This window comes from Modestobacter muralis (genome assembly GCF_010682105.1).
GTDB classification, from domain to species: Bacteria; Actinomycetota; Actinomycetes; order Mycobacteriales; family Geodermatophilaceae; genus Modestobacter; species Modestobacter muralis.
This window is the reverse complement of record NZ_JAAGWH010000052.1, coordinates 1-54885: the sequence shown is the minus strand read 5'-3', so window position 1 is coordinate 54885 and position 54885 is coordinate 1. Positions and strand designations below refer to the sequence as shown.

At 71.8% G+C, this 54885-nt stretch carries 67 protein-coding genes (1 of these 67 only partly in view); 10 read left to right on the top strand and 57 right to left on the bottom strand.

The window, feature by feature from the left end; all coding sequences use genetic code 11:
• Positions 1–58 carry the start of a type IV toxin-antitoxin system AbiEi family antitoxin domain-containing protein gene (locus tag GCU67_RS17605; protein WP_338105114.1) on the bottom strand. Its footprint begins 956 nt before the window's first position, so only the first 58 of its 1014 coding nucleotides appear in the window; its start codon is at positions 56–58; the stop codon falls past the left edge of the window.
• 247 nt (positions 59–305) lie between these two features.
• Entirely contained in the window at positions 306–1079 is a 774-nt protein-coding gene (locus tag GCU67_RS17600) for a LuxR C-terminal-related transcriptional regulator (protein ID WP_163612657.1), read from the bottom strand.
• A gap of 392 nt (positions 1080–1471) precedes the next feature.
• Here GCU67_RS17600 and GCU67_RS17595 point away from each other — a divergent pair, with 392 nt between their 5' ends.
• On the top strand, positions 1472–1771 hold the full coding sequence (locus GCU67_RS17595; RefSeq protein ID WP_163612656.1) for a WhiB family transcriptional regulator: 300 nt from the start codon (positions 1472–1474) through the stop codon (positions 1769–1771).
• A 136-nt stretch (positions 1772–1907) separates the two neighbouring features.
• Here GCU67_RS17595 and groL read toward each other — a convergent pair whose 3' ends face one another.
• Positions 1908–3548: a chaperonin GroEL gene (groL, locus tag GCU67_RS17590; protein WP_163612655.1), complete on the bottom strand. Its 1641-nt coding sequence runs from the start codon at positions 3546–3548 to the stop codon at positions 1908–1910.
• Between the two features lie 131 nt (positions 3549–3679).
• A complete protein-coding gene (gene groES, locus GCU67_RS17585; RefSeq protein ID WP_163612654.1) occupies positions 3680–3988 on the bottom strand; it encodes a co-chaperone GroES in 309 nt (102 codons plus the stop codon).
• A gap of 196 nt (positions 3989–4184) precedes the next feature.
• Here groES and GCU67_RS17580 point away from each other — a divergent pair, with 196 nt between their 5' ends.
• Complete coding sequence (locus tag GCU67_RS17580; RefSeq protein ID WP_338105113.1) at positions 4185–5438, top strand: class I SAM-dependent methyltransferase; 1254 nt, start codon at positions 4185–4187, stop codon at positions 5436–5438.
• A gap of 15 nt (positions 5439–5453) precedes the next feature.
• Here the strand turns inward: GCU67_RS17580 and tsaD are convergent, their stop codons facing one another.
• The 14 genes from tsaD to GCU67_RS17510 form a co-directional block, all read right to left on the bottom strand.
• Positions 5454–6491, bottom strand: a complete 1038-nt coding sequence (gene tsaD, locus GCU67_RS17575; protein ID WP_163612652.1) for a tRNA (adenosine(37)-N6)-threonylcarbamoyltransferase complex transferase subunit TsaD — start codon at positions 6489–6491, stop codon at positions 5454–5456.
• Positions 6484–6924 (bottom strand): ribosomal protein S18-alanine N-acetyltransferase, encoded by a 441-nt coding sequence (gene rimI / locus GCU67_RS17570; protein ID WP_338105112.1) that lies wholly within the window; start codon positions 6922–6924, stop codon positions 6484–6486. Before rimI ends, tsaD begins: the two co-directional genes overlap by 8 nt.
• On the bottom strand, positions 6921–7550 hold the full coding sequence (tsaB, locus tag GCU67_RS17565; protein WP_163612651.1) for a tRNA (adenosine(37)-N6)-threonylcarbamoyltransferase complex dimerization subunit type 1 TsaB: 630 nt from the start codon (positions 7548–7550) through the stop codon (positions 6921–6923). The genes rimI and tsaB overlap by 4 nt, the downstream gene beginning before the upstream one ends.
• A gap of 11 nt (positions 7551–7561) precedes the next feature.
• Entirely contained in the window at positions 7562–8014 is a 453-nt protein-coding gene (tsaE, locus tag GCU67_RS17560) for a tRNA (adenosine(37)-N6)-threonylcarbamoyltransferase complex ATPase subunit type 1 TsaE (protein WP_163612650.1), read from the bottom strand.
• Positions 8011–8637: a uracil-DNA glycosylase family protein gene (locus GCU67_RS17555; protein WP_163612649.1), complete on the bottom strand. Its 627-nt coding sequence runs from the start codon at positions 8635–8637 to the stop codon at positions 8011–8013. The genes tsaE and GCU67_RS17555 overlap by 4 nt, the downstream gene beginning before the upstream one ends.
• 9 nt (positions 8638–8646) lie before the next feature.
• On the bottom strand, positions 8647–9837 hold the full coding sequence (locus GCU67_RS17550; protein WP_163612648.1) for an alpha/beta fold hydrolase: 1191 nt from the start codon (positions 9835–9837) through the stop codon (positions 8647–8649).
• On the bottom strand, positions 9837–10988 hold the full coding sequence (alr, locus tag GCU67_RS17545; RefSeq protein WP_163612647.1) for an alanine racemase: 1152 nt from the start codon (positions 10986–10988) through the stop codon (positions 9837–9839). Before alr ends, GCU67_RS17550 begins: the two co-directional genes overlap by 1 nt.
• 28 nt (positions 10989–11016) lie before the next feature.
• Positions 11017–12453, bottom strand: coding sequence for an NAD(P)H-hydrate dehydratase (locus GCU67_RS17540; protein ID WP_163612646.1), 1437 nt, complete (start codon positions 12451–12453; stop codon positions 11017–11019).
• The gene (locus tag GCU67_RS17535) at positions 12450–12824 is read right to left on the bottom strand and encodes a holo-ACP synthase (protein ID WP_163612645.1); all 375 of its coding nucleotides are present in this window, start codon (positions 12822–12824) and stop codon (positions 12450–12452) included. Before GCU67_RS17535 ends, GCU67_RS17540 begins: the two co-directional genes overlap by 4 nt.
• Before the next feature lie 133 nt (positions 12825–12957).
• Complete coding sequence (gene glmS / locus GCU67_RS17530; RefSeq protein ID WP_163612644.1) at positions 12958–14820, bottom strand: glutamine--fructose-6-phosphate transaminase (isomerizing); 1863 nt, start codon at positions 14818–14820, stop codon at positions 12958–12960.
• Between the two features lie 96 nt (positions 14821–14916).
• A complete protein-coding gene (glmM, locus tag GCU67_RS17525) occupies positions 14917–16260 on the bottom strand; it encodes a phosphoglucosamine mutase (RefSeq protein WP_163612643.1) in 1344 nt (447 codons plus the stop codon).
• A gap of 22 nt (positions 16261–16282) precedes the next feature.
• On the bottom strand, positions 16283–16702 hold the full coding sequence (rpsI, locus tag GCU67_RS17520) for a 30S ribosomal protein S9 (protein WP_163612642.1): 420 nt from the start codon (positions 16700–16702) through the stop codon (positions 16283–16285).
• A complete protein-coding gene (gene rplM / locus GCU67_RS17515; protein WP_163612695.1) occupies positions 16699–17142 on the bottom strand; it encodes a 50S ribosomal protein L13 in 444 nt (147 codons plus the stop codon). Before rplM ends, rpsI begins: the two co-directional genes overlap by 4 nt.
• Positions 17143–17326: 184 nt before the next feature.
• On the bottom strand, positions 17327–17812 hold the full coding sequence (locus GCU67_RS17510) for a beta-class carbonic anhydrase (RefSeq protein WP_163612641.1): 486 nt from the start codon (positions 17810–17812) through the stop codon (positions 17327–17329).
• Positions 17813–17898: 86 nt separating this feature from the next.
• Between GCU67_RS17510 and moeA the strand changes: the two genes are divergently transcribed.
• From moeA to GCU67_RS17495, 3 genes are read left to right on the top strand one after another with little or no spacing between them, the layout of a single operon-like run.
• Positions 17899–19104 (top strand): molybdopterin molybdotransferase MoeA, encoded by a 1206-nt coding sequence (gene moeA, locus GCU67_RS22895; RefSeq protein WP_163612640.1) that lies wholly within the window; start codon positions 17899–17901, stop codon positions 19102–19104.
• Positions 19101–19574, top strand: coding sequence for a cyclic pyranopterin monophosphate synthase MoaC (gene moaC / locus GCU67_RS17500; protein WP_163612639.1), 474 nt, complete (start codon positions 19101–19103; stop codon positions 19572–19574). The genes moeA and moaC overlap by 4 nt, the downstream gene beginning before the upstream one ends.
• Positions 19571–20071: a MogA/MoaB family molybdenum cofactor biosynthesis protein gene (locus GCU67_RS17495; RefSeq protein ID WP_163612638.1), complete on the top strand. Its 501-nt coding sequence runs from the start codon at positions 19571–19573 to the stop codon at positions 20069–20071. Before moaC ends, GCU67_RS17495 begins: the two co-directional genes overlap by 4 nt.
• A gap of 42 nt (positions 20072–20113) precedes the next feature.
• Here the strand turns inward: GCU67_RS17495 and fdhD are convergent, their stop codons facing one another.
• Positions 20114–20944 carry a formate dehydrogenase accessory sulfurtransferase FdhD gene (fdhD, locus tag GCU67_RS17490; RefSeq protein WP_163612637.1) on the bottom strand — a complete coding sequence of 277 codons (831 nt, stop codon included), beginning with the start codon at positions 20942–20944 and terminating at the stop codon, positions 20114–20116.
• Between the two features lie 42 nt (positions 20945–20986).
• Between fdhD and mobA the strand changes: the two genes are divergently transcribed.
• Together mobA and GCU67_RS17480 are read left to right on the top strand one after the other, a co-directional pair.
• Positions 20987–21598, top strand: a complete 612-nt coding sequence (mobA, locus tag GCU67_RS17485) for a molybdenum cofactor guanylyltransferase (RefSeq protein WP_163612636.1) — start codon at positions 20987–20989, stop codon at positions 21596–21598.
• Between the two features lie 9 nt (positions 21599–21607).
• Positions 21608–22273: an SDR family oxidoreductase gene (locus GCU67_RS17480; protein WP_163612635.1), complete on the top strand. Its 666-nt coding sequence runs from the start codon at positions 21608–21610 to the stop codon at positions 22271–22273.
• Positions 22274–22280: 7 nt separating this feature from the next.
• Here the strand turns inward: GCU67_RS17480 and truA are convergent, their stop codons facing one another.
• The 36 genes from truA to rpsL form a co-directional block, all read right to left on the bottom strand.
• On the bottom strand, positions 22281–23147 hold the full coding sequence (truA, locus tag GCU67_RS17475; protein WP_163612634.1) for a tRNA pseudouridine(38-40) synthase TruA: 867 nt from the start codon (positions 23145–23147) through the stop codon (positions 22281–22283).
• 28 nt (positions 23148–23175) lie between these two features.
• The gene (gene rplQ, locus GCU67_RS23130; RefSeq protein ID WP_163612633.1) at positions 23176–23982 is read right to left on the bottom strand and encodes a 50S ribosomal protein L17; all 807 of its coding nucleotides are present in this window, start codon (positions 23980–23982) and stop codon (positions 23176–23178) included.
• A 129-nt stretch (positions 23983–24111) separates the two neighbouring features.
• Entirely contained in the window at positions 24112–25179 is a 1068-nt protein-coding gene (locus GCU67_RS17465) for a DNA-directed RNA polymerase subunit alpha (RefSeq protein ID WP_163612632.1), read from the bottom strand.
• A gap of 151 nt (positions 25180–25330) precedes the next feature.
• Positions 25331–25957, bottom strand: coding sequence for a 30S ribosomal protein S4 (rpsD, locus tag GCU67_RS17460; RefSeq protein ID WP_163612631.1), 627 nt, complete (start codon positions 25955–25957; stop codon positions 25331–25333).
• A 35-nt stretch (positions 25958–25992) separates the two neighbouring features.
• A complete protein-coding gene (rpsK, locus tag GCU67_RS17455; protein WP_163612630.1) occupies positions 25993–26400 on the bottom strand; it encodes a 30S ribosomal protein S11 in 408 nt (135 codons plus the stop codon).
• A gap of 128 nt (positions 26401–26528) precedes the next feature.
• A complete protein-coding gene (gene rpsM / locus GCU67_RS17450) occupies positions 26529–26903 on the bottom strand; it encodes a 30S ribosomal protein S13 (protein ID WP_163612629.1) in 375 nt (124 codons plus the stop codon).
• 13 nt (positions 26904–26916) lie between these two features.
• The gene (gene rpmJ, locus GCU67_RS17445) at positions 26917–27030 is read right to left on the bottom strand and encodes a 50S ribosomal protein L36 (protein ID WP_014742835.1); all 114 of its coding nucleotides are present in this window, start codon (positions 27028–27030) and stop codon (positions 26917–26919) included.
• Positions 27031–27100: 70 nt separating this feature from the next.
• The gene (gene infA, locus GCU67_RS17440) at positions 27101–27322 is read right to left on the bottom strand and encodes a translation initiation factor IF-1 (RefSeq protein WP_012950459.1); all 222 of its coding nucleotides are present in this window, start codon (positions 27320–27322) and stop codon (positions 27101–27103) included.
• A gap of 301 nt (positions 27323–27623) precedes the next feature.
• The gene (gene map, locus GCU67_RS17435) at positions 27624–28427 is read right to left on the bottom strand and encodes a type I methionyl aminopeptidase (protein ID WP_163612628.1); all 804 of its coding nucleotides are present in this window, start codon (positions 28425–28427) and stop codon (positions 27624–27626) included.
• A gap of 81 nt (positions 28428–28508) precedes the next feature.
• The gene (locus GCU67_RS17430) at positions 28509–29114 is read right to left on the bottom strand and encodes an adenylate kinase (RefSeq protein ID WP_338105111.1); all 606 of its coding nucleotides are present in this window, start codon (positions 29112–29114) and stop codon (positions 28509–28511) included.
• Positions 29115–29122: 8 nt separating this feature from the next.
• Positions 29123–30433: a preprotein translocase subunit SecY gene (secY, locus tag GCU67_RS17425; RefSeq protein ID WP_163612626.1), complete on the bottom strand. Its 1311-nt coding sequence runs from the start codon at positions 30431–30433 to the stop codon at positions 29123–29125.
• A gap of 178 nt (positions 30434–30611) precedes the next feature.
• Positions 30612–31055, bottom strand: coding sequence for a 50S ribosomal protein L15 (gene rplO, locus GCU67_RS17420; RefSeq protein ID WP_163612625.1), 444 nt, complete (start codon positions 31053–31055; stop codon positions 30612–30614).
• A 13-nt stretch (positions 31056–31068) separates the two neighbouring features.
• Entirely contained in the window at positions 31069–31251 is a 183-nt protein-coding gene (rpmD, locus tag GCU67_RS17415) for a 50S ribosomal protein L30 (protein WP_014742840.1), read from the bottom strand.
• Position 31252: 1 nt separating this feature from the next.
• Positions 31253–31903: a 30S ribosomal protein S5 gene (rpsE, locus tag GCU67_RS17410; RefSeq protein WP_163612624.1), complete on the bottom strand. Its 651-nt coding sequence runs from the start codon at positions 31901–31903 to the stop codon at positions 31253–31255.
• Between the two features lie 46 nt (positions 31904–31949).
• Complete coding sequence (rplR, locus tag GCU67_RS17405; protein ID WP_163612623.1) at positions 31950–32366, bottom strand: 50S ribosomal protein L18; 417 nt, start codon at positions 32364–32366, stop codon at positions 31950–31952.
• Positions 32366–32905 carry a 50S ribosomal protein L6 gene (rplF, locus tag GCU67_RS17400; RefSeq protein WP_163612622.1) on the bottom strand — a complete coding sequence of 180 codons (540 nt, stop codon included), beginning with the start codon at positions 32903–32905 and terminating at the stop codon, positions 32366–32368. Before rplF ends, rplR begins: the two co-directional genes overlap by 1 nt.
• A 14-nt stretch (positions 32906–32919) precedes the next feature.
• Entirely contained in the window at positions 32920–33330 is a 411-nt protein-coding gene (gene rpsH, locus GCU67_RS17395) for a 30S ribosomal protein S8 (RefSeq protein WP_163612621.1), read from the bottom strand.
• 162 nt (positions 33331–33492) lie between these two features.
• A complete protein-coding gene (locus GCU67_RS17390) occupies positions 33493–33678 on the bottom strand; it encodes a type Z 30S ribosomal protein S14 (RefSeq protein WP_014742845.1) in 186 nt (61 codons plus the stop codon).
• Between the two features lie 34 nt (positions 33679–33712).
• Positions 33713–34297, bottom strand: coding sequence for a 50S ribosomal protein L5 (gene rplE, locus GCU67_RS17385; RefSeq protein WP_163612620.1), 585 nt, complete (start codon positions 34295–34297; stop codon positions 33713–33715).
• Between the two features lie 2 nt (positions 34298–34299).
• Positions 34300–34647, bottom strand: coding sequence for a 50S ribosomal protein L24 (rplX, locus tag GCU67_RS17380; RefSeq protein ID WP_460695164.1), 348 nt, complete (start codon positions 34645–34647; stop codon positions 34300–34302).
• Between the two features lie 2 nt (positions 34648–34649).
• Positions 34650–35018, bottom strand: a complete 369-nt coding sequence (gene rplN, locus GCU67_RS17375) for a 50S ribosomal protein L14 (RefSeq protein WP_026844850.1) — start codon at positions 35016–35018, stop codon at positions 34650–34652.
• A gap of 201 nt (positions 35019–35219) precedes the next feature.
• A complete protein-coding gene (gene rpsQ, locus GCU67_RS17370; protein WP_163612619.1) occupies positions 35220–35510 on the bottom strand; it encodes a 30S ribosomal protein S17 in 291 nt (96 codons plus the stop codon).
• A complete protein-coding gene (gene rpmC / locus GCU67_RS17365; protein WP_091061857.1) occupies positions 35507–35740 on the bottom strand; it encodes a 50S ribosomal protein L29 in 234 nt (77 codons plus the stop codon). The genes rpsQ and rpmC overlap by 4 nt, the downstream gene beginning before the upstream one ends.
• Positions 35740–36156 (bottom strand): 50S ribosomal protein L16, encoded by a 417-nt coding sequence (gene rplP / locus GCU67_RS17360; RefSeq protein WP_163612618.1) that lies wholly within the window; start codon positions 36154–36156, stop codon positions 35740–35742. The genes rpmC and rplP overlap by 1 nt, the downstream gene beginning before the upstream one ends.
• A 2-nt stretch (positions 36157–36158) precedes the next feature.
• Positions 36159–37070 carry a 30S ribosomal protein S3 gene (gene rpsC, locus GCU67_RS17355; RefSeq protein ID WP_163612617.1) on the bottom strand — a complete coding sequence of 304 codons (912 nt, stop codon included), beginning with the start codon at positions 37068–37070 and terminating at the stop codon, positions 36159–36161.
• Complete coding sequence (gene rplV, locus GCU67_RS17350) at positions 37070–37534, bottom strand: 50S ribosomal protein L22 (protein ID WP_163612616.1); 465 nt, start codon at positions 37532–37534, stop codon at positions 37070–37072. The genes rpsC and rplV overlap by 1 nt, the downstream gene beginning before the upstream one ends.
• A gap of 22 nt (positions 37535–37556) precedes the next feature.
• A complete protein-coding gene (gene rpsS, locus GCU67_RS17345; protein ID WP_163612615.1) occupies positions 37557–37838 on the bottom strand; it encodes a 30S ribosomal protein S19 in 282 nt (93 codons plus the stop codon).
• A gap of 24 nt (positions 37839–37862) precedes the next feature.
• Positions 37863–38696 carry a 50S ribosomal protein L2 gene (rplB, locus tag GCU67_RS17340; RefSeq protein WP_163612614.1) on the bottom strand — a complete coding sequence of 278 codons (834 nt, stop codon included), beginning with the start codon at positions 38694–38696 and terminating at the stop codon, positions 37863–37865.
• Positions 38697–38739: 43 nt separating this feature from the next.
• Positions 38740–39042: a 50S ribosomal protein L23 gene (gene rplW, locus GCU67_RS17335; RefSeq protein WP_163612613.1), complete on the bottom strand. Its 303-nt coding sequence runs from the start codon at positions 39040–39042 to the stop codon at positions 38740–38742.
• Positions 39039–39941, bottom strand: coding sequence for a 50S ribosomal protein L4 (gene rplD, locus GCU67_RS17330; protein ID WP_338105110.1), 903 nt, complete (start codon positions 39939–39941; stop codon positions 39039–39041). The genes rplW and rplD overlap by 4 nt, the downstream gene beginning before the upstream one ends.
• Positions 39938–40603 (bottom strand): 50S ribosomal protein L3, encoded by a 666-nt coding sequence (gene rplC / locus GCU67_RS17325; RefSeq protein ID WP_163612612.1) that lies wholly within the window; start codon positions 40601–40603, stop codon positions 39938–39940. The genes rplD and rplC overlap by 4 nt, the downstream gene beginning before the upstream one ends.
• 15 nt (positions 40604–40618) lie before the next feature.
• Positions 40619–40924 carry a 30S ribosomal protein S10 gene (gene rpsJ / locus GCU67_RS17320; protein WP_012950483.1) on the bottom strand — a complete coding sequence of 102 codons (306 nt, stop codon included), beginning with the start codon at positions 40922–40924 and terminating at the stop codon, positions 40619–40621.
• 118 nt (positions 40925–41042) lie between these two features.
• Positions 41043–42236 (bottom strand): elongation factor Tu, encoded by a 1194-nt coding sequence (gene tuf / locus GCU67_RS17315; RefSeq protein WP_163612611.1) that lies wholly within the window; start codon positions 42234–42236, stop codon positions 41043–41045.
• 97 nt (positions 42237–42333) lie between these two features.
• Positions 42334–44433 (bottom strand): elongation factor G, encoded by a 2100-nt coding sequence (fusA, locus tag GCU67_RS17310; RefSeq protein WP_163612610.1) that lies wholly within the window; start codon positions 44431–44433, stop codon positions 42334–42336.
• A gap of 86 nt (positions 44434–44519) precedes the next feature.
• Positions 44520–44990: a 30S ribosomal protein S7 gene (gene rpsG / locus GCU67_RS17305; RefSeq protein WP_163612609.1), complete on the bottom strand. Its 471-nt coding sequence runs from the start codon at positions 44988–44990 to the stop codon at positions 44520–44522.
• Complete coding sequence (rpsL, locus tag GCU67_RS17300) at positions 44990–45364, bottom strand: 30S ribosomal protein S12 (protein ID WP_163612608.1); 375 nt, start codon at positions 45362–45364, stop codon at positions 44990–44992. Before rpsL ends, rpsG begins: the two co-directional genes overlap by 1 nt.
• A gap of 588 nt (positions 45365–45952) precedes the next feature.
• Here rpsL and GCU67_RS17295 point away from each other — a divergent pair.
• The 3 genes from GCU67_RS17295 to GCU67_RS17285 all read left to right on the top strand — a co-directional run bounded on the left by GCU67_RS17295 (position 45953) and on the right by GCU67_RS17285 (position 48365).
• On the top strand, positions 45953–46942 hold the full coding sequence (locus GCU67_RS17295; RefSeq protein WP_163612607.1) for a chymotrypsin family serine protease: 990 nt from the start codon (positions 45953–45955) through the stop codon (positions 46940–46942).
• Between the two features lie 105 nt (positions 46943–47047).
• Positions 47048–47263, top strand: a complete 216-nt coding sequence (locus tag GCU67_RS17290; protein WP_163612606.1) for a hypothetical protein — start codon at positions 47048–47050, stop codon at positions 47261–47263.
• A gap of 61 nt (positions 47264–47324) precedes the next feature.
• A complete protein-coding gene (locus GCU67_RS17285) occupies positions 47325–48365 on the top strand; it encodes an LLM class F420-dependent oxidoreductase (RefSeq protein ID WP_163612605.1) in 1041 nt (346 codons plus the stop codon).
• Between the two features lie 112 nt (positions 48366–48477).
• Here the strand turns inward: GCU67_RS17285 and GCU67_RS17280 are convergent, their stop codons facing one another.
• Together GCU67_RS17280 and rpoB are read right to left on the bottom strand one after the other, a co-directional pair.
• Positions 48478–52377, bottom strand: a complete 3900-nt coding sequence (locus tag GCU67_RS17280) for a DNA-directed RNA polymerase subunit beta' (RefSeq protein ID WP_163612604.1) — start codon at positions 52375–52377, stop codon at positions 48478–48480.
• A gap of 93 nt (positions 52378–52470) precedes the next feature.
• Positions 52471–54885, bottom strand: a 2415-nt coding sequence (gene rpoB / locus GCU67_RS17275; RefSeq protein ID WP_163612603.1) for a DNA-directed RNA polymerase subunit beta, incomplete at its 5' end; no start/stop codon positions are given.

Below are 54885 nucleotides of genomic sequence, written 5' to 3'. Positions count from 1 at the left end.
AGACGCCCAGCCGGGCGGACGCCGAGACGTGGACCGGACCGGGCAGCAGCGAGGGCACCGGCCGATCCTCGACCGGCCGGCCGGGCCCCGGCGGTGCCGCCGCCCGCGTGTGGACGCGCCGTCATCCGGTGGACGACGGCCGGCACGCCCCAGCAACCCGAGGTAGGGCCACCCGGCCGACGGTGCAGCCGCGTCACGCACCGGCTGGACGGTCGCCCAGGCGGCTGGACCCGGAGGCCGAGACGATGACAGCGCGGTGACCGGCCGATCTGGTCACCGCGATGTCGTGTGTCAGGTGCTCAAGCTCAGGTCATCATCCCGCGGCGGAATCCGGTGGCCACGGCCTCGGCGCGGTCCTTGACGGCCAGCTTGCGGAACAGCCGGCGGGCGTGGGTCTTGATGGTGTCCTCGGACAGGTAGAGCTCGCGGCCGATCTGGGCGTTGCTCTTGCCCTGGCTCATGCCTGTGAGCACCTGCATCTCCCGCATCGACAGCGCGACCTGCGGCGCGGCCGGGACGGTGGAGCGGACGGTGGTCGGCGCGAGGCCGGCGAGCGGGCTGGGACCGCCCCACGACGCCGGGCCCGGGTGCCCGCCTGCCGGGGCACCGGACATGGCGACCGCGTGCTGTGGGGTGCGTGGCGCCGGGGTGAGCTGCCCGGCCGGGCGCGGGGCCTCGGCCCGCACCCCGGTGCGGGACATGCCCAGGCCGAGTTCGAGCGGGCTGGCGTCCCAGCGCAGGAACCCGCGGGCACCGAGGGACACGGCGGCGCGGACGGTGTCGGCGTCGTCGGGGGCGCCCAGCATGAGCACCGCCAGCCGGGGGTGCGTGCGCAGCACCTGGGTGGCGACCGACAGGCCGCTGTCGGTGGCCCGCTGGGTGCCCACGAGCAGGAGGTCGGGGAGCCGGTTGTCCAGCCGCGCCATCAGCGAGGCCTGGTCGCCCACGGCCTCGACGCGGGCGACGAACGGCAGCGCGAGCAGCCGGCCTGCGACCTCGTCACGGACCCGGCGGCGCTCGTCGAACACCCAGACCACGGCCCCGCTGCTGCCGTTGCCACGCGTCCTGTCCTCGATCACCGGATGCTCCCGTCTGCGCCGTCCCGGAGGCCGGCGGCCTACCGACCGGGACGTGCCCGGGCGGGTGCCAGGAACGGGTGGACCCCGCTCCGGGGTGCCGGCACCGCCGGTCTCCCGGACGGGTGTCGGGGTGTCCCCCACACCGGTGGTCGGCACTCCCTGTGATCACCTTGATCCGCAGAGTCCCCATGCACCAGGCGCGATCACCCCCGCGGGTGAGGGCCGGTGGCCACCCGGTCGCTCACCGAGGGCAGCGGGATGAGCCGGAAGCACAAGTCGGCCGATCCCGCACGACGAACGCGGACGCAGGTGTTTGCGGCTGATCGGCGGCGGGCATCGGCGTGGAAGTGACCGGGCCGACCCCCCGGTGCGACACGAGCCGAGGAGAACCGATGGCCGACATCCGTCGCCTGCCCAATCCCGTCGCCGAGGTGTGGGACTGGCAGCTGCACGGCGCCTGCCGGGGCGAGAGCACGTCTCTGTTCTTCCACCCCGACGGGGAGCGTGGCCCTGCCCGTGCGCGCCGCCAGGCCGCCGCGAAGGCCGTCTGCGGCCGGTGTCCGGTGCTGGAGTCCTGCCTCAAGCACGCCCTGTCCGTCCGCGAGCCCTACGGGGTCTGGGGCGGCATGAGCGAGGAGGAGCGCACCCGGCTGATCGCCGCGGAGCCCGCTCCCATCGCCGCCGGGGTCTGAGCTCACCCGGCGGGACCACCTCCCCGCCGCTGACACACCAGAGGGCCGGCCCGACGAACTCGTCGGGCCGGCCCTCTCGTCTGTGCAGGGTGTCCCCCGACCGGCCGGGTGTCACCCGGCCGGACGGGGTCCTTCGTCAGTGGCTGTGGCCGTGCCCGCCGCCGTGGCCGTGGGTGTGGTGCGCCCCGCCCTCGGACTCGTCCTCGGCCGGCTTGTCCACGATCGCGGAGTCCGTGGTCAGGATCATCGTGGCGATCGACGCGGCGTGCGTCAGGGCCGCCTTGGTGACCTTGACCGGGTCGATGACGCCCTGGGCGGCCAGGTCGCCGTACTCGCCGGTGGCGGCGTTGAAGCCCTGGCCGACCCCGAGCTCGCGGACGCGGCCGACGACGACCGGCCCCTCGAACCCGGCGTTGGAGGCGATCAGCGCCAGCGGGGTGTCGATGGCCCGGCGGACCGAGCGGGCACCGACCAGCTCGTCACCGGTCAGCGTCAGGTCGTCGATGGCCGTGGCGGCGTGCACCAGAGCGGAGCCACCACCGGGGACGACGCCCTCCTCGACGGCCGCCCGGGTCGCGTTGATCGCGTCCTCGATGCGGAACTTCTTCTCCTTCATCTCCACCTCGGTGGCCGCACCGACCCGGATCACCGCGACGCCGCCGGCCAGCTTGGCCAGCCGCTCCTGCAGCTTCTCCTTGTCCCAGTCGGAGTCGGTCGCCTCGATCTCGTTGCGGATCTGGGCGACCCGGTCGGCGATCGCGCCGGAGGTGCCGCCGCCGTCGACGACGGTGGTGTCGTCCTTGGTGACGGTGACGCGCCGGACGGTGCCGAGCACCTCGAGGCCGACGCTGTCCAGGGACAGGCCGATGTCCTCGGAGACGACCTGACCACCGGTGACGACGGCGAGGTCGGTCATGAAGGCCTTGCGGCGGTCACCGAAGTAGGGGGACTTCACCGCGACGACCTTGATCGTCTTGCGGATGGAGTTGACGACCAGGGTCGACAGCGCCTCGCCCTCGACGTCCTCGGCGACGATCAGCAGCGGGCGGCCGCCGGTCGAGAGCACCTTCTCCAGCAGCGGGAGCAGGTCGGGCAGCGCGCTGATCTTGCCGCTGACCAGGAGCACGAGGGCGTCCTCGAGCACGGCCTCCATCGACTCGGAGTCGGTGACGAAGTACGGCGAGAGGTAGCCCTTGTCGAACTGCAGGCCCTCGGTGACGTCCAGCTCGGTCGTCATGCCGTTGGCCTCTTCGACGGTGATGACGCCGTCCTCGCCGACCCGCTCCATCGCCTCGCCGATCAGCTCGCCGACCTCGGCGTCCTGGGCGGAGATGGTGGCGACGCCGGCGATGGCCTTGCGGTCGTCGACCGGGATGGCCACGGCGTCCAGCGCGGCGGAGACCGCGGTGACGGCGGCGCGCATGCCGGCGCCCAGGGCCATCGGGTTGGCCCCGGCGGCGACGTTGCGCAGGCCCTCGTGGACCAGGGCCTGGGCCAGCACGGTGGCGGTGGTGGTGCCGTCGCCGGCGACGTCGTTGGTCTTGGTGGCGACGTTCTTCGCCAGCTGGGCCCCGAGGTTCTCGTAGGGGTCCTCGAGCTCGATCTCGCGGGCGATGGTCACGCCGTCGTTGGTGATGACGGGCGGGCCGAAGTTCTTGTTGATGACCACGTTGCGGCCGCGGGGGCCGAGGGTGACCTTGACGGCGTCGGCGAGCTTGTCGACGCCGCGCTCGAGGGCGCGACGGGCGTCCTCGTCGAACAGGATGATCTTGGCCATTGCCAGACCTCTCTCAGGGGTGTCGCGGGGAGTCCGGGGGCAGACGACGACCGCCCCGGGACCCGGTGGTTCGGGTCGCCGGGGCGGTGTCGTGCTGGTTCAGCGGTGGAACGGTGCGACCTGGGGTGCGGTCACTTCTCCACGACGGCGAGCAGGTCGCGCGCGGAGAGGACGAGGTAGTCCTGACCGGCGTAACGCACCTCGGTGCCGCCGTACTTCGAGTAGATGACCACGTCGCCGACGTTCACGTCGAGCGGGACCCGGTTGCCGTTGTCGTCGACGCGGCCGGGGCCGACCGAGATGACGGTGCCCTCCTGGGGCTTCTCCTTGGCGGTGTCCGGGATGACCAGCCCAGAGGCGGTGGTGGTCTCGGCCTCGTTGGCCTGGACCACGACCCGGTCCTCGAGCGGCTTGATGTTGACCTTGGTAGCGGTCGTCACAGGTGACGCCCCCTTCACTGTCGGACGGGCTTCCGGTGGATGGTGCGGTGGTGCTGATGCTGTGGCACGGGAGCTGGGCCTGCCGTCGCGGGGGTCAGGCTGCAGCTCGTGTCGATTGGCACTCTACCCATGCGAGTGCCAGCCACTCAACCGGGGGCGCCCGGGCGGCTGCACGGTGATGCGCCAGGCTGTGCCGGTGTCCAGCGACCTCGAGCCGGCCGACCAGGGCGCCGAGACCGTGCGCCAGCTCCGCGCACTGTCGACCCCGGCGGGCGCCGCCGCGCTGGCCCGGGCCGGCCAGCTGCTGGCCGCCCGCACCGACGCGGTGTCCGCGCTGAGCCGGCTGCGCGCCGAGGTGGGCGTGGAGCTGGCGGGCCCGGCCTGGGGCATCGCCCGGCAGCGGGAGCGCGCCCGGCCGGTGTTCGGCGCGGACACCGACCGGCTGCTGTTCACCTCCGACGCCCTGGAGCAGGCCGGCCGCCCGGTGCTCGCCGACCGGCGGGCGGCCCGACTGCTGGCCGGCGGGGCGGCGAGCGTGGCCGACCTCGGCTGCGCCGCCGGCACCGACACCGTCGCCCTGGCCCGGGCCGGCGCGCGGGTGCTCGCCGTCGACCTGGACCCGGTCGCCCGCGAGCTCACCGCGCTGAACACCGCCGCCCTGGGCCTGTCCGACCGGGTGGAGGTGGTGGCCGGGGACGCCGTCGAGCTGGTCGACGCGGCCACCGACGGCCGGGTGGCCGGCTGCGACGCCGCCGTCCTCGACCCCGCCCGCCGCTCCGGGGGGCGCCGCCAGCTCGACCCCGACCGCTGGTCGCCCCCGTGGTCGACGGTGCAGGCCCTGCTCGACGCCGTCCCCGTGTGCGCGGTGAAGGTCGCGCCGGGGCTGGACCACGAGCGGGTGCCGGCCGGCGTCGAGGCCGAGTGGGTGTCGGTCGGCGGCTCGATCGTGGAGGCGCTGCTGTGGGGCCGCGCGCCGTCGGTGACCTGGCGCCGGGCGACGGTCGTGACCCGGGACGGCGCCGTCCACGAGCTGACCGCCGACGCCGACCCCGGGCCCGCACCCGACGGCCCGGTGCGCAACTGGCTGCACGAGCCCGACCCGGCGGTCATCCGCTCCGGGCTGGTGTCCCTGGCCGGCCTGGAGCTCGAGGCGAACCTGGTCGACCCCACGATCGCCTACCTGACCTCCGACCGGCCCGCGGACTCCCCCTGGGTCAGCTCCTACCCGGTCACCGACGTCCTGCCGTTCAACCTCAAGAAGCTCAAGGCGCTGCTGCGCTCGCGCGGTGTCGGGCGGGTGACGGTGAAGAAGCGCGGCTCGGCGATCGAGCCCGAGACGCTGGCCCGACAGCTGCGCGGCCCCGGCGAGGGGACGGCGGTCGTCGTCGTCACCCGCGTCGCCGGCGCCCCCACCGTCGTCCTCTGCGGAGTCCCAGCGCTCGGTTCCTGATGCGCTGGGACTCCGTCAGCGCGAGACGACCTCGATCGGCAGCGAGCTGTCCGCGCCCAGGTCGGGCGCCGACGGGGCGACGCCGGCCTCCACCAGGCGCGAGCCGAGTGCGGCGACCATCGCGCCGTTGTCGGTGCACAGCCGCCGGCTGGGCACCCGCAGCACGATGCCGGCGGCGTCGCAGCGCTCCTGGGCCAGCGCGCGCAGCCGGGAGTTGGCCGCCACCCCGCCACCGATGACCAGGTGGTCGACGCCGTGGTCGCGGCAGGCGCGCACGGCCTTGGCGGTGAGCACGTCCACCACCGCCTCCTGGAACGAGGCCGAGACGTCGGCGACCGGCACCGGCTCCCCCGCCCGCTCACGCGCCTCGACCCAGCGGGCCACGGCGGTCTTCAGGCCGGAGAACGAGAAGTCGTAGACGGCGTCCCGGGGCCCGGTGAGCCCGCGCGGGAACCGGATCGCCGCCGCGTCGCCCTCGGCGGCGGCGCGGTCGATCGGCGGGCCGCCGGGGAAGGGCAGGCCCAGCACCCGGGCGACCTTGTCGAAGGCCTCCCCCGCCGCGTCGTCGATGGTGCGGCCCAGCTCCTGCACGTCCTGGGCGAGGTCGGGCACCAGCAGCAGCGAGCTGTGCCCGCCGGAGACCAGCATCGCGATCGAGGGCTCGGCCAGCCGGCCGTGCTCCAGCTCGTCGACCGCGACGTGGGCGGCCAGGTGGTTGACCCCGTACAGCGGGACGTCGAGGGCCAACGCGTAGGCCTTGGCCGCCGCGACCCCGACCAGCAGCGCGCCGGTGAGCCCGGGTCCGGCCGTGACCGCGACCGCGTCGACGTCGGTGGCGGTGACCCCGGCGTCGGCCAGCGCCCGGCGCACGGTCGGGACCATCGCCTCCAGGTGCGCCCGGCTGGCGATCTCGGGGATGACGCCGCCGAAGCGCTCGTGCTCGGCCATCGAGGTGGCCAGCGCGTCGGACAGCAGCGTCTGCCCGCGCACCAGGCCGATGCCGGTCTCGTCGCAGGAGGTCTCGAACCCCAGCACCAGCGGCTGCTCAGCCACGCTTCATCACCACTGCGTCCTCGCCGCTCAACGGGTAGTAGTTCGGCCGGACGCCGATGGGCACGAACCCGCGACGGGCGTACAGCCCCTGGGTGGCCTCGTCGGTGGCACGCACCTCCAGCAGCACCACCGGGGTGCGCCGGTCGGCCTCGGCCAGCAGCGCGTCCAGCAGCCGGCCGCCGATCCCCTCGCCCTGCCGGGCACCGGTGACCCCGATGGTCGCGACGTGCGCCTCGTCGGGGTAGGCGATCAGGCCGGCGTAGCCGACGACGTCCGCGCCGTCGACGGCCACCAGGTAGTACCGGGTGTCGGTCATGGCCAGCTCGTCCAGGTACATCGACCGGGTCCAGGTGTCGGGGGCGAAGAGCTCCTCCTCCATCCGCATGACCTCGCGCAGGTCCTCCCGGGTCATCGGCCGCAGCTCGACCGTCACTGGCTGACCGCCTTGCGGGTCACCGAGGGCACGGCGTCGGGCCGGCGCAGGTACAGCGGCTCCAGCGGCACGGGCGGGCGGCCGAGCAGCGGGACGGCGGCGCGGACCAGCCCGGCGGTGGTGACGTCGGCGGCGGTGACGGTGCGGCCCAGCCGCTCGGCGAACCGCACGTCGCCCACGACCGGGTCCCCGACCGGCGCGTCCTCCGGCCGGTCGACGCCGGGGCCGGTGAGCCGCTGCCCGGTGCCGTCGTAGGTGGCCCAGTGGACCTCCTTGCGGCGGGCGTCGGTGACCACCGAGCGGGCGCCGCTGCCGATCGCGTCCAGCGAGCAGACCCCGTGGACGGGCAGCCCCCGGGCGTCACCGAACGCGGCCGCGGTGACGATCCCGACCCGCAGGCCGGTGTAGGGCCCGGGTCCGAGCCCGGTGACCACGGCGTCCAGGTCGGCCATCGCGGCGCCGGCCTCGGCGAGCACCTCGCGCACGGCCGGGGTGAGCAGCTCGGCGTGCCGGTTGCCCGACTCCACGGCCCGCTCGGCGAGCACCTCGGTGCCGCCGTCGGGCGACCAGCGCGCCAGCCCGACGACGAGGGTCGGGGTGGCGGTGTCGAGGGCGAGGACCAGCACGGAGGTCGAGCCTAGGCCCCGGTGAGCCGCCGCTCCCAGCCGGCGCCGACCGGGACCAGCCGGGCGGTGCGGACGTCGTCGTCCCGGCGGTCCAGCTCCACCACCAGGTGCTCGTCGGCCAGCTGCTCGACCAGGCCGTGCCCCCACTCGACGACGGTGACCGCCTCCTCCGCGGTGGCGTCGAGGTCCAGGTCGTCGACGTCGGCCATGCTGCCCAGCCGGTAGGCGTCGACGTGCACCAGCGTCAGGCGTCCGCCGCGGTGCACGCGGGCGAGCACGAACGTCGGCGAGGTGACCGGGCCCCGCACGCCCAGGCCGGCCCCGATGCCCTGGGTCAGCGCGGTCTTGCCCGCGCCCAGCGGGCCGGCCAGCACGACCAGGTCGCCGGCGCGGAGCAGGGCGGCGAGCTCCCGGCCGAACGCCTGGGTGTCGGCCACCGTGGGCAGCTCCCGCTCGAAGGTCACGGCGTCCCTGCGATCGCGGCCAGGTCGGCGGCCAGCGCGGCCCGTGGGGCGCCGTTCGGGCCGAACCGGATCGCCGCCGAGGGGTGGTAGGTGACCCACACGGACCGCCCGTCGACCTCGTGCGGCCGGCCGCGCACCTGGCCGAGCACCGTCTTGGGCCCGAGGAACCACTTCGCCGACGACAGCCCGAGCGCGAGCACCGTGCCGGCGTCCAGCAGCTCCAGCTGGCGGCGCAGCCAGCCGCTGCAGCGGGCGACCTCGGGGGTCTTCGGCGTGCGGTTGGCCGGGGGACGGCACTTCACGATGTTCAGCACCGCGCACTCGGCCCGGTCCAGCCCGGCCTCGCCGAGGAGCTGGTCCAGCAGGGCACCGCTCTTGCCGACGAACGGCCGGCCGGTCTCGTCCTCAGTGGCGCCGGGGGCCTCCCCCACGATCACCAGCCGCGGCCGACCGGTGGCCGGGACGTCGCCGACGACGACGTGCTGCCGGGTGCTCGCCAGCTCGGGGCAGGCCACGCAGGAGCGGGCGACGGTCGCCAGCGCGGCCCAGTCGGGGGCCAGCGCGGCGGTGCGGGCGACCTCGTCGGCGGCCGCGTCGAGGCGGGGCGGTCGGAGGGCGGCCACACACCCAGCCTACGGGCGGTCGGTGCGGGCCGCGCCGGCCGCCCGCAGCAGCTCCGACAGCGCGGCGGTGACCTGGGCCGGCTTCTCCAGCAGCACCAGGTGCCCGGCGTCCGGGACGACGACGAAGCGCACCGTGCCGGCGCCGGAGGCCTCCAGCTGCTCGACGATCCGCTCGCTGTGCGCCTTGGGGATCATCTTGTCCGCGTCGCCGGTGAGCACCAGGGTCGGCACCCGGCGCAGCGGCTCGATCGCCCCGCTGGCGTCCAGCCCGGCGATGGCCGGGTACAGCTCCGCGATCACGTCGACCGGGGTGCCGCCGATCATCGCGTCGACGTAGCGGCCCAGGGCCGGGTCGACGTCGGTGGAGGAGAACGACAGCGACCAGGTGGCCGCCGACACGATGCCCTTGGCCAGCCGCCGGGTGTGCTCGGCCAGCGCCGGACGGCGGCGCATCGTCCACGCGGCGACCGGGATGACCGCGGTGCGCACCCGGGTGAGCAGGTGCGGCAGCCCCAGGTCCAGGTCGGCGAGGTTGCCCGCCGAGGTGGACACCAGCGCCGCGGCCACCACCCGGGTGCCGAACAGCTCCGGCCGCCGCTGGGCCAGGGCGAGCACGGTCATGCCGCCCATCGAGTGGCCGACCAGCACCACCGGGCCCCGGGGCACCCGGGCGGTGAGCACCGCCTCGAGGTCGGCGGCCAGCTGCTCCATGGTCGAGTGCTCGGCGACCCCGCGGCCGGAGGAGCCGTGCCCGCGCTGGTCGTAGAACACCAGCCGGGCGCGGGGGCGGTGGCCGTTCGCGGTGGCGAGCTCGGCCCCCAGGTCGCGGCGCTGGAAGGTCCAGGAGGCCATCGACAGCGCGTAGCCGTGCACGAGGACGACGGTCAGCGGGGCGTCGGTCGGGCCGACCTCCTCGACCGACAGCTGCACACCGTCATCGGTGCGCACCGTCGCACGACGGTCAGCGGCCCGGCTCTGCAGCCCCAGCGGGTCCTGCTCGCGCAGCTCCGCGGCCGGGACGTCGCCCACCTCGCGGCCGTCCCGCGCCTCGCCGGCCAGCTGGGTGGCCCGGACCGCCGAGGTGGCCGACCGGGTGACCGCGACGCCGATGGCCGTGCCGGCCGCCGCCAGCCCGACCACGGCGCCGATGAGCCCCGCGGTGCGGCCCAGGTGGTGGTCGGCGATCGGGTGGCGGGACATCACGCGACCCCGGCGGTGCCGACGTGGCGACGGCGGAATCGGCCACCGACCCGGGTGACCAGCTCGTAGTGGATGGTGCCGACGGCGTCGGCCCACTGCTGCGCGGTCGGCTCCCCCTCCGTGCCGGGTCCCCACAGCACGACCGGGTCGCCGGGGGCGACGGGGTCCTCGCCGACGTCGAGCACGAACTGGTCCATCGAGACCCGGCCGGCGATGGTGCGCTGGGTGCCCGCGGCCAGCACCGGTGCGGCGTTGCCGGCGGCCCGCGGCACCCCGTCGGCGTACCCGACCGCGACCAGGGCCAGGGTCGTCTCCGCCCCGGTCGTGTAGCTGTGGCCGTAGGAGACGCCGACCCCGGCCGGCACCCGCTTGGTCAGCGCGACCCGGGCCTGCACGGTCATCGCCGGGCGCAGACCGTGCGCCGCCGGGTCGCCGCCCAGCGGGTCCAGGCCGTAGATCGCCACCCCGGGGCGCACCAGGTCGTACCAGGTCTCCGGCAGCGCGACCGTGGCCGCGGAGTTCGCCAGGTGCCGGACGGCGTCGGTCAGCCCGGCCGCGCGGGCGACGGCGACGGCCTCGTCGAACACCCGCACCTGCGCGCCGACCGCCGGGGAGCCCGGCACGTCGGCGGAGGCCAGGTGGCTCCACAGCCCGGCGACCACCACGTCGCCGTCGGCCTGCGCCCGCGCCGCGGCGGCGACCAGGCCGGGCCAGTCCGTGGGGGTCGCGCCCTCGCGGGACAGCCCGGTGTCGGCGAACAGGTGCACCGACGCCGTCCGGCCGGTGGCGCGGGCGGCCTCGACCACCTCGGCCAGGCCCCACTCGGCGTTGACCGACACCTCGACGTCGGCCGACAGCGCGGCGGCGAAGTCCTCCCCCGGCCCGTTGAGCCAGGCCAGCACCGGCGCGGTGACCCCGCCGGCGCGCAGGGCGAGGGCCTCCTCGACCACCGCCACGCCGAGCCGGTCGGCACCGCCGGCCAGCGCCGCGCGGGCGGCGGGCAGCATGCCGTGCCCGTACCCGTCGGCCTTGACCACCGCCATCAGCGGCCGGCCCACCCGCTCCCGCAGGACGGCGACGTTGGCCGCGATGGTGTCCAGGTCGACGACCACCTCGGCACGGTGGGCGAGCCCTCGCTGCAACTGCGTCACACCGCCCACTGTCCCAGGCCCGTACCGCTCAGCCGACGCTGCCGCGCAGCCGGGCGACCGTCTCCGGCAGCCGGCGCACCAGGTCACCGGCGATCAGCGGTCCGTGCTCGGCGGCCAGCTGCCCGGCGCGGCCGTGCAGGTGCGCGGCGGACGCTGCGGCCTCGGCAGCGGGGAGCCCGGTGGCCAGCAGCGCACCGAGCACGCCGGCGAGCACGTCGCCGGTGCCGGCGGTGGCCAGCCAGGGGGTGCCCGTGGCGTTGACGTGGGTGCGGCCCGTGGCGTCGGCCACCACGGTCGCGTCGCCCTTGAGCAGGACCGTGCAGCCCAGCTCGGCGGCGCCCCGGCGGGCGGCCGCGAGCCGGTCGGGGCCGACGTCCCCGAACAGGCGGGCGAACTCCCGGTCGTGCGGGGTCAGCACGGTCGGGGCGCTGCGGTCGCGCACCAGCTCCGGGTGCCGGGAGACCAGCGTCAGCCCGTCGGCGTCCACCACCACCGGCAGGTCGGTGACCAGCACCTCGGCGAGCACGCTGAGCGCGTCGTCGTCGGTGCCCATGCCCGGGCCGGCCACCCAGGCCTGCACCCGGCCGGCGTCCCCGGGGCGGCCGGAGGTGACCAGCGCCTCCGGCCAGGCCGCCGTCACGCCCGCCGCGGCGGTGCCGGCGTAGCGGACCAGCCCGGGGCGGGTGCGCAGGGCGGCGCCGGTGCACAGCACGCCGGCGCCGGGATAGGTGGCCGAGCCGGCGATCACCCCGACCACGCCCCGGGAGTACTTGTCGTCGTCCGCGCCCGGGGCGTCCAGGTGCGCGGCGACGTCGGCGTCGGTGAGCTGGACGGCGTCGGGCGCAGGGAGGACGCCACCCAGCCCGATGTCGACCAGGTGCACCGTGCCGGCCAGCCCGCGGCCGGCACCGACGACGAGGCCGGGCTTGACCGCGCCGAAGGTGATCGTGTGCTGGGCGGCGAAGGCCGCACCCGGCACCTCGCCGGTGTCGGCCGCGACGCCGCTGGGCACGTCGACCGCCACCAGCAGCCCCGGCCCGGCCGTGGCCCGGGCGACGAGCTCGGCGGCCGGTGGGCGCAGTGGCCCGCTCCCGCCGATCCCGACGATGCCGTCGAGCACCAGGTCGGCGCGCTCGAACCCGGCGTCCTCGCCCCGTACGACCCGCCCACCGGCCCGCTCCAGCGCCGCCAGCCCGCCGGCGTGCGCCCCCTCCGGGGAGAGCAGGACCGCGCGGACCTGCGCGCCCCGGGCGGCCAGCCGGGCACCGGCCAGCAGCGCGTCCCCGCCGTTGTCACCGGAGCCGACGAGCAGCACCACCCGGGCGCCGGCCACGCGGCCGAGCAGGCCGGCGCAGATCGTGGCCAGCCCGGTGGCGGCCCGCTGCATCAGGGTGTCCGGACGCAGACCGGCCAGCAGCTGCTGCTCGGCGGGGCGCAGCTGCGCGGCGGTGTAGAGCCCGATCACGAGGTGCCCTCGGCGATGACCACGGCCGAGGCGATGCCCCCGTCGTGGCTCAGCGACACGTGCCAGGAGGTCACGCCCAGCTCGGCGGCCCGTCGCGCGACGGTGCCGCGCACCTCCAGCAACGGCCGGCCCCGGTCGCCGACCACCACCTCGGCGTCGTGCCAGCGCAGGTCACCGGGGGCGCCCAGCGCCTTGGCCAGCGCCTCCTTGGCCGCGAACCGCGCGGCCAGGGACTCACCAGTCCGCTCGGCCCCCGAGGGGGTGCGCTGCTCGGCGGCGGTGAACAACCGGTCGCGCAGTCCCGGCGTGCGGGTGAGCGAGGCGGCGAACCGCTCGACCGGGCAGACGTCGATCCCGACCCCGATGATCACGCCGCCAGTCTGCCCGTCTCCCCGCGCCGCCGTCCGTCGTCCCCCTGTACCAACGACTGTCCCCCTGCATCAACGCTGGCGCGGGGGGACAGACGGTGATCAGGTCACCTGATCGAAGTCCGGGACGACGCGGTCATTCGACCGTGACGCTCTTGGCGAGGTTGCGGGGCTGGTCGACGTCCAGGCCACGGGTGTCGGCGATCTCGCAGGCCAGCACCTGCAGCGGCACGGTGGTGACCACGGGGGCGAGCAGGGTGGGCGTGCGTGGCACCCGGATGACGTGGTCGGCGTAGGGCAGCACGTCGTCGTCGCCCTCCTCGGCGATCACGATGGTGCGGGCGCCCCGTGCGCGGACCTCCTGGATGTTGGAGACCACCTTCGAGTGCACGGAACCGCGGCTGCGCGGCGAGGGCACGATCACCACGACCGGGGTGCCCTGGTCGATGAGCGCGATCGAGCCGTGCTTGAGCTCACCGGCAGCGAAGCCCTCGGCGTGGATGTAGGCCAGCTCCTTGAGCTTCAGCGCGCCCTCGAGGGCGACCGGGTAGCCGACGTGCCGGCCGAGGAACAGCAGCGTGTTCTCGGTGGCCAGGGAGCGGCCCAGCTCGCGCACGGGCTCCATCTGCTCCAGCACCTTGGTCACCGCGGCGGGCAGCTGGCGCAGCTCGTCGACGATGGCGGAGACCTCGTCGGCGTACTTGACCCCGCGGACCTGGGCGAGGAAGGCACCGACCAGGTAGCAGGCGACGACCTGGGTGAGGAACCCCTTGGTCGAGGCGACGGCGACCTCGGGCCCGGCGTGGGTGTAGAGGACCGCGTCGGACTCACGCGGGATGGTCGAGCCGTTGGCATTGCAGATGGCCAGCACGCGGGCCTTCTGCTCCTTGGCGTGCCGCAGCGCCATCAGGGTGTCCATGGTCTCGCCGGACTGGCTGATGACCACGACCAGCGTCGAGCGGTCCAGCACCGGGTCGCGGTAGCGGAACTCGCTGGCCAGCTCGACCTCGACCGGGATGCGGGTCCAGTGCTCGATCGCGTACTTGGCGATCAGCCCGGCGTGGTAAGCGGTGCCGCAGGCGACGACGAAGACCTTGTCGACGTCGCGCAGCTCCTGGTCGGACAGCCGCACCTCGTCGAGCACCAGCTCACCGTTCTCACCGAGGCGGCCGAGCAGGGTGTCGGCGATCGCCTGGGGCTGCTCGGCGATCTCCTTGAGCATGAACCAGGGGTAGCCGCCCTTCTCGGCGGCGGCGGCGTCCCAGTCGACCGTGCGCGTGCGGGGCTCGACGGCCGCACCGTCGAAGTCGGTGACCGTGACCCCGGCCGTGCGGTCGAGCAGGACGACCTGGTCCTCCTCGACGTCCAGCGCGGTGCGGGTGTGGCCGATGAAGGCGGCGACGTCGGAGCCGAGGAAGTACTCGCCGTCGCCGACGCCGACGACCAGCGGGCTGTTGCGGCGCGAGGCGACCAGCCGGTCGGGCTCGGAGGTGTGGGTGGCGACCAGGGTGAAGGCGCCCTCGAGCCGGCGGCTGACCACGCGCATCGCCTCGGCGAGCCGGTCGGGCCCGGCCGGGGTCTGCCGGTAGACGGCGGCCAGCAGGTGGGCGACGACCTCGGTGTCGGTCTCGGAGGAGAACTCGATGCCGGTCGCCTCGATCTCCGCGCGCAGCGGCGCGAAGTTCTCGATGATCCCGTTGTGGATCACGGCCACCGTGCCGTCGGCGGAGACGTGCGGGTGGGCGTTGCGGTCGGTGGGCCCGCCGTGGGTCGCCCACCGGGTGTGACCGATGCCGATGGTCGAGGGTGGGAGCCCCTCCTCGGCCAGCACCTTCTCCAGGTTGGCGAGCTTCCCGGCCTTCTTGGCCGTGCTCAGCCGCCCCTCGGTCAGCAGGGCGACGCCCGCCGAGTCATAGCCCCGGTACTCCAGCCTGCGGAGCCCTTCCAGGACGACGTCCAACGAGTTCTGCGGGCCGACGTACCCCACGATGCCGCACATGTGCAGCGACGATACCGGCTGCGCAGGCCCGGCCACCGAGCGTCCACCACGCCCGCCCCGCCAGCCCCACGCACCGCACGGGCACGCCCCGGGGACTCAGCCGGTGGCGGCGACGACCGCGGCCAGCCGCGCGGCGACGGCGTCGGCCTGCTGCTGAGTGGGGGCCTCGACCATCACCCGGACCAGCTGCTCGGTGCCCGAGGGGCGCAGCAGCACCCGGCCGGTGTCCCCGAGCTCGGCCTCGACCTCGTTGACCGCCCGGGCGACGTCCTCGCTCTCGGCGACGGCGAGGCGGTCGGTGACGGGCACGTTGACCAGGATCTGCGGCAGCTTCTGCACCACCGAGGCCAGCTCGGCCAGCGAGGCGCCGGTGGCGCTCATCCGGGACAGCAGCGCCAGCCCGGTGAGCAGGCCGTCGCCGGTGGTGGCCCAGTCCAGGAAGACCAGGTGACCGCTCTGCTCGCCGCCCAGGGACAGCCCGCGGGAGCGCAGCGCCTCCAGCACGTAGCGGTCGCCGACCGCGGTGGTGGCCACGGAGATGCCGGCGGCGCGCATCGTGTGGTGGAAACCGAGGTTGCTCATCACGGTGGCCACGACGGTGCTGTCGGTGAGGTTGCCGCTCTCGTGCAGGGCCAGCGCGCAGATGGCCAGGATCGCGTCGCCGTCGACGACGTCACCGTCGGCGGTGACCGCCAGGCAGCGGTCGGCGTCACCGTCGTGGGCGATGCCGATGTCGGCGCCGTGCCGGGCGACGGCGTCCTTGAGCGGACCCAGGTGGGTCGAGCCGATGCCGTCGTTGATGTTCCAGCCGTCGGGCTCGCCGCCGATGACGTGCACCTGGGCGCCGGCCCGGCGGTACACCTCGGGCGCGCAGCGGGAGGCCGCGCCGTGGGCGCAGTCGACGACGACCCGCAGACCGCGCAGCGGCTGGCGCAGGGCGGACAGCACGTGGTCGATGTAGTCCTCGGCCGCGCCGGGGAGGTCCCGCACCCGGCCGACCCCACCGCCGGTGGGGCGGTTGTCCTCGGCCTCGTGGCCGGTCACGCGTCGTTCGATCGCCGCCTCGACCGCGTCGGGCAGCTTGTGGCCGCCGCGGCTGAACAGCTTGATGCCGTTGTCGGGCATCGGGTTGTGGCTGGCCGAGATCATCACGCCGAGGTCGGCGTCGGTCCGGCCGGTCAGGTGCGCCACGGCCGGGGTGGGGATCACCCCGACCCGGAGCACCTCGGCGCCGGCGCTGGCCAGGCCTGCGACCACGGCCGCCTCCAGCATCTCCCCGCTGGCGCGGGGGTCGCGCCCCACGACCGCGACGGGACGCGAGGTCCCGTCGCGGTCGGAGAGCACGCTGGCGGCGGCGCGGGCCACGGACATGGCCAGCTCCGGCGTCAGGTCGGCGTTGGCCCGGCCACGGACGCCATCGGTGCCGAAGAGGCGTCCCATGAACGGACTTCTCGCCGAGCCGTCAGCGCTTGGAGTACTGGGGCGCCTTGCGGGCCTTCTTCAGGCCGTACTTCTTGCGCTCGACGGCGCGGGGGTCACGAGTCAGGAAGCCGGCCTTCTTCAGCACCGGACGGTCGTCGATCTCGATCTCGATGAGCGCGCGGGCGATGGCCAGACGCAGCGCGCCGGCCTGACCGGAGACGCCACCACCGTGCAGGATGCCGACGACGTCGTACTGCTCGGCCTTCTCCAGGATCACGAACGGCTCACGGATGAGCTGCTGGTGCACCTTGTTGGGGAAGTAGTTCTCGATGGTGCGGCCGTTGAGCTTGAACTGGCCGGTGCCGGGGAGCAGACGCACCCGGACGATGGCCTCCTTGCGGCGACCCACCGTCTGGATCGGACGCCCGTCGGCGTCGGTGATGGTCTGGGCGCTGGTCACTGGGACACCTGCTTGATCTCGAAGGGCTGGGGCTGCTGGGCGGCGTGCGGGTGCTCGGGCCCGGCGTAGACCTTGAGCTTGGACAGCATCTGCCGGCCCAGGGTGTTGTGCGGGAGCATGCCCTTGATCGCGCGCTCGACGGTGCGGTCGGGGCGGGTCTTGAGCTCGTCGCCGACGTTGATCGTCGTGAGGCCGCCCGGGTAGCCGGAGTGCCGGTAGGCCAGCTTCCGGTCGTTCTTGGAGCCGGTCAGCGCCACCTTGCCCGCGTTGACGATGACGACGAAGTCACCGGCGTCCACATGGGGGGCGAACTGGGGCTTGTGCTTGCCGCGCAGCAGGATCGCGGTCTGGCTGGCGAGTCGACCGAGCACCACGTCGGTGGCGTCGATGACGTGCCAGGCCCGGGTGATGTCACCGGGCTTGGGGGTGTACGTGCGCACGAGGCTCACTGTTCCTTCGTCGTCGGGCGGGCGGCTGGTGGGATCGCCTCACCGAGCACGGGAGACTGGGCTGATCCGGTGAACCCCGGGCCCTGGACACGCGCGCACCAACCGGCGTCGCGCACCAGCAGGCGACGATACCAGCCGGCGGACCGCGCCCTCCCGGCCCGGCAGCTGCTCCGGGTCAGACGGCTTCGCGCAGCTCGCCGGTGCCGACGTCGTAGACCGTGCCCCGGACCTCGGTGGACAGCAGGTACGGGGTCGACCGGATCAGCCGGATCGACTCGCGGACGTCCGCGTCCACGTCGGTGAAGGCCTGCGCCGTCCACGGCGGCCGGTGCCCGGTCGTGCGCTCCACCAGGTCGGCCAGGTCGGCGTCGGTGGTCTTCTGCAGGCCGCAGTCGGTGTGGTGCACCAGCACGACCGAGCGGGTGCCCAGCAGGTGCTGGGAGATGGTCAGCGACCGCAGGGTGTCCTCGGTGACCACCCCACCCGCGTTGCGGATGACGTGCGCGTCACCGACCGCCAGCCCGAGCAGGCCGAACAGCGGCATCCGGGAGTCCATGCAGGCCACGACGGCGACCTTGCGCGCCGGTGCGACCGGCAGGCCGCCCGGGAACTCCGTCAGCCACTCGCCGTTGGCCGCCAGCATCTGGTCGATCTCGCTCATCGCCACCACCCTCTCCTCGCCGTGTGCGGGTGCACGGTAACGCCCGCGCCGTCGGCGGCGGGGCCCCCATCGGTGAGGATGGGGGCGTGCGCACCGTCGAGGAACACCAGGCAGTGGTCGCCGGGCTGCTCGCCCCGCTGCCGGTCGAGGAGGTCGCGCTCGCCGCGGCCGCCGGGCGGGTGCTGGCCCGGGACCTCCCGGCCCTGGTCTCGCTGCCCGGGTTCACCAACTCGGCGATGGACGGCTACGCCGCCCGGCATGCCGAGGTCGGCGGGGCGAGCGAGGACTCCCCGGTGCGGCTGCCGGTGGTCGAGGACGTCCCGGCCGGGCGCAGCGACGGCCCGCCCCTGCAGCCGGGCACCGTCCACCGGATCATGACCGGCGCCCCGGTCCCCGACGGCGCCGACGTCATCGTGCCGGTGGAGCGCACCGACGCCGCCACCGACGTCGTCACGGTCACCGGCTCCCCCGCCGCGGGCACCCACCTGCGGCACGCCGGGGAGGACATCCGCGCCGGCGAGCTGGCCATGCCGGCCGGGACGGCGCTGGGTGCCGCGCAGCTGGGGCTGGCCGCGGCGGTCGGGTACGCGACCGTGCCGGTGCGCCGCCGGCCGCGCGTGCTGGTGCTGTCCACCGGCAGCGAGCTGGTCGAGCCCGGTCTCCCGCTGGCCATGGGGCAGATCTACGAGTCCAACTCGGTGCTGCTGGCCGCCGCCGTCACCGAGGCCGGTGGCGAGGCCCGCACGCTGCACTTCGTCCCCGACGACGTCGACCAGTTCCTGGCCACGGTGCGCGCCGAGCTGTCCTGGGCCGACGTCCTGGTCACCAGCGGCGGGGTGAGCGCGGGGGCCTACGAGGTGGTCAAGGACGCGTTCCGCGAGCTCGGCACCGTGGAGTTCGGCAAGGTCGCCATGCAGCCCGGTGGGCCGCAGGGCGCCGGCACCGTGGACGGCGTCCCGGTGATCACCCTGCCGGGCAACCCGGTCAGCTCGTTCGTGTCCTTCGAGGTGTTCGTGCGCCCCGCGCTGCGGCGCGCCCTGGGCCACGCCTCCCCCGACCGGCTGCGCACCGCCGCCCGGCTGACCGCGCCGCTGCGCTCCCCCGCCGGACGCCGTCAGTTCCTGCGCGGCCGCTTCGACGGGGCCGTGGTCGACCAGGTCGGCGGGCCCGGCTCGCACCTGGTCGCGCACCTGGCCCGCGCCAACTGCCTGGTCGTCGTCCCCGAGGACGTCACCGAACTGCCCGAGGGCGCACAGGTCGCCGTCGTCCTGATCGAAGGAGCGCTCCAGTGAGCGAGAACCGACTGACCCACCTGGACTCCTCCGGTGCCGCCCGGATGGTCGACGTGACCGCCAAGGCCGTCACCCCGCGGGTCGCCACGGCTGCCGGGCGGGTGCTGGTCACCCCCGAGGTGGTCGCGCTGCTGCGCGGCGAGGGCGTGCCCAAGGGCGACGCGATCGCCGTCGCCCGGATCGCCGGCATCGCCGGGGCCAAGCGGACGCCGGACCTGATCCCGCTGTGCCACCCGATCGCGCTGCACGGGGTCACCGTCGACCTCGAGGTCACCGACGAGGCGGTGGAGATCACCGCGACCGCCCGCACCGCCGACCGCACGGGGGTGGAGATGGAGGCGCTGACCTCCGTCGCCGTCGCCGGGCTCACGGTGATCGACATGGTCAAGGCCGTCGACCCGCGGGCGACGATCACCGACGTCCGGCTGCTGGCGAAGTCCGGCGGCAAGAAGGGCGACTGGGTCCGATGAGCGCACCCCTGCCTGCCGGCGCCCGCGCCGTCGTCGTCACCGCGTCCAACCGGGCCTCGGCCGGGGTCTACGAGGACCGCAGCGGCCAGCTGCTCGCCGAGGGACTGCGGGAGCTGGGGTTCGACGTCGAGGGCCCGCACGTGCGCCCGGACGACGTCGCCGCCCTGACCGAGGTGCTGCGGGCCGCGGTCGCCGGCGGTGCGGACGTCGTCCTGACCACCGGCGGTACCGGCCTGTCCCCCACCGACGTCACCCCGGAGGCGACCCGCGCCGTGCTCGAGCGCGACGCCCCGGGGCTGGCCGAGGCGGTGCGCCGGTACGGCGAGCCGACCGTGCCCACGGCGGTGCTGTCCCGCGGCGTGGCCGGCACGGCGGGGCGCACGCTGATCGTCAACCTGCCCGGCTCGACCGGCGGCGTGCGTGACGGACTGGCGGTGCTGGGGCCGCTGCTGCCGCACGTGGTCAGCCAGCTCCGCGGCGGCGACCACCAGGCCTGAGCGGAGTGGATCCGTCGCGGTCACCTCGACGCATACACTCACCTACTCGGGCAGGACCAGCCGCTCGGGGTGGGTGTAGACGTTGCAGCCGTCACCGCGGAGGAACCCGATCAGGGTGATGCCGACCTCCTGGGCCAGCTCCACGGCCAGCGAGCTGGGCGCCGACACCGCGGCGAGCACCGGGACGGCGGCCATCGCGGCCTTCTGGGTCAGCTCGAACGACGACCGCCCGCTGACCATCAGCACGTGCCCGGCCAGCGGCACCCGGCCCTCGCGGACCGCGTCGCCGACCACCTTGTCCACGGCGTTGTGCCGGCCGACGTCCTCGCGGAGCGCGACCATCTCCCCCGCCGCGGTGAAGAGCCCCGCGGCGTGCAGTCCGCCGGTCTTGTCGAACACCTGCTGGGCGGCGCGCAGCCGGTCCGGGAGCGCCAGCAGCGTCTCCAGGGTCAGCCGGGTGTCGTCGGCGGCGACGTCGTAGGCGGTCTTGGTGCGGATCGCGTCGATGCTGGCCTTGCCGCAGACCCCGCACGAGCTGGTCGTGTAGAAGTTCCGGTCCAGCGCGGTGTCCGGGGCCTCGACGCCGGGGGCGAGGTCGACGTCGACGACGTTGTAGGTGTTGCGCCCCTCGTCGTCGGTGGAGTTGCAGTAGCGCAGCCCGGCGATGTCGGCGGCCGAGGAGATGACCCCCTCGGTGGTGAGGAAGCCGTGCACCAGGTCGAAGTCGTCACCCGGCGTCCGCATGGTCACCGCGAGCGGGGTCCCGTCGAGGCGGATCTCCAGCGGCTCCTCGGAGGCGACCGTGTCGGGCCGACGGGTGTGCACGTCACCACGGATGCGCAGCACCGGGGTGCGGCTGGTCACTCGTCCCACGCGGTCGACGGTACTCACCGTCCGCGCCCTACGGTTCCCCGCATGAGCCCGCTGCCGCCCTTCGCCGCCGTCGTCCTCGCCGGTGGCCGGTCGGCCCGGCTCGGCGGGCAGCCCAAACCGCAGCTGGAGGTCGGCGGGCGCACCATGCTCGCGACCGTCCTCGCTGCGCTGGAGGGCGCGGTGCAGCGCGTCGTCGTCGGCCCGCCGCAGCCGGTCCCGGACGGCGTGCTGCTGGTCCGTGAGTCCCCGCCGGGTGGCGGGCCGGTGCCGGCGCTGGCGGCGGGTCTGGCCGCCGTGTCGCCGGGGACCGAGGTGGTCGCCGTGCTCGCCGCCGACCTGCCGTTCGTGACCGGCGACCTGGTCGACCAGCTGCGGGAGCGGCTGGAGGGCGACGGCGTGCTCGTGGTCGACGGGACCGGGCGTGACCAGCTCCTGCTCGGCGTCTGGCGGACGGCGTCGCTGCGGGCGGCGACGGCCGGCGCGCGACCGCACGCACCGCTGCGCGGGGTGCTGGCCCCGCTGACCGTCGCACGCCACCGCCCGGTGGTCCCCGCCGGTGAGCCGGCGCCCTGGACCGACTGCGACACCCCCGCCGAGCTGGCCCGGGCGCGCACCGCGGCCGCCGCGCGACTGCCGGGGCCCACCGCCGGGTAGTCGCCGGGCATGCGCGTCGTCATCGCAGGAGCCCATGGACAGATCGCCCGCCGCCTCGGCCGGCTGCTCAGCGGCCGGGGGGACTCCGCCGTCGGGATCGTCCGCAACCCCGACCACCGCGCCGACCTGGAGGCCGACGGCGTCGAGCCGGTCGTGCTGGACCTGGAGCAGGCCTCCGTCGAGGACGTCACCGCCGTGGTCTCCGGCGCCGACGCGGTGGTCTTCGCCGCGGGTGGTGGACCGAACAGCGGCATCGCCCGCAAGGACACCGTCGACCGCGGCGCCGCCGTCCTGCTGGCCGAGGCCGCGGACGCCGCCGGCGTGCGGCCCTACCTGCTGGTGTCCTCCATCGGCGTGGACCAGGTCGCCGACGGAGCCACCCCCGAGGGCATGGACGAGGTGTTCGTCGCCTACCTGCGGGCCAAGCTCGCCGCGGAGGCGGACGTGCTCTCCCGCGCGGGGCTCGCCCCGATGGTGGTGCGTCCCGGGAGCCTGACCGACGACCCCGGCACCGGCCGCGTGCGACTCGAGCACCTCACCGAGCACGGGGAGGTGCCCCGGGACGACGTCGCCACCGTCCTGTTGGAGCTGCTGGACCACCCGAAGGACGGGTTGGTGGTCGAGCTGCTGTCCGGCGACACCCCGGTGGCCGAGGCGGTCGCCGCACTCCCCTGACGGACCGTCAGGACGCCGTGGTCGGGTCCGGTGCGCGCTTGGCGCGGGTGACCAGCGCCCGGGCGGCCAGCTGCGACTCGTCGGGGTAGTCGACCCGCACCAGCGTCAGCCCGCCGGCCGGCGCCACCGGGACGTCGTTGGCGCGGCTGGTCAGCGACAGCAGGGACGCCGGCCAGCCGGGCTCGCGGCGGCCCTCCCCCACGGCGATGAGCGCGCCGACCAGGCTGCGCACCATCGAGTGGCAGAACGCGTCCGCGGAGGCACGGACCTCGATGACGTCGCCGTGCCGTTCGACGTCGAGCTGCAGCAGCGTGCGGATCGTCGTGGCCCCTTCCCGGCGCCGGCAGTACGCGGCGAAGTCCTGCTGACCCAGCAGCAGCGCAGCGGCGACCCGCATGCGGCCGGCGTCCAGGCGGCGGCCCCACGCGGCGGTGTCGGCACGTCGCAGCGGCGGGGGGCCGAACTCGGCGTCGGTGAGCCGGTAGACGTAGTGCCGCGCGAGAGCGGCGAAGCGGGCGTCGAAGTCCGGGCTGACCACGTGGACGCCGGTCACGGCGATGTCGGCGGGCAGGACCCCGCGCAGCCGGCGCAGCAGCGTGCCCTCGTGCTGCGCGAGGAGGTCCGCGCGCAGGTCGGTGTGGGCCACCTGCCCGGTGGCGTGCACGCCGGCGTCGGTGCGGCCGGCCACGGTCAGGTCGACGTCGCGGCGCAGCACCGTCGCCAGCCCGAGCTCGAGCTCGCCCTGGACGGTGCGCTGACCGGGCTGGCGGGCCCAACCGTGCAACGCCGTCCCGTCGTAGGAGACCTCCAGCCGGACGCGGACGAGCCCGCCACCGGTGTCGGTGGCGGGCTCGTCGGCGTTCGGGTGCTCCACGGAGCTGACCGTCAGGAGACGGTCGAGGTCACTTGGGGTCGACCTCGGGCTCGCCGCCGGGGGCCTGACGGCCCGCAGTGGCGGCGTCACCGAGCTCGGCGGCCTCGACCTCGGCTGCGGCCGCACGGGCGACCTCCGGGGACAGGGTCGCGTCGTCGACGACGGCGGCGTTCTCGGCGGTCGGCTGCGGGGTGACGTCGCCGTCGTCCTGCCGGTCGCCGTCGGGGTTGTAGACGTCGGTGACGACGGCCTCGGCCTCGTCGAGGCCCTCGGCCCCGGCGACGACGGCCGGGCTGGTGTCCCCGCCCGGGCCGGTGGTCACGTCGGTGTCGACGAGACCAGGCTCGGTGGCGTCGGCGGTGACCTCACCGGCAGCCGCGGCGGCGCCGGCACCCGTGGCGGCGGAGGAACCAGCACCGGAGGCGAAGCGGCTGCCGCGGGCCTGCTCGGCCTCACCGACGGCCTGCTGCGCCACGGTCTGGCCCTCGACCAGCTCGATGATCGCCATGGGGGCGTTGTCGCCCTTGCGGGGGCCCACCTTGACGATGCGGGTGTAACCACCCGGACGGTCCGCGAAGCGCGGGCCGATCTCGGCGAACAGGTGGTGGACGACGGACTTGTCGCGGATCGTCGTCATCACCTGGCGTCGGGCGTGGAGGTCACCGCGCTTGGCGAAGGAGATGAGCTTCTCGGCCAGCGGGCGGAGCCGCTTGGCCTTGGTCTCGGTGGTGGTGATCCGCCCGTGCTCGAACAGCGAGGTGGCCAGGTTGGCCAGCATCAGCCGCTCGTGTGCAGGTGATCCGCCGAGACGGGGGCCCTTTGTGGGGGTGGGCATGTCGGTCCTTCCTCAGGCCGCCGGGAGAGTCCCTGCGAGCCGCGCGTTCACTGATGGGTGGTGCTCCGGTGCCGGCGGTGCCGGACCCGGCGGGACCTCGCCGCCCCGAGGGGCAGCGAGGTCCGTCTGTCAGAGCTGCTCGGTCTCCTGGAACGTGGTCTCGTCGAACTGAGCCGGGTCACCGTAGGCGGTGTCGCCCTGGTAGGCGTCGGTCTCGTAGCCCTCGTCGTAGCTCTCGACCGAGGTGGGGACGAACCCGGGCGGGCTGTCCTTCAGGGCGAGGCCCATGGCGGCGAGCTTGAGCTTGACCTCGTCGATCGACTTCGCACCGAAGTTGCGGATGTCGAGCAGGTCGGCCTCCGAGCGGGTGACGAGCTCCCCGACGGTGTGCACGCCCTCGCGCTTGAGGCAGTTGTAGGACCGGACGGTGAGGTCCATGTCCTCGATCGGCATCGAGAAGTTGGCGATGTCGGCGGCCTCGGCCGGGCTGGGCCCGACCTCGATGCCCTCGGCGTCGACGTTCAGCTCGCGCAGCAGGCCGAACAGCTCCACCAGGGTGGAACCGGCGCTGGCGATGGCGTCACGAGGCTCCATCGACGGCTTGGTCTCAACGTCGACCACGAGGCGGTCGAAGTCGGTGCGCTGCTCGACGCGGGTGGCCTCGACGGCGTAGGTCACCTTCAGCACCGGGGAGTAGATCGAGTCGACGGGGATGCGACCGATCTCCTGGCCGGGCTGCTTGTTCTGGGTGGCCGGCACGTAGCCGCGGCCACGCTCGACGACCAGCTCGACCTCGAGGCGGCCCTTGGCGTTCAGCGTGGCGATGTGCAGCTCGGGGTTGTGCACCTCGACACCGGCCGGGGGCGCGATGTCGGCGGCGGTGACCTCACCGGGACCCTGCTTGCGCAGGTACATGGTCACCGGCTCGTCGGAGTCGGAGCTGACCACGAGGCCCTTGAGGTTCAGGATGATCTCGGTGACGTCCTCCTTGACGCCCGGCACGGTGGTGAACTCGTGCAGGGTGCCCTCGATGCGGATGCTGGTGACAGCAGCGCCGGGGATCGAGGACAGCAGGGTGCGACGCAGCGAGTTGCCGAGGGTGTAACCGAAACCCGGCTCGAGCGGCTCGATGACGAACCGTGAGCGCTGGGCGTCGATGGTCTCCTCGGTGAGGGTCGGACGCTGTGCGATGAGCATGGTGGTTCTCCTTCGTGTCCTCCGGCACCCGCCATATGGCGCCATGAGGGACGTACCGGCGGGCGGGCATCGGTCCGCCCGTCCCGCCGTCGTGCGGTCTCGCTCCCCTGCCCCCCACACCGCGGGGTGTGGGGGGCAGGAGGGGTGTCGCTTACTTCGAGTAGAGCTCGACGATCAACTGCTCCTGGACGGGAGTGTCGATGACCTGCCGCGCCGGGATGTTGTGCACCAGCACCTTGAACTGCGAGCTGATGACCTCCAGCCACGGCGGGACCGGACGCGAGCCGGCCTTGGCTGCCGCGATCTGGAACGGCACCATCTCGACGGACTTCGCAGCCACCTCGAGGATGTCGTTCGCGGTCACGCGGTAGGACGGGATGTCGACCTTGCGGCCGTTCACCTTGATGTGGCCGTGGCGCACCAGCTGGCGGGCCATGTCACGGGACTCGGCGAAGCCGGCCCGGTAGACCACGTTGTCCAGGCGCGACTCGAGGATCTGCAACAGGACCTCACCGGTCTTGCCCGACTTCTTGTTGGCCTCTTCGTAGTAACCGCGGAACTGCTTCTCCAGCACGCCGTAGATGCGGCGGGCCTTCTGCTTCTCACGCAGCTGGAGCAGGTACTCGCTGTCCTTGGTGCGGCCACGACCGTGCTCGCCCGGCGGGTAGGGCCGGATCTCGATCGGGCACTTCGGGGACTCGCACTTGCTGCCCTTGAGGAACAGCTTCATCTTCTCGCGCCTGCACAGACGGCAGTCGGCTCCGGTGTAACGGGCCACGTCAAATACTCCTAGATCGTCTCGTCAGTGACCGGTCAGACCCGGCGGCGCTTCTTGGGCCGGCAGCCGTTGTGCGGCTGCGGCGTCACGTCCTGGATCTGTCCGACCTCGAGGCCAGTGGCCTGCAGAGAGCGGATCGCGGTCTCGCGACCGGAACCGGGACCCTTCACGAAGACGTCGACCTTGCGCATGCCGTGCTCCTGGGCCTTGCGCGCAGCGCTCTCGGCGGCCATCTGCGCCGCGAACGGCGTCGACTTGCGCGAGCCCTTGAACCCGACGTGGCCGGCCGAGGCCCAGCTGATCACGTTGCCCGTGGGGTCGGTGATCGACACGATCGTGTTGTTGAAGGTGCTCTTGATGTGCGCCGCGCCGTGAGCGACGTTCTTCTTCTCCTTGCGGCGCACCTTCTTGGTGCCAGCTGCCGCGCGAGCCCTGGGAGGCATCTCTCTCCGGTCTGAGTCTGTGTTCGTGGCCTGGTCGTCCCCCCTGCCGCAGCAGGGGGGACGGTCGTGCTGAGGCGCGCCGCCGGTCCGGCCCTACGGACCAACGACGGCGCGCCGACGAGCTGAGATCAGCGGGCCTTCTTCTTGCCCGCGATGGTCTTGCGCGGGCCCTTGCTCGAGCGCGCGTTCGTCTTCGTGCGCTGCCCGTGCACCGGGAGGCCGCGGCGGTGCCGCAGACCCTGGTAGCAACCGATCTCCACCTTGCGGCGGATGTCGGCGGCCACCTCACGGCGCAGGTCGCCCTCGACGCGGAAGTGCTCGTCGATGTAGTCGCGCAGCTTGAGGAGGTCCTCGTCGGTCAGGTCCTTGACGCGCAGGTCCGGGCTGACGCCCGTTGCGGCCAGGGTCGCCTTCGACGCAGTCGGACCGATCCCGTAGATGTACGTGAGCGCGACCTCCATCCGCTTCTCGCGGGGGAGGTCTACGCCAGCAAGTCGAGCCATGTCCGGTACTCCCTCAGCCCTGGCGCTGCTTGTGCCGGGCGTTCTCGCAGATGACCATGACCCGGCCGTGCCGGCGGATCACCTTGCACTTGTCACAGATCTTCTTCACCGACGGCTGGACCTTCACCGGTGCCGCCCTCATTCCTGTAGTTCGTGGCCGGCCCCGGGCGCCCGTGTGGGCGCCGGACCGGCGGGGGTCACTTGTAGCGGTAGACGATGCGGCCGCGGGTCAGGTCGTAGGGCGACAGCTCCACGACCACGCGGTCCTCGGGCAGGATGCGGATGTAGTGCTGCCGCATCTTGCCGCTGATGTGGGCGAGCACTCGGTGCCCGTTCTGCAGTTCGACTCGGAACATCGCGTTGGGCAGCGGCTCGACGACGCGACCCTCGACCTCGATGGCCCCGTCCTTCTTCGCCACGCCTACACGGCCTCCTCGTTCGATCAGACTGCATTCGCCCGTGCCGCAGCGGCAGGGCGGTGTTCCTGGGGATGGTGCAACGCGCAGGCCCGGAAGACCGGGGGGCTGGGCGCGGTGATGCGGGCGATCTCGCTGAGGGCGTCTGTCGGCGTACGGCCACAGCACGACGACGGACGGCGCGAACGCCAACGGTCACTGTACTCCCTGGAGGTCCCCGGCTCCAACCCGGTCCGGGGTGACCCCGGACCGTCCTGTCCCGCGGCCGCCGGGCGCACCGTGGCGTGGAGCGACCGGGGTGTGCTCAGGAGCGGGGCGTGACGCCGAAGGGCGCCAGCCCGGCGAGGCCACCGTCCTCGGCGGTGAGGACCCACGGGCCCTCGGGGGTGATGGCGACGCTGTGCTCGAAGTGGGCGGCCCGGGAGCCGTCCTTGGTCACCACGGTCCAACCGTCCTCGAGCTCCGCCGTCGCCGGGTCCCCCACGGTGACCATCGGCTCGATGGCCAGCGCCAGGCCCGGCACCAGCTTGGGCCCCCGCCCCGCGCGGCCGTAGTTCAGCACGTGCGGGTCCTGGTGCATCTCGGTGCCGATGCCGTGGCCGCCGTAGTGGTCGACGATCCCGTAGCGGTGGGGGTGAGCGGTGATCGACTCCTCCACCGCCGCGCTGATGTCGGTCAGCCGACCACCGGCCACCGCCCGGGCCAGGCCCGCCCACATGGCGCGCTCGGTGACCTGGATCAGCTCGAGGTCCTCGGCCCGGGGGGTGCCCACGGTGACCGTCACGGCGGAGTCGCTGTGCCAGCCGTCGAGGATCGCGCCGCAGTCGATGGAGATGTTGTCGCCGTCGGCGAGGACCCGGTCCGGGGACGGGATGCCGTGGACGACCTCGTCGTTGACCGACGCGCAGATGGTCCCGGTGAACCCGTGGTAGCCCAGGAAGTTGGGCACCGCGCCCTTCGACCGGATGTGGTCCTCGGCGATCGCATCGAGCTCTCCGGTCGTGACACCGGGCTTCACGGCGGCCTTGACCGCGGCGAGCGCGCCGGCGGTCACCAGCCCCGAGGCCCGCATGAGCGCGATCTCGTGCGCGGTCTTGATCTGGATCATGCGTCCACTCCACTTCGCCAGCACGGGCAGTCGTGCCAGGAGGGCGGCAGCACGGTCACCGTGCACCTGACCCTCGCATCCTCAGCTCGCGGCCGGAGCCCCGGCCGGGCCGTCGTCGGGAAAGCCGAGTGCCGTCAGCGCACGATCGGTGACCTCGTCGATCTCGCCGATGGCGTCGATCTGACTGAGCAGCCCGGCCTGGCGGTAGAACCCCGACAGCGGCGAGGTCTGTTCCCGGTAGACCTCCAGCCGGTGGCGGACGGTCTCGGGCTTGTCGTCGTCCCGCTGCACCCACGCGCCGTCGACGAGCATCCGGCGACCGGAGAGCCGGCGCACCAGCTCGTCCTCGTCGACCACGAGCTCCAGGCACCGGTCGAGCACGTGGCCCAGCTCGGTCAGCGAGTCCCGCAGCTGCTCGGCCTGGGAGATCGTGCGCGGGAAGCCGTCGAGCAGGAAGCCGGCCTTCGCATCGGGCTCGGCCAGCCGGTCGGTCACCATCGCCACGGTGATCTCGTCCGGGACCAGGTCGCCGGAGTCCATGTAGGCCTTCGCCTGCCGGCCCAGCTCGGTCTGCCCGGTCACGTTGGCCCGGAAGATGTCACCGGTGGAGATCGCCGGGACCGACATGCGGCCGGCGATGATCTGCGCCTGGGTGCCCTTGCCCGCTCCGGGGGGGCCCAGCAACACGACGCGCACTAGCGGAGGAACCCTTCGTAGCTGCGCTGGTTGAGCTGCGTCTCGATCTGCTTGACCGTCTCCAAGCCCACTCCCACCATGATCAGCACCGCGGTCCCGCCGAACGGGAAGTTCTGGTTGTTCCCCTGCTCGGTGATCGAGAGGAACAGGTTGGGCAGCACGGCCACCAGCCCCAGGTAGATCGACCCGGGGAGGGTGATCCGGGACAGCACGTACTGCAGGTACTCCGCCGTGGGACGTCCGGGCCGGATGCCGGGGATGAAGCCGCCGTAGCGCTTCATGTCGTCGGCCCGCTCCTCCGGGTTGAAGGTGATCGAGACGTAGAAGTACGTGAAGAAGATGATCAGCGCGAAGTAGATGGCGATGTGCACCGGGCTGCTCTGGTTGATCACGTAGTTCTCGAAGAACCGTCGCACCGGGCCGCTGGTGTTGCCCTGCAGCTGGCTCAGCAGCTGCGGCAGGTACAGCAGCGAGGAGGCGAAGATGACCGGGATGACACCGGCCTGGTTGACCTTCAGCGGCAGGTAGGTCGAGGTGCCGCCGTACATCCGGCGGCCGACCATGCGCTTGGCGTACTGCACCGGGATGCGCCGCTGGGCCTGCTCGACGTAGACCACCGAGGCGATGACCAGCACCGCGAAGATGCACACGACGGTGAAGATGGCGGCCCCGCGGGTCTGCAGGATCGCCCCGCCCTCAGCCGGGATCCGGGCGGCGATCGAGGTGAAGATCAGCACGGACATGCCGTTGCCGATCCCCTTCTCGGTCAGCAGCTCGCCCAGCCACATGATGACGGCGGTGCCGGCGGTCAGCGTCACGACGAGGACGACGGTGGTCCACACCGAGTCCGACGGGATGATGTCCTGACCGCAGTTCGGGAAGAGCTGTCCGCTGCGGGCCAGGGCGATGATCCCGGTGCTCTGCAGCACGGCGAGCGCGATGGTCAGGTAGCGGGTGTACTGGGTCAGCTTCGCCTGACCCGACTGCCCTTCCTTCTTCAGCTGCTCGAACCGTGGGATGACCACCACCAGCAGCTGCACGATGATGCTCGCGGTGATGTACGGCATGATGCCGAGCGCGAACACCGACAGCCGCAGCAGTGCGCCACCGGAGAACAGGTTGACCAGCGAGTAGACGTCACGCTGGTCGGAGGCGTTGGCCTGCTCCAGACAGCTGTTGATCGCCTCGATGGAGACCCCCGGCCCGGGCACGCTGGCGCCCAGCCGGTAGACCGCGATCAACGCCAGGGAGAACAGCAGCTTGCGCCGGAGATCTGGCGTCCGGAACGCAGCGGCGAACGCCTGCAGCACGTGCCCTCCCCAAGTCGGTCGTGCGAGTGTAAGGACCACCCTGCCCCCCACCACTCGCACGCTCGCGGCGGGGCCCTGCAGGGCGGCCACCCGACCCTATCCCTGAGGGGCCGGATGGCAGACGACCCCCGAAGCACGATCACCCTGAACGGGTGCGCACCTCGGGGGTCGTCGGCAGTCAGAGCTGGGTGGTGCTGCCCCCGGCAGCGCCGATCTTCTCCTCGGCGGACTTGGAGAAGGCGTGCGCCTGCACGTCGACCTTCACCCCGCCGAGCTCGCCGGTGCCCAGGACCTTGATCGGCTGACCGCGACGGACGGCGCCGGCGTCGGCCAGCGTGTCGGGGTCGATGCGACCACCCTGCGGGAACAGGGAGGCGATCCGGTCCAGGTTGACCACCTGGAAGACGATCTTGTTGTTGTTCTTGAAGCCCGAGAGCTTCGGCAGCCGCATGAAGAGGGGGGTCTGGCCACCCTCGAACCGTGCAGAGACCTGCACGCGGGCACCGGAGCCCTTGGTGCCGCGACCGGCGGTCTTGCCCTTGGAACCCTCACCACGACCCACGCGGGTCTTCTTGGTGTGGGCGCCGGGGGCCGGACGCAGGTGGTGGACCTTGAGAGTCATGACGTTCCCCTGCTCAGACGATCTCTTCGACGGTGACCAGGTGCGGCACCGTCGCGACCATCCCGCGGATCTCGGGACGGTCCTCCTGGACGACCGAGTCGCTGATCCGCTTCAGGCCCAGCGAACGCAGCGTCTGACGCTGGTTGGGCTTGGTGCCGATCGCCGACTTGATCTGGGTGACCTTCAGCTGAGCCATGTCAGACCCCCTGTCCGGCCCGGGCGCGCAGCATGGCGGCCGGGGCGACGTCCTCCAGGGGCAGACCGCGGCGAGCCGCGATCTCCTCGGGACGGACGAGGTCCTTCAGCGCCTGCATGGTCGCGTGGACGATGTTGATCGGGTTGGAGGACCCGAGGCTCTTGGAGAGCACGTCGTGGATGCCGGCGCACTCGAGCACGGCACGCACCGGGCCACCGGCGATGACGCCGGTACCGGGGCTGGCGGGCTTGAGCAGCACGACACCGGCCGCCGCCTCACCCTGCACGGGGTGCGGGATGGTCGAGGCGATGCGCGGCACCTTGTAGAAGTGCTTCTTGGCCTCCTCGACGCCCTTGGCGATCGCCGCGGGCACCTCCTTGGCCTTGCCGTAGCCGACACCCACGGTGCCGTCGCCGTCGCCGACGATCACCAGCGCGGTGAAGCTGAAGCGCCGACCGCCCTTGACGACCTTCGAGACGCGGTTGATGGCCACGACCCGCTCGATGAACTGGCTCTTCTCGACGGGGCCGCCGGGGCCACGCCCGCCGTCCCGACGGTCCCGGCGGTCGTTGCCGCCCTGACCGCCCTGGCCGCCGGCGCCGGGGCCACCCGTACCGCCGGCGCCACCGCCGCGTCGCTGTGGTCCTGGCATCAGACGTCCCTCTCGATCGTGTTCTGCGTCGTGGAAGTGGTGGGCATTAGAAGTCCAGCCCACCCTCGCGTGCGCCGTCCGCCAGCGCGGCGATGCGACCGGCGTACCGGTTGCCGCCGCGGTCGAAGACGACAGCGGCGATGCCGGCGGCCTTGGCGCGCTCGGCCACCAGGGCACCGACCCGACGCGCCAGGGCGCTCTTGTCGCCCTCGACGCCCTTCAGGCTGGCGTCCATGGTTGAGGCACTGGCCAGGGTGCGACCGACGGTGTCGTCGACGACCTGGACGTGGATGTGCCGGCTGCTGCGCTTGACGACCAGACGGGGACGCTCCGGCGTGCCGCCGACGCGCTTGCGCAGGCGGTTGTGCCGGCGCAGCCGCGAGACGCGGCGCGCGGTGCTGATGTCGGTCCCGACGGGCTTGTGCACCCGGGGGCCCTTCGCGGTGTTCGCTGCAGTGGTCATCACTTGCCCGTCTTCCCGACCTTGCGCTTGACGACCTCGCCCTGGTACCGCACGCCCTTGCCCTTGTACGGGTCGGGCTTGCGGATCTTGCGGATCTTGGCGGAGACCTCGCCGACCTGCTGCTTGTCGATGCCGCTGACGCGCAGGCGGGTCGGGGCCTCGACGGTGAAGGAGATCCCCTCGGGGGCCTTCACGACGACCGGGTGGCTGAAGCCGAGCGCGAACTCGAGGTCCGCCCCACGAGCAGCCACGCGGTAACCGACGCCGACGATCTCCAGGGTCTTGTCGTACCCCTGGGTGACGCCGGTGATCATGTTGGCGATGAGGGTGCGGGAGAGACCGTGCAGGGCACGGCTCTCACGCTGGTCGTCGGGACGCTGCACCTGCAGCGTGCCGTCCTCACCGCGCTCGACGGTGATGGGAGCGGCCACCGTGTGGCTCAGCTTCCCCTTCGGGCCCGAGACGTTGACCGTGCGCCCGTCGATGGCGACGTCAACCCCGCTGGGCACCGGAATCGGGAGTCGTCCGATCCGTGACATGTCTGCGTCTCCTCTTACCAGACGTAGGCGAGGACTTCCCCACCCACGCCCTTCTTGTTCGCCTGCTTGTCGGTCAGCAGTCCGGTGGAGGTGGAGATGATCGCCACCCCGAGGCCGCCGAGGACCTTCGGCAGGGAGGTCGACTTCGCGTAGACCCGCAGGCCGGGCTTCGACACGCGCCGGATGCCGGCGATGCTGCGCTCACGGTTGGGGCCGTACTTGAGGGAGACCACGAGCTCCTTGCGGACGTGGCCGTCCACCTCGACGTCGTTGACGGTCCAGCCGCCGATGTAACCCTCCTTCTGGAGGATCTCGGCGACGTGCGTCTTCAGCTTCGACGACGGCATCGCAGCCGTGTCGTGGTACGCCTGGTTGGCGTTCCGCAGCCGCGTGAGCATGTCCGCGATCGGGTCGGTCATCGTCATGTGTGGGTCTTGCCTCTCTCACCGCGGTTCCGCACGCGCTGGGTCACGGGGACTTGGCGCAGGGCCTTCGGCGATCGGTGGTGCGTCTTCAGGTGACCGGTTGGTCGGTGGTGCAGAGCCGTGCCGACCCCGTCCCAGGGCGTGGCCCTGGGACGGGGGACGTCACCAGCTGGACTTGGTCACGCCGGGCAGCTCGCCGGCGTGGGCCATCTCCCGGACGCAGATCCGGCACAGGCCGAACTTGCGGAACACCGCGTGCGGACGACCGCACCGCTGGCACCGGGTGTAGCCGCGCACCTTGAACTTCGGGGTGCGGGCTGCCTTGTTGACAAGAGCCTTCTTGGCCATCTGTGTCTCTCCTGGGACTTCTACGCAGACCGCGTCAGCGGGTCGCGTTGACGACGGTCTGGCCGGCGAAGGGGAAGCCGAGCAGGCTGAGCAGCTCGCGACCCTCCTCGTCGGTGGTGGCGGTGGTCACCAGGGTGATGTCCATGCCCCGGGGGCGGTCGATCCGGTCGACGTCGATCTCGCGGAACATCGACTGCTCGTTCAGACCGAACGTGTAGTTGCCGTGGCCGTCGAACTGCTTGGGGCTCAGGCCACGGAAGTCACGGATGCGGGGCAGGGCCAGCGAGAGCAGCCGGTCCAGGAACTCCCACATGCGGTCGTTGCGGAGGGTGACCTTGGCGCCGATCGGCATGCCCTCGCGCAGCTTGAACTGGGCGATGGACTTGCGGGCCTTGACCACGGCCGGCTTCTGACCGGTGATGGCGGTGAGGTCACGGACCGCGCCGTCCATCAGCTTCGCGTCGCGAGTGGCCTCGCCGACGCCCATGTTGACCACGATCTTGACCAGACCGGGGATCTGCATGACGTTGCTGTAGCCGAACTCCGACATCAGGGCCGGTGCGATCTCCTCGCGGTACCGGGCCAGCATGCGGGGCAGTTCACGCGTGTCTGCGCTCATGATCAGAGGTCCTTACCGGTGCGCCGGGAGACCCGGATGTTGCGGCCGTCTTCGTCCTTGCGGTACCCGACGCGGGTGGGGTTGCCCTCGGAGTCGACGACCATCACGTTGCTCACGTGGATGGCGGCCTCCTGCGTCACGATGCCGCCGGACTGCGCGCCGCGCTGGTTGCTGCTGACCCGGGTGTGCTTCTTGACCCGGCCGATGCCCTCGACCAGGACCTTCGACGTCTTCGGGAAGGCGGCGATGACGCGGCCCTTCGCACCGTTGTCCTTGCCGGACAGGACGACGACGGAGTCGCCCTTCTTGACCTTCATCGACGGGGTCTTCCCGCTGCTCTGCTGAGCCATGATCACAACACCTCCGGAGCGAGCGAGATGATCCGCATGAAGCGCTTGTCACGCAGCTCGCGGCCCACGGGGCCGAAGATGCGGGTGCCGCGCGGGTCGCCGCTGTCGCGGATGATGACCGCGGCGTTCTCGTCGAAGCGGATGTACGAGCCGTCGGGACGGCGCCGCTCCTTCACGGTGCGGACGATGACCGCCTTGACGACGTCGCCCTTCTTGACGCCTGCGCCGGGCAGCGCGTCCTTCACGGTGGCGACGATGACGTCACCGATGCCCGCGTAGCGTCGACCGGAGCCACCGAGAACCCGGATGCACAAGATCTCCTTGGCCCCGGTGTTGTCGGCGACTCGCAGTCGCGACTCCTGCTGGATCACTACCTGCTCCTGTACATCGATGTCGACAGCCGGACCGGATCGGTGAACCGGCTGTCCGGGCTCCACGTGCGGACGCACCGGCAGCGACCGCCGCCGGTGCGTCCGAACACGGGTCCCGGGATGTGGCGCACACCCGGAGGGCGCGCCAGTCGTCCAGGGTACTCCCTGCTCACTGGCCTGGGGAGGCCGGTGGGCAGTCGGTTACTTGGCCTTCTCCACGACCGACACCAGCCGCCACCGCTTGGTGGCGGAGGTGGGGCGCGTCTCCATGATCAGCACCCGGTCGCCGATGCCGGCGGTGTTCTGCTCGTCGTGCGCCTTCAGCTTGCTGGTACGGCGGAGGACCTTGCCGTACAGCGCGTGCTTCACGCGGTCCTCGACCTCGACGACGATGGTCTTCTCCATCTTGTCGCTGACGACGAGTCCCTCGCGGACCTTGCGGTCAGCGCGCTCGACCGGTGCGCTGTTGGCTCCGTCGATGCTGCTGCTCATGCCACACCCTCGTTCGGGGCGACCGAGAGACCCAGCTCGCGCTCGCGCATGATCGTGTAGATCCGGGCGATGTCGCGGCGGACGGTCTGCAGTCGCCGGTTGTTGTCCAGCTGGCCGGTGGCCACCTGGAACCGCAGGTTGAACAGCTCTTCACGCGACTCGCGCAGCCGGGTGGCCAGCTCGTCGACGGAGAGCTCGCGCAGCTCGGGCGCAGTGAGACCGGCGGCCATCACGCCTCTCCTTCTCGGGAGATGAAGCGGCACTTCATCGGGAGCTTGTGGATCGCACGCCGCATGGCCTCACGGGCCACCGGCTCGTCGACCCCGGACAGCTCGAACATGATCCGACCGGGCTTGACGTTGGCCACCCACCACTCGGGCGAGCCCTTGCCGGAGCCCATGCGGGTCTCGGCCGGCTTCTTGGTCAGCGGACGGTCGGGGTAGATCGAGATCCACACCTTGCCGCCACGCTTGATGTGACGCGTCATCGCGATACGAGCGGACTCGATCTGACGGTTGGTCACGTACGCCGGCTCCAAGGCCTGGATGGCGAAGTCACCGAAGTTGATCTCGGTGCCGCCCTTGGCCTTGCCCGAGCGGTCCGGGTGGTGCTGCTTGCGGTGCTTGACCCGACGAGGGATCAGCATGATCAGGCCTCCGTGTTCTCGGCACCGGCGGCCTGAGCCACCGCGGTGCCCTCGGCGCCGGCAGCCTCGCCGACGCTCTGCTCGGCAGCGACCTCACCGGAGGTGGCAGCCACGGCGACAGCCGTGGTGTCCTCCACCGGGCCCGTGCCCTCGGCAGCGGCGCGACCGGCCTCGGTGCCGCCGGCGGTGGTGCCCGACGAACCCGACCGGCGCTGCGGGCGCTGGGCCCGCTCACGGCGCTGCTGACGCTGGGCGAGGGCCTCGAGGGCCTCCCGCTCGGCGCGCGAACCGCTGGCGTCGCCCTTGTAGATCCAGACCTTCACACCGATGCGGCCGAAGGTCGTGCGGGCCTCGTAGATGCCGTAGTCGATGTTCGCCCGGAGGGTGTGCAGCGGAACGCGACCCTCGCGGTAGAACTCCGACCGGCTCATCTCGGTGCCACCCAGGCGACCGGAGCACTGCACCCGGATGCCCTTGACCTGCGGGCTGCGCTGCGCGGACTGCATCGCCTTGCGCATCGCGCGACGGAAGCTGACGCGGCTGGACAGCTGCTCGGCGACACCCTGGGCGACCAGCTGCGCGTCGGACTCGGGGTTCTTCACCTCGAGGATGTTCAGCTGGACCTGCTTGCCGGTGAGCTTCTCGAGCTCACCGCGGATGCGGTCGGCCTCCGCACCACGACGGCCGATGACGATGCCCGGCCGGGCGGTGTGGATGTCCACGCGGACGCGGTCACGGGTGCGCTCGATCTCCACCTTCGAGATGCCGGCGCGCTCCATGCCCTTGCCCATGAGCTTGCGGATGGCCACGTCTTCCTTGACGTAGTCCGCGTACAGCTTGTCCGCGTACCACCGGGACTTGTAGTCGGTGGTGATGCCGAGCCGGAACCCGTGCGGGTTGACCTTCTGACCCACTAGCGGGTCCCTCCCCTCGAGTTGCTGGTCTGCTGCGTCGCCGGGCCGGACTGCCCGGTCTCGCGCCGTGCCTTGCGAGACCGCAGGGCGAGCTCAGCACTCGAGCTCACCTCGGAGACCTCGACGGTGATGTGGCTGGTCCGCTTGTTGATGCGGAACGCCCGGCCCTGGGCCCGCGGACGGATCCGCTTGAGCGTGGGGCCCTCGTCGACGAACGCGGCGCTCACGACGAGCGCTGCGGGGTCGAGACGGAGGTTGTGCTCGGCGTTGGCCACCGCGCTCGCGACGACCTTGGCCACCGGCTCGCTGGCGGTCTGCGGGGCGAAGCGCAGCAGCGCCAGCGCCTCGTCGGTCGGCAGGTAACGGATCATGTCCACCACCCGCCGGGCCTTCATCGGGGTGACGCGGACGAACCGGGCGGTGGCCCGGGCGACCGGCGTCTCCTGTCCCAACTGGGAAGTCATCTGATGTCTTCTCTCTACCTGGTCAGCCGCGCCGCGAGCGACGGTCGTCCTTGATGTGCCCACGGAAGGTGCGCGTGGGCGCGAACTCGCCGAGCTTGTGCCCGACCATCGCCTCGGTGACGAACACCGGGACGTGCTTGCGGCCGTCGTGCACGGCCATGGTGTGCCCGAGCATGTCGGGGATGATCGTCGAGCGCCGCGACCAGGTGCGGATGACGGTCTTGGTGCCCTTCTCGTTCTGAGCGTCCACCTTGGCGAGCAGGTGGTCGTCGACGAACGGGCCCTTCTTGAGGCTGCGTGGCATGTCTGTCGGACTCCTCTACCCTGCTCAGCGCTTCTTGTTCGTACGCCGGCGGCGGACGATGAGGGCGTCACTGGCCTTGCGCTTGCGCGTGCGGCCCTCCGGCTTGCCCTTGGGGTTGACCGGGTGACGACCACCGGAGGTCTTCCCCTCACCACCACCGTGCGGGTGGTCGACCGGGTTCATGGCGACACCACGGACGGTGGGGCGCTTGCCCTTCCACCGCATGCGGCCGGCCTTGCCCCAGTTGATGTTCGACTGCTCGGCGTTGCCGACCTCACCGATCGTCGCGCGGCAGCGGACGTCGACGTTGCGGATCTCGCCGGAGGGCATGCGCAGCTGGGCGAAACGGCCCTCACGGGCGACCAGCTGGACGCTCGTGCCCGCCGAACGGGCGATCTTCGCGCCGCCACCGGGCCGCAGCTCGATGGCGTGGATGACCGTGCCGACCGGGATGTTGCGCAGCGGCAGGTTGTTGCCGGGCTTGATGTCGGCAGCCGGGCCGCACTCCACCGTGTCGCCCTGGAAGAGCTTCGCCGGGGCGATGATGTAGCGCTTCTCCCCGTCGGCGAAGTGCAGCAGCGCGATGCGCGACGTGCGGTTCGGGTCGTACTCGATGTGCGCGACCTTGGCCGGCACGCCGTCCTTGTCGGCCCGGCGGAAGTCGATCAGCCGGTAGGCACGCTTGTGCCCACCGCCCTGGTGGCGCGTGGTGATGCGCCCGTGGGCGTTGCGCCCACCCCGACCGTGCAGCGGCCGGACCAGCGACTTCTCGGGGTGGTCGCGGGTGACCTCGGCGAAGTCGGCGACGGACGAGCCGCGGCGGCCCGGCGTCGTCGGCTTGTACTTACGGATGGCCATGGTTCCTCGTCAGTCCTCTGGTCCGATCGGTGGTCCGGGGCCGTCAGGCGCCCGGGCCCCCGAAGAGCTCGATGCGGTCGCCGGGGGCCACGGAGACGATGGCGCGCTTGGTGTCCTTGCGCTTGCCCATCAGAGCGCCCTTGGAGCGCTTCCTCTTCCCCTGACGGTTGATCGTGTTGACGGCGAGGACCTTCACGTTGAAGACCTGCTGCACAGCGATCTTGATCTGGGTCTTGTTGGCGTCGGGACGCACGATGAAGGTGTACTTGTTCTCGTCGAGGAGCCCGTAGCTCTTCTCGGAGATCACCGGGGACAGCAGGACGTCCCGGGGGTCGCGGACGCTCATGCCTTCTCCTCGGTGTCGTCGGTGCTGACGTCGGCGCGGACGGCCTGCGCCGGCGTGGTCACGTCGGCGACCGGCACGGTGCTGGGTGCCTGGACGGTCGGCGTGGGGTCGACCGGGGCCTCGCCCAGGTCGAGGTCCGTGGTGCCCTGGCCCTCGATGGACGGGATCGCACCCGGCACGTCCGGGGTGGTGAGGTCCGGCAGCTCCACGGAGGCACCGTCCTTCCCGCCACGGGCCGGACCCGAGACGAACTCGGCCAGCGCGACCTCGGTGAAGACGACCTCGTCGGCCACCAGCACGTCGTAGGTGTTCAGCTGACCGGCCTCGATCAGGTGGACCCGCGGCACGTTGCGCAGGCTCACCCAGTTGAGGACGTCCTCGCGGTCGAGGACGACCAGCACGCGCTTGGCGGTGCTGACGGCGTCCAGGACCTTGAGAGCGGCCTTGGTCGACGGGGCGTCGCCCTCGACGAAGGCGGTGACCACGTGCACGCGGTCCTCGCGGGCCCGGTCGGAGAGGGCACCGCGCAGGGCGGCGGCCTTCATCTTCTTGGGGGTCTTCTGCTCGTAGTCACGCGGCTTGGGGCCGTGCGAGATGCCACCGCCGGAGAACTGCGGTGCACGCAGCGAACCCTGACGGGCGCGGCCGGTGCCCTTCTGACGGTACGGCTTGGCACCGGTACCGCTGACCTCGGCGCGCGTCTTGGTCGAGTGCGTGCCCTGGCGGGCCGCGGCCAGCTGGGCCACGACGACCTGGTGCATGAGAGAGACGTTGGCGTTGGCGTCGAAGAGCTCACCGGGGAGCGTGACGCTCCCGGAGGTCTCCCCGGCCGGCGTGCGGACCGGGACCTGACGGTCGGTCCGTGCCTGCGCCTTGGACTCGGCGATCGACTGGCTCACTTGGTGTCACTCCCCACGGGCCCGCCCTTGACCGCAGAACGGACGAGGAGGAGCCCACCACGCGGACCGGGGACGGCGCCCTTGATGAGCACCAGCCCGTTCTCCGCATCGACCTTGTGGACCTTCAGCGACTGGGTCGTCGTGGTGACGTGGCCCATCCGCCCGGCCATGCGCACGCCCTTGAAGACGCGACCCGGGGTCGAGGCCCCGCCGATCGAGCCCGGCGCGCGGTGCTTGCGGTGCGTGCCGTGTCCGGCGCCCAGGCCCTTGAACCCGTGGCGCTTCATGACACCGGCAGTTCCCTTGCCCTTGCTGGTACCGGTGACGTCGACCTTGGTGACGTCGGAGAAGACCTCGACGGTCAGCTCCTGGCCCACCGTGAAGTCGGAGGCGTCCTCGGTGCGCAGCTCGACCAGGTGCCGTCGCGGCGTGACGCCCGCCTTGGCGAAGTGCCCGCCCTCGGGCTTGTTCACCTTGCGGGGGTCGATCGCGCCGAAGCCGAGCTGGACGGCGGAGTAGCCGTCCTTCTCAGGCGTACGGACCTGGGTGACCACGCACGGGCCCGCCTTGACCACGGTCACCGGCACGATGCGGTTGTTCTCGTCGAAGACCTGGGTCATCCCCAGCTTCTCGCCGAGGAGCCCACGGAATGTGCTCGCCATGTCTGGAAACAGCCCTTACTGGATGTTGACGTCGACCGAGGCCGGCAGGTCGATGCGCATGAGCGCGTCGACCGTCTTCGGCGTCGGGTCGAGGATGTCGATGAGCCGCTTGTGGGTGCGCATCTCGAAGTGCTCGCGCGAGTCCTTGTACTTGTGCGGCGAACGGATGACGCAGTACACGTTCTTCTCCGTCGGCAGCGGCACGGGGCCGACGACGCGCGCACCGGTCTTCGTCACCGTCTCGACGATGCGACGAGCCGAGGCATCGATCGCCTCGTGGTCGTAGGCCTTCAGCCGGATGCGGATCTTCTGTCCCGCCATCGGTTGTCTTCGCTCCTGCCGATCGGTTGTGAAAGTTCGTGTGGGTCTGCTGACCCTGGGTCGGTCTCCCGACCCGACTGACGGGCGGCGGCCGGTCCGGCCGCCGCCCGTCAGGGTGTCACTTGTTGATCTTGACGACCCGGCCGGCACCGACGGTGCGGCCACCCTCACGGATGGCGAAGCGCAGGCCCTCCTCCATGGCGATCGGCTGGATCAGCTCGACCGACATCTCGGTGTTGTCACCGGGCATGACCATCTCGGTGCCGGCGGGCAGGGTCACCACGCCGGTCACGTCCGTGGTCCGGAAGTAGAACTGGGGACGGTAGTTGTTGAAGAACGGCGTGTGACGGCCGCCCTCGTCCTTCGAGAGGATGTAGACGGAGCCCTCGAAGTTCGTGTGCGGGGTGATGGAACCCGGCTTCACGACGACCTGGCCACGCTCGACGTCCTCGCGCTTGATGCCGCGCAGGAGCAGCCCGACGTTGTCGCCGGCCTGGCCCTGGTCGAGCAGCTTGCGGAACATCTCGACACCGGTGACCGTCGTCTTCGACGAGGTCGGGCGGATGCCGACGATCTCGATCTCCTCGGAGACCTTGACGATGCCGCGCTCCACGCGACCGGTGACGACGGTGCCGCGACCGGTGATGGTGAAGACGTCCTCGACGGGCATGAGGAACGGCATGTCGATCTCACGCACGGGCTCGGGGATGGCCGAGTCCACGGCGTTCATGAGCTCCATGAGCTTGTCGCCCCACTCGGCGTCGCCCTCGAGGGCCTTCAGCGCGGAGACGCGGACCACGGGGAGGTCGTCGCCCGGGAACTCGTACTCACTGAGGAGCTCACGGACCTCCAGTTCGACGAGCTCGAGGATCTCCTCGTCGTCGACCATGTCGGCCTTGTTGAGCGCCACGACGATGTAGGGGACACCGACCTGACGGGCCAGGAGCACGTGCTCCTTGGTCTGCGGCATCGGGCCGTCGGTCGCCGCGACCACCAGGATCGCGCCGTCCATCTGCGCGGCACCGGTGATCATGTTCTTGATGTAGTCGGCGTGCCCGGGGCAGTCGACGTGCGCGTAGTGACGGTTCTCGGTCTGGTACTCGACGTGGGCGATCGAGATCGTGATCCCGCGCGCCTTCTCCTCGGGAGCCTTGTCGATCTGGTCGAACGCCGACGCCTCGTTGAGGGTGGGGTACTTGTCGTGCAGGACCTTGGTGATCGCCGCGGTCAGCGTCGTCTTCCCATGGTCGATGTGCCCGATGGTGCCGATGTTGACGTGCGGCTTGGTCCGCTCGAACTTGGCCTTGGCCACTGGGATCCTCTCTCCGTGTCTTCGCAGTCGTGCGCGTGTCTGGGGGTGCGGGCGGTACTCGCCGGCCGCGGGCTCTCACCCGCGGCCGACCGACTGGTTATTCGCCAGTCGCCTTGGCGATGATCTCCTTGGCGACGTTGGCAGGAACCTCAGCGTAGGTGTCGAACACCATGGTGTAGCTCGCCCGTCCCTGGGTGCGGCTGCGCAGGTCACCCACGTAGCCGAACATCTCCGACAGCGGGACCAGCGCCTTGACAACTCGGGCGCCGGAGCGCTCCTCCATCGCCTGGATGGTGCCGCGGCGGGAGTTCAGGTCGCCGATGACGTCGCCCATGTTGTCCTCGGGCGTGACGACCTCGACGGCCATGAGCGGCTCGAGCAGGGCCGGGCTCGCCTTGCGCGCCGCCTCCTTGAAGGCGATCGAGCCGGCGATCTTGAAGGCCATCTCCGAGGAGTCGACCTCGTGGTACGCACCGTCGAGCAGGGAGGCCTTGACGCCGACCATCGGGTAGCCCGCGAGGATGCCGTACTGCATGGCGTCCTGCATGCCCTGGTCGACCGACGGGATGTACTCCCGCGGGATGCGACCACCGGTGACCTTGTTCTCGAACTCGTAGGTCGCCGAGTCGGCGGTCATCACGAGGGGCTCGAGAGCGATCTGCACCTTGGCGAACTGGCCGGAGCCACCCGTCTGCTTCTTGTGCGTGTAGTCGTAGCGCTCGACGGCCTTGCGGATCGTCTCGCGGTAGGCCACCTGCGGCTTGCCGACGTTCGCCTCGACGTTGAACTCGCGCCGCATGCGGTCGACCAGGATCTCCAGGTGCAGCTCACCCATGCCGGAGATGACCGTCTGACCGGTCTCCTCGTCGAGGCGGACCTGGAACGTCGGGTCCTCCTCGGCCAGCTTCTGGATGGCCGTGCCCAGCTTCTCCTGGTCGCTCTTCGTCTTCGGCTCGATGGCGACCGAGATGACCGGCGCGGGGAAGGTCATCGACTCGAGGATGACCGGCTTCTGCGGGTCGCAGAGGGTGTCACCCGTCGTCGTGTTCTTCATGCCGTTGACGGCGACGATCTCGCCGGCGCCGACACCGGCCCGCTCCTCACGCTTGTTCGCGTGCATCTGGTAGATCTTGCCGACCCGCTCCTTGCGGTCCTTGGTGCTGTTCAGCACCGGGGAGCCCGCGTCGAGCTTGCCGGAGTAGACCCGGATGTAGGTGAGCTTGCCGAGGTGCTGATCGGTCTGGATCTTGAAGGCCAGCGCGGAGAACGGCTCGTTCTCGTCGGCGTGCCGCAGGACCTCGGTCTCGCCGTCGAGGGCGGTGCCGACGATGGCCTCGATGTCCAGCGGGCTGGGCAGGTAGTCCACCACGGCGTCGAGCAGGGGCTGGACGCCCTTGTTCTTGAACGCGGTGCCGGTCAGGACCGGGTTCACCTGACCGGCGATGGTCGCCTTGCGGATGGCGGCCTTGAGCCGGTCGACGGCGATCTCCTCGCCGGCGAGGTAGTCCTCCATCAGCGAGTCGTCGAAGTCCGCGATGTTCTCGAGGAGCTTCTCGCGGTACTCCGCGGCCTGCTCGGCCAGCTCGGCGGGGATGTCCTCGATGGCGTAGTCCTCGCCCATCTTGGTCTCACCGCGCCAGGTGAGGGCCTTCATGCGGACCAGGTCGACGACGCCGATGAAGTCGGCCTCGGCACCGATCGGCAGCTGCAGCACCAGCGCGTTGGCGTTCAGCCGCTCGATCATCATGTCGACGCAGCGGAAGAAGTCGGCACCCGTGCGATCGAGCTTGTTGACGAAGCACATGCGCGGGACGCTGTACTTCTCCGCCTGCCGCCAGACCTGCTCGGTCTGCGGCTCGACACCGGCGACACCGTCGTAGACCGCGACCGCACCGTCGAGCACCCGCAGCGACCGCTCCACCTCGACGGTGAAGTCGACGTGCCCAGGGGTGTCGATGATGTTGATGTCGTGGTCGTTCCAGGTGCACTTCGTCGCGGCCGACGTGATGGTGATGCCGCGCTCCTGCTCCTGCTCCATCCAGTCCATCGTGGCAGCGCCGTCGTGGACTTCACCGATCTTGTAGTTGATACCGGTGTAGAAGAGGATCCGCTCGGTCGTCGTCGTCTTGCCGGCGTCGATGTGCGCCATGATCCCGATGTTGCGGGTCCTGGCCAGTTGGTCCTGGTTCTGGGCCATCATTCACTCCTCTTCGTTCTGGTCCGTGCACGGTGTCCGGGGGTCGCCCGGGGTCACCGCGGGCAGCGGCTGCTGATGGACTGTCGTCACCAGCGGTAGTGCGCGAAGGCCTTGTTCGACTCGGCCATCTTGTGGGTGTCCTCACGACGCTTCACGGCGGCACCGAGGCCGTTGCTGGCGTCCAGGAGCTCGTTCATGAGCCGCTCGGTCATCGTCTTCTCGCGACGGGCGCGGCTGTACTGGATGAGCCAGCGCAGGCCGAGCGTCGTGCTGCGGGAGGGACGGACCTCGATCGGCACCTGGTACGTCGCGCCACCGACACGGCGGCTGCGGACCTCGAGGGCGGGCTTGACGTTGTCCAGCGCGCGCTTGAGGACGACCACGGGGTCGGTGTCGGCCTTGGCACGGACACCCTCGAGGGCGCCGTACACGATCGCCTCGGCGATCGAGCGCTTGCCGTCGACGAGCACCTTGTTCACCAGCTGGGTGACCAGCTGGGACTGGAAGACCGGGTCGATGACCAGCGGACGCTTCGGCGCGGGGCCCTTGCGAGGCATTAGCTCTTCTCCTTCTTCGCGCCGTACTTGCTGCGCGCCTGCTTGCGGCCACGGACGCCCTGGGTGTCCAGCGAGCCGCGGATGATCTTGTACCGGACGCCGGGGAGGTCCTTCACGCGGCCACCACGCACGAGCACCATCGAGTGCTCCTGCAGGTTGTGCCCGACACCCGGGATGTACGCGGTCACCTCGACGCCACTGGTGAGCCGGACACGAGCGACCTTGCGCAGCGCAGAGTTCGGCTTCTTCGGCGTCGTCGTGTACACGCGGGTGCACACCCCACGGCGTTGAGGAGAGCTCTTCAACGCCGGGGTCTTGGTCTTCTCGACCTTGTCCTCGCGGCCCTTGCGGACCAGCTGGTTGATCGTGGGCATGGGTGGCCTGGATCTCCTACCTGCGCTGGGTCGTGCTGTGGATGTGGTGCGGTGCTCGATGCGTGCCCGGTCACCCGGCCGACGGGCCCGGAGGACCGCCTCCGGCCCCCGAGGTCGGGCGTGTCGCCCGACCCGAGAACCAGCCGACTGACTCGACCGGACTCCGCACCCCTCGCTCGGTGCCGGTCACCCCGCCTTGCAGCGGCCCCGCCGTCAGGCGGGAGATGACCCCCGGCGCTCTGTCGATCCGGAGACCGACGGACGCTCAGGTGCACCACGAACAGGAGCAGGCCCAGTCATCCTGGGCACAGCTGACCACAGTACCCGGCCGTCCCGACCCGGTCAAAGCCGGGTCGACATGTGGTCCGCGCACCGGGCTCACCGGTCTGCTGGGTGCCAACCGCCGGTGGCGGTGGCCCATTCCCGGGCGCCGGCGGTCTCCACCGGGCCCGCCGGGAACGTACACCGACCGGGCCCCGGTGCGGCCGTCCCGGGACCGGCCTCCCTCGTCCGCGTCGCTCCTGTCGGTGCCCGGCCCTACCGTCGGTGGCGAACTGCTCACGTCCCGCTGCTGCCCGGAGGTACCCCGTGCTCCCCGACACCGCCCGCGAACTCAAGGCACGCCTCTCCCGGCGCCTCAGCGAGTCACCGCCCGGGGGCGTGGTCGCCAGCTCCGTCGAGGGAGCCACCCGCTGGAGCGGAGTCGCCCTCGGGCTGCGCCCGGTGGCGCCCGAGCAGGTGCACCTGGCCATCCGGCTGATCGACCAGCGGGACGCCGACATCGTCCTGGCCGGGCTGGACGACGCCGCGCTGGCAGAGGTCGACGTCCGGGTGATCGGGACGGTGCGGCTGTTGTCGTCGCCGGACCCCTCCGCCCCGGAGGAGTTGCAGCGCCGGGTCCGGCCGCTGCGTCCGGGGCTGTCGGTCGGCCACTCCGACGTCACGGCCGGCACCCTGGGCGGCTTTGTCCGCCGCCCCGGCACCGACGGGCTGCTGGTGCTGAGCAACAGCCACGTGCTGGCCGACAGCGGGGCCGCGGCCCTCGGGGACCCGGTGCTGCAGCCCGGCATCGCCGACGGCGGGCGGAACGCGGACCGCATCGGTCGACTGGCGGGCTTCGTGCCCTTCGGCGACGGGCCCGGCACCCTGGTCGACGCCGCGGTCGCCGCGCTGGACGCAGGCGTGGCGGCCGACCCGGCCGGCTACCCGGGTGGCGCCCTGCGGGGACAGGTGGCCGCCCCCGACGACGTCGACCCCGACGAGCTGGTGGAGAAGGTCGGGCGGACCACGGGGCACACCCGTGGACGCATCACCGCGGTCGAGGTCGACGGGGTGGGCGTGCAGTACGACGACGGCGTCCACACCTTCGACGACCAGGTGGAGGTCGAGGGGCTGAGCGGCGGCTTCAGCGCCGGCGGGGACAGCGGCTCGGTCATCTGGCGCACCCGCGACCGGGCACCGGTGGGGCTGTTGTTCGCCGGCTCCACCGAGGGCGGCAGCGCCGGCGGAGGGGTCACCTTCGCCAACCCGCTGGCCACCGTGCTGGCCGGCCTCGGGGTCACCTGGGTCGCCGGTTGAGCAGGCGGCACCCACCGCTCGGCCGCCTGCGGGGTCCGGCCACGAGCGTGTGAGTGGGAGGCCCTCCCCCTGGGCAGGGGGCGCGCACCGGGGCACCATGGGGGCATGACCGACCGCGCCTCCGCCCGGGCCGCCAAGAGCACGCTGGCTGCCCGCTTCGCAGCCGACCCCGGCGTCGCCGGCGTCGGGCTGGCGCGCCAGGACGCCGACTACGTCGTCCGGGTCGACCTGACCGAGGCCGACACCGACGGCCGGGTGCCGCGGGACGTCGACGGGGTCCGCGTCGTCACGCACGTCGTGGGGGCCGTCCGCGCCCTGTAGGGCGGTCCCCTCCCCCGCCGCCGGGCCGGTGGCCGGGGTGGGTGCCCGGTAGCGTCCGGCCATGCGGATCGGGATCCAGGCCAGCTATGCCGGGGACTTCAGCCAGACGGCGGAGGAGGTCCGCGACCTCGAGTCCGCCGGCCTCGACGTCGTCAGCGTCGCCGAGGTGTACACGTTCGACGCGGTGAGCCAGCTGGGCTACCTGGCTGCGGTGACCGAGCGGGTCGAGCTGATGAGCGGCATCCTGCCGATCTACAGCCGCACCCCGGCCCTGATGGCGATGACCGCCGCCGGCCTGGACCACGTCTCCGGCGGCCGGTTCACGCTGGGGCTGGGCGCCTCGGGGCCGCAGGTGGTCGAGGGCTGGCACGGCGTCCCCTACGACGCGCCACTGCAGCGCACCCGGGAGATCGTCGAGATCTGCCGTCAGGTGTGGCGGCGGGAGCGACTGGTCCACGAGGGCCCGAAGTACACCGTCCCCCTGCCGGCCGACCAGGGCACCGGACTGGGCAAGCCGCTGAAGCTGATCAACACCCCGGTGCGCGAGCGGGTCCCGGTGCTGCTGGCGGCACTGGGCCCGAAGAACGTCGAGCTGGCCGCGGAGATCGCCGAGGGCTGGGAGCCGATCCTCTTCCACCCCGAGCGCGCGGCCGACGTGTGGGGCCCCGCACTGGCCGCAGGCCGGGCCCGGCGCGACCCGGCGCTGGGTGACCTCGACGTCGTCGTCGGCGTCCCGGTGGCCGTCGGTGCGGACGTCGACCACCTGGTCGACGCGGTGCGCCCGGGGATCGCGCTCTACGTGGGCGGGATGGGCGCCAAGGGCCGCAACTTCTACAACGACCTGGCCCGCCGCTACGGCTACGAGGCCGAGGCCGAGACCATCCAGGACCTGTACCTGGCCGGACGGACGGCGGAGGCGGCTGCGGCCGTGCCCGAGGAGCTGGTCCGGGCGACGTCCCTCATCGGGCCGGAGTCCCACGTCGCCGAGCGGATCGCCGCCTTCGCCGAGGCCGGGGTGACCACGCTGGTGCTCCAGCCGCTGGACGACAGCCGGGAGGGGCGCCTGCGCACCGTCGAGACCATGCGACGCCTGGCGGGCTGACCCGCTGCCGCTCTGGGACACCAGTGCGGTTCCGTCACGTGACACCACAGTGCACGCAGAAGGGCCCCGCCGACCGAGGTCGACGGGGCCCTTCTGTCACTCACTCAGCGCATCAGCGCCAGTCGTACTCCTCGAGCCGGACAGCCTCGCCCGTGCCCTGACCGAAGACGTCGGGGCTGTAGTACTGCCCGTCGTCGTAGCCGGCCATGGTGTAGACCGCGGCGCGTGCCTCCTCGGTCGGCTCGACCGTGATGTTGCGGTAGCGGCTGATCCCGGTACCGGCCGGGATGAGCTTGCCGATGATCACGTTCTCCTTGAGCCCCAGCAGGCTGTCGCTCTTGCCCTGGATCGCGGCGTCGGTGAGCACCTTGGTCGTCTCCTGGAAGGAGGCGGCCGACAGCCACGACTCCGTCGCCAGCGACGCCTTGGTGATCCCCATCAGGACCGGGCGGGCCGAGGCCGGCTCGCCACCCTCGGAGACGACCCGACGGTTCTCGGTCTCGAAGAGGGTCCGCTCGACCAGCGCACCGGGCAGGAACTCCGTCGCGCCCGAGTCGATGATGGTCACCCGCTTCAGCATCTGGCGGATGATCACCTCGATGTGCTTGTCGTGGATCGACACGCCCTGGCTGCGGTAGACCTCCTGGACCTCGCGGACGAGGTGCAGCTGCACCTCACGCGGGCCCATGATCCGCAGCACCTCGTGCGGGTCGACGGCACCCTCGGTCAGCTGCTCGCCGACCTCGACGTGACCGCCGTCCTCCACGCGGAGCCGCGACCGGCGCGACATCTTCTCGTAGACGACCTCGTCCGAGCCGTCGTCCGGGGTGATGGTGAGCTTGCGGAACTGCTCGCCGTCCTCGATCCGGACGGTGCCGGCCAGCTCGGCGATCGGGGCCTTGCCCTTGGGGACGCGGGCCTCGAAGAGCTCCACCACACGCGGCAGACCGTGCGTGATGTCGGCACCGGCCACACCACCGGTGTGGAAGGTGCGCATCGTCAGCTGGGTGCCGGGCTCGCCGATCGACTGGGCCGCGATGATGCCGACGGCCTCACCGACGTCCACCAGGTGACCGGAGGCCAGCGACCGGCCGTAGCAGGTGGCGCAGGTGCCGAGCAGCGACTCACAGGTGAGCACGCAGCGGACCTTGACCTCCGCGACACCGGCGTCGACGAGCTGGGCGATGAGCACGTCACCCAGGTCGGCGTTGGCCGGCGCGATGACCGTGCCGTCCTCGGCGACCACGTCGGCGGCCAGCGCACGTGCGTACACGCTGGTCTCCACGTGGGCGTCCCGGGTGACCTTGCCGTCGACCAGGGTGCCGATCGGCATGATCACGCCGCGCTCGGTGCCGCAGTCCTCCTCGCGGATGATGACGTCCTGCGAGACGTCGACCAGCCGGCGGGTGAGGTAGCCGGAGTCGGCTGTGCGGAGCGCGGTGTCGGCCAGGCCCTTGCGGGCGCCGTGCGTGGAGATGAAGTACTCCAGCACGGACAGACCCTCCCGGAAGTTGGCCTTGATCGGCCGCGGGATGATCTCGCCCTTGGGGTTGGCCACCAGGCCACGCATGCCGGCGATCTGGCTGATCTGCATCATGTTGCCGCGGGCACCGGAGTTGACCATGACCCAGACCGGGTTGGTGGTCGGGAAGTTGTCCACCATGGCCTGGCTGACCTCGGCCCGGGCGCGGGTCCAGATCTCGATGAGCTCGGAACGGCGCTCGGCGTCGGTGATGACACCGCGGTCGTACTGACGCTCGATCTTGCGGGCCTCCTCCTCGTGACGCTCGAGGATCTGGGCCTTGACCGGCGGGGTGACGACGTCGTCGATCGCGATCGTGACGCCCGAGCGGGTCGCCCAGCGGAAACCGGCCGCCTTCAGGGCGTCCAGCGTCGCTGCCACCTGGACCTTGGGGTAGCGCTCGGCGAGGTCGTTGACGATCGCGCCGAGGGCCTTCTTGGGCACCTGGTAGTTGACGAAGGGGTAGTCCTCCGGCAGGGCCTCGTTGAACAGGACCCGGCCCAGGCTGGTGGAGATGAGCGCCGGCGTGCCGGGCTCCCAGCCCTCGGGGGCCTCCCAGGGGTCGTTCGGGCCGTTGTCGACGCCGAAGACCTCCGACAGACGGATCGTGACCCGCTCCTGCAGACCCAGGGTGCCCTGGTCGAACGCCATGATCGCCTCGGCGGTCGTGGAGTACGCCCGGGCCCGCTCGCCCTCGGGCACGTCCACCGACGCCGCGAGGGTCGTCAGGTGGTAGATGCCCAGCACCATGTCCTGGGTCGGCGCGGTGATCGGACGACCGTCGGCCGGGCTCAGGATGTTGTTGCTCGACAGCATGAGGATGCGGGCCTCGGCCTGCGCCTCGGCCGACAGCGGCAGGTGCACCGCCATCTGGTCACCGTCGAAGTCCGCGTTGAACGCGGTGCAGACCAGCGGGTGGATCTGGATGGCCTTGCCCTCGACCAGCTGGGGCTCGAAGGCCTGGATGCCCAGACGGTGCAGCGTGGGTGCACGGTTCAGCAGCACCGGGTGCTCGGTGATGACCTCCTCGAGCACGTCCCACACGACCGGCCGCGCGCGCTCCACCATCCGCTTGGCGGACTTGATGTTCTGCGCGTGGTTGAGGTCCACGAGCCGCTTCATGACGAAGGGCTTGAAGAGCTCCAGGGCCATCTGCTTGGGCAGACCGCACTGGTGCAGCTTCAGCTGCGGGCCGACGACGATGACCGAACGGCCGGAGTAGTCGACGCGCTTGCCCAGCAGGTTCTGGCGGAACCGGCCCTGCTTGCCCTTGAGCAGGTCGGAAAGGGACTTCAGCGGGCGGTTGCCGGGACCGGTGACCGGGCGGCCGCGACGACCGTTGTCGAACAGCGCGTCCACGGACTCCTGGAGCATCCGCTTCTCGTTGTTGACGATGATCTCCGGCGCACCCAGGTCGAGCAGGCGCTTGAGCCGGTTGTTGCGGTTGATCACCCGGCGGTACAGGTCGTTCATGTCGCTGGTGGCGAAGCGGCCACCGTCGAGCTGCACCATCGGGCGCAGGTCCGGCGGGATGACCGGGACGCAGTCGAGCACCATGCCCATGGGCGAGTTCGCGGTCTGCTGGAACGCCGCCACGACCTTGAGCCGCTTGAGCGCGCGCAGCTTGCGCTGGCCCTTGCCGCTGCGGATGGTCTCGCGCAGGGAGATGGCCTCGGCGTCGAGGTCGAAGCCGGCGAGCAGCTTCTGCAGTGCCGCAGCACCCATGCCGCCCTCGAAGTACTCACCGAAGCGGTCGCGCAGCTCGCGGTAGAGGCCCTCGTCGGCGATGAGGTCCTTGACCTGCAGCTTGCGGAAGGTGTCCATCACCTCGTCGAGGCGGTCGATCTCGCGCTGGGCCCGGTCGCGCAGCTGGCGCATCTCGCGCTCGCCGCCCTCGCGCACCTTGCGGCGCACGTCGGACTTGGCACCCTCGGCCTCGAGCTCGGCGAGGTCGGCCTCCAGCTTCTGCTGGCGGGCCTCCACGTCGGCGTCGCGACGCCCCTCAAGGTTGGACTTCTCGGCGCTGATCTCGGCCTCGACGGTCGGCAGGTCGCGGTGACGCGCCTCGTCGTCGACGGAGGTGATCATGTAGGCCGCGAAGTAGATGATCTTCTCGAGGTCCTTGGGCGCCAGGTCGAGCAGGTAGCCCAGGCGCGAGGGCACGCCCTTGAAGAACCAGATGTGGGTGACCGGCGCGGCCAGCTCGATGTGACCCATCCGCTCACGACGCACCTTGGCGCGGGTGACCTCGACGCCGCAGCGCTCGCAGATGATGCCCTTGAAGCGGACGCGCTTGTACTTGCCGCAGTAGCACTCCCAGTCCCGGGTGGGACCGAAGATCTTCTCGCAGAAGAGACCGTCCTTCTCCGGACGGAGGGTGCGGTAGTTGATGGTCTCGGGCTTCTTCACCTCGCCGTGTGACCACTGGCGGATGTCGTCTCCGCTGGCAAGGCCGATGCGCAGTTCGTCGAAGAAGTTCACGTCGAGCACTCTGTGACCCCTTTCAGGGGCTAGTTACTGCAATCAATGCTGTGTGTCGGGGACGCCGGCCGGCCCCGGGGTGCGGGGCCGGCCGGCGACCGATCAGACGTCCTCGACGGACGACGGCTCGCGGCGGGACAGGTCGATGCCCAGCTCCTCCGCGGCCCGGAAGACCTCGTCGTCGGTGTCGCGCAGCTCGATCGCGTTGCCGTCGCTGGAGAGGACCTCCACGTTCAGGCAGAGCGACTGGAGCTCCTTGAGCAACACCTTGAACGACTCGGGGATGCCCGGCTCGGGGATGTTCTCGCCCTTGACGATGGCCTCGTAGACCTTCACGCGGCCGAGGATGTCGTCGGACTTGATGGTGAGCAGCTCCTGCAGCGCGTACGCGGCGCCGTAGGCCTGCATCGCCCAGCACTCCATCTCGCCGAAGCGCTGGCCACCGAACTGCGCCTTACCACCCAGCGGCTGCTGCGTGATCATCGAGTATGGACCCGTGGAGCGAGCGTGGATCTTGTCGTCGACCAGGTGCAGCAGCTTCAGGATGTAGACGTAGCCCACGGCGATCGGCTCGGGGTAGGGCTCCCCGGAACGACCGTCGAACAGCCGGGCCTTGCCGGTCTCCTTGACCATCCGCTCGCCGTCCCGGTTCGGGGTGGTCGAGCCGAGCAGGCCGATGAGCTCCTCCTCGCGAGCGCCGTCGAACACCGGCGTGGCGGTACGGGTGCCGGGAGCGGCCTGCCGTGCGGCGCCGGGGATCTTGGCGGCCCACTCCGGGGTGCCCTCGACCTGCCAGCCCTGCTTGGCGATCCACCCGAGGTGCATCTCCAGGACCTGGCCGACGTTCATCCGGCCGGGCACGCCCAGCGGGTTGAGCACGATGTCGACCGGGGTGCCGTCCTCGAGGAACGGCATGTCCTCCTGCGGGAGGATCTTGGAGATGACGCCCTTGTTGCCGTGGCGGCCGGCCAGCTTGTCGCCGTCGCTGATCTTGCGCATCTGGGCCACGTAGACCCGGATGAGCTCGTTCACGCCGGCGGGCAGCTCGTCGCCGTCCTCGCGGGAGAACACGCGGACGCCGATGACCTTGCCGGACTCGCCGTGCTTGACCTTCAGCGACGTGTCGCGGACCTCGCGGGCCTTCTCACCGAAGATGGCCCGCAGCAGGCGCTCCTCGGGGGTCAGCTCGGTCTCGCCCTTGGGCGTGACCTTGCCGACGAGGATGTCGCCGGGGACGACCTCGGCACCGATCCGGATGATCCCGCGCTCGTCGAGGTCGGCGAGGACCTCCTCGGAGACGTTCGGGATGTCCCGGGTGATCTCTTCGGCGCCCAGCTTGGTGTCGCGGGCGTCGACCTCGAACTCCTCGATGTGGATCGAGGACAGGACGTCGTCCTGCACGAGGCGCTGCGACAGGATGATCGCGTCCTCGTAGTTGTGACCCTCCCAGGGCATGAAGGCGACGAGCAGGTTCTTGCCCAGCGCCATCTCACCCTCGTCGGTGCAGGGACCGTCGGCGATGACCTGACCGGCCTCGACCCGCTGGCCCTCCTCGACCACCGGGTTCTGGTTGATCGAGGTGCCCTGGTTCGAGCGCTGAAACTTCAGCAGCCGGTAGGTCTGCCGGGTCCCGTCGTCGGCCATGACGGTGACGTAGTCGGCGGTGGAGTCCTCGACCACACCGGCCTTCTCGGCCACCACGACGTCACCGGCGTCGACGGCGGCGTTCAGCTCCATGCCGGTGCCGACCAGCGGTGCCTCGCTGCGCAGCAGCGGGACGGCCTGACGCTGCATGTTCGCGCCCATCAGGGCGCGGTTCGCGTCGTCGTGCTCTAGGAACGGGATCATCGCGGTGGCGACCGAGGTCATCTGCCGCGGCGAGACGTCCATGTAGTCGACGTTCTCCGGCGTGAGGTCGGTGGTCTCGCCGCCCTTGGTGCGCACCAGGACCAGGTCCTCGGCGAACCGGTTGTTGGCGTCCAGCGGCGAGTTGGCCTGGGCGACGACGAACCGGTCCTCCTCGTCCGCGGTCAGGTAGTCGATCTGGTCGGTGACGGTGCCGTTCTCGACCTTGCGGTACGGCGTCTCGATGAAGCCGAAGGGGTTCACCCGGGCGAAGGAGGACAGCGAGCCGATCAGGCCGATGTTCGGGCCTTCCGGCGTCTCGATCGGGCACATCCGGCCGTAGTGGCTGGGGTGCACGTCGCGGACCTCCATGCCCGCACGCTCACGGGACAGACCACCCGGGCCCAGCGCCGACAGGCGGCGCTTGTGGGTCAGGCCCGCGAGCGGGTTGGTCTGGTCCATGAACTGCGAGAGCTGGCTGGTGCCGAAGAACTCCTTGATGGAGGCGACGACCGGCCGGATGTTGATCAGTGTCTGCGGCGTGATCGCCTCGACGTCCTGGGTCGTCATCCGCTCGCGGACCACGCGCTCCATGCGGGAGAGGCCGACCCGGATCTGGTTCTGGATCAGCTCGCCCACGGTGCGCAGCCGGCGGTTGCCGAAGTGGTCGAT

Bases quoted from the DNA above. Each gene is read 5' to 3' on its own strand.
- rplP (WP_163612618.1), bottom strand. From the start codon at position 36,156: ATGCTGATCCCTCGTCGGGTCAAGCACCGCAAGCAGCACCACCCGGAC.
- rplF (WP_163612622.1), bottom strand. From the start codon at position 32,905: ATGTCACGGATCGGACGACTCCCGATTCCGGTGCCCAGCGGGGTTGAC.
- rplQ (WP_163612633.1), bottom strand. From the start codon at position 23,982: ATGCCCACCCCCACAAAGGGCCCCCGTCTCGGCGGATCACCTGCACAC.
- rpsK (WP_163612630.1), bottom strand. From the start codon at position 26,400: ATGCCTCCCAGGGCTCGCGCGGCAGCTGGCACCAAGAAGGTGCGCCGC.
- rpsS (WP_163612615.1), bottom strand. From the start codon at position 37,838: ATGCCACGCAGCCTCAAGAAGGGCCCGTTCGTCGACGACCACCTGCTC.
- rpsH (WP_163612621.1), bottom strand. From the start codon at position 33,330: ATGACGATGACCGACCCGATCGCGGACATGCTCACGCGGCTGCGGAAC.
- rpsJ (WP_012950483.1), bottom strand. From the start codon at position 40,924: ATGGCGGGACAGAAGATCCGCATCCGGCTGAAGGCCTACGACCACGAG.
- groL (WP_163612655.1), bottom strand. From the start codon at position 3,548: ATGGCCAAGATCATCCTGTTCGACGAGGACGCCCGTCGCGCCCTCGAG.
- mobA (WP_163612636.1), top strand. From the start codon at position 20,987: ATGAGCCCGCTGCCGCCCTTCGCCGCCGTCGTCCTCGCCGGTGGCCGG.
- fusA (WP_163612610.1), bottom strand. From the start codon at position 44,433: ATGGCCCAGAACCAGGACCAACTGGCCAGGACCCGCAACATCGGGATC.
- GCU67_RS17480 (WP_163612635.1), top strand. From the start codon at position 21,608: ATGCGCGTCGTCATCGCAGGAGCCCATGGACAGATCGCCCGCCGCCTC.
- rpsG (WP_163612609.1), bottom strand. From the start codon at position 44,990: ATGCCTCGCAAGGGCCCCGCGCCGAAGCGTCCGCTGGTCATCGACCCG.
- rpmC (WP_091061857.1), bottom strand. From the start codon at position 35,740: ATGGCCGCCGGTCTCACTGCGCCCGAGCTGCGCGAGCTCTCCGTCGAC.
- rplE (WP_163612620.1), bottom strand. From the start codon at position 34,297: ATGAGCGCAGACACGCGTGAACTGCCCCGCATGCTGGCCCGGTACCGC.
- rplV (WP_163612616.1), bottom strand. From the start codon at position 37,534: ATGACTTCCCAGTTGGGACAGGAGACGCCGGTCGCCCGGGCCACCGCC.
- rpsE (WP_163612624.1), bottom strand. From the start codon at position 31,903: ATGCCAGGACCACAGCGACGCGGCGGTGGCGCCGGCGGTACGGGTGGC.
- GCU67_RS17495 (WP_163612638.1), top strand. From the start codon at position 19,571: ATGAGCGCACCCCTGCCTGCCGGCGCCCGCGCCGTCGTCGTCACCGCG.
- GCU67_RS17595 (WP_163612656.1), top strand. From the start codon at position 1,472: ATGGCCGACATCCGTCGCCTGCCCAATCCCGTCGCCGAGGTGTGGGAC.
- glmS (WP_163612644.1), bottom strand. From the start codon at position 14,820: ATGTGCGGCATCGTGGGGTACGTCGGCCCGCAGAACTCGTTGGACGTC.
- rplB (WP_163612614.1), bottom strand. From the start codon at position 38,696: ATGGCCATCCGTAAGTACAAGCCGACGACGCCGGGCCGCCGCGGCTCG.
- rplW (WP_163612613.1), bottom strand. From the start codon at position 39,042: ATGAGCGTCCGCGACCCCCGGGACGTCCTGCTGTCCCCGGTGATCTCC.
- rpsL (WP_163612608.1), bottom strand. From the start codon at position 45,364: ATGCCCACGATCAACCAGCTGGTCCGCAAGGGCCGCGAGGACAAGGTC.
- GCU67_RS17550 (WP_163612648.1), bottom strand. From the start codon at position 9,837: ATGTCCCGCCACCCGATCGCCGACCACCACCTGGGCCGCACCGCGGGG.
- GCU67_RS17510 (WP_163612641.1), bottom strand. From the start codon at position 17,812: ATGAGCGAGATCGACCAGATGCTGGCGGCCAACGGCGAGTGGCTGACG.
- GCU67_RS17290 (WP_163612606.1), top strand. From the start codon at position 47,048: ATGACCGACCGCGCCTCCGCCCGGGCCGCCAAGAGCACGCTGGCTGCC.
- rplC (WP_163612612.1), bottom strand. From the start codon at position 40,603: ATGGCGAGCACATTCCGTGGGCTCCTCGGCGAGAAGCTGGGGATGACC.
- rplO (WP_163612625.1), bottom strand. From the start codon at position 31,055: ATGACTCTCAAGGTCCACCACCTGCGTCCGGCCCCCGGCGCCCACACC.
- rpsM (WP_163612629.1), bottom strand. From the start codon at position 26,903: ATGGCTCGACTTGCTGGCGTAGACCTCCCCCGCGAGAAGCGGATGGAG.
- GCU67_RS17465 (WP_163612632.1), bottom strand. From the start codon at position 25,179: ATGCTCATCGCACAGCGTCCGACCCTCACCGAGGAGACCATCGACGCC.
- rplX (WP_460695164.1), bottom strand. From the start codon at position 34,647: ATGGCTCAGCAGAGCAGCGGGAAGACCCCGTCGATGAAGGTCAAGAAG.
- GCU67_RS17285 (WP_163612605.1), top strand. From the start codon at position 47,325: ATGCGGATCGGGATCCAGGCCAGCTATGCCGGGGACTTCAGCCAGACG.
- rplR (WP_163612623.1), bottom strand. From the start codon at position 32,366: ATGACCACTGCAGCGAACACCGCGAAGGGCCCCCGGGTGCACAAGCCC.
- glmM (WP_163612643.1), bottom strand. From the start codon at position 16,260: ATGGGACGCCTCTTCGGCACCGATGGCGTCCGTGGCCGGGCCAACGCC.
- rpmD (WP_014742840.1), bottom strand. From the start codon at position 31,251: ATGGCTCAGCTGAAGGTCACCCAGATCAAGTCGGCGATCGGCACCAAG.
- rpsQ (WP_163612619.1), bottom strand. From the start codon at position 35,510: ATGAGCAGCAGCATCGACGGAGCCAACAGCGCACCGGTCGAGCGCGCT.
- GCU67_RS17390 (WP_014742845.1), bottom strand. From the start codon at position 33,678: ATGGCCAAGAAGGCTCTTGTCAACAAGGCAGCCCGCACCCCGAAGTTC.
- map (WP_163612628.1), bottom strand. From the start codon at position 28,427: ATGATCCAGATCAAGACCGCGCACGAGATCGCGCTCATGCGGGCCTCG.